This is a genomic window from Aeromonas ichthyocola (genome assembly GCF_046087985.1).
GTDB classification, from domain to species: Bacteria; Pseudomonadota; Gammaproteobacteria; order Enterobacterales; family Aeromonadaceae; genus Aeromonas; species Aeromonas rivipollensis.
Genome location: NZ_JBJSWH010000007.1, coordinates 1 through 57671, shown reverse-complemented (window position 1 = coordinate 57671; position 57671 = coordinate 1). Strand labels below are relative to the sequence as shown.

At 62.9% G+C, this 57671-nt stretch carries 42 protein-coding genes and 13 pseudogenes (1 of these 55 running past the window's edge); 12 read left to right on the top strand and 43 right to left on the bottom strand.

Annotation, left to right across the window (positions count from 1 at the left end):
* The 3 genes from ACF2JD_RS19235 to ACF2JD_RS19225 all read left to right on the top strand — a co-directional run.
* Nucleotides 1–567, top strand: partial view of an MFS transporter gene (locus ACF2JD_RS19235; protein WP_440987984.1) — the 3' end only. It extends 750 nt beyond the left edge of the window; only the last 567 of its 1317 coding nucleotides appear in the window; the start codon falls outside the window, past its left edge; its stop codon occupies nucleotides 565–567.
* A 131-nt stretch (nucleotides 568–698) separates the two neighbouring features.
* Complete coding sequence (locus ACF2JD_RS19230; RefSeq protein WP_106885181.1) at nucleotides 699–1415, top strand: MarC family NAAT transporter; 717 nt, start codon at nucleotides 699–701, stop codon at nucleotides 1413–1415.
* A gap of 160 nt (nucleotides 1416–1575) precedes the next feature.
* Nucleotides 1576–1779 (top strand): hypothetical protein, encoded by a 204-nt coding sequence (locus ACF2JD_RS19225; RefSeq protein WP_025325456.1) that lies wholly within the window; start codon nucleotides 1576–1578, stop codon nucleotides 1777–1779.
* A gap of 133 nt (nucleotides 1780–1912) precedes the next feature.
* Here ACF2JD_RS19225 and tldD read toward each other — a convergent pair whose 3' ends face one another.
* The 25 genes and pseudogenes from tldD to ACF2JD_RS19100 all read right to left on the bottom strand — a co-directional run bounded on the left by tldD (nucleotide 1913) and on the right by ACF2JD_RS19100 (nucleotide 28640).
* Complete coding sequence (gene tldD / locus ACF2JD_RS19220) at nucleotides 1913–3361, bottom strand: metalloprotease TldD (RefSeq protein ID WP_168236258.1); 1449 nt, start codon at nucleotides 3359–3361, stop codon at nucleotides 1913–1915.
* A gap of 160 nt (nucleotides 3362–3521) precedes the next feature.
* A pseudogene (locus tag ACF2JD_RS19215) lies at nucleotides 3522–4306 on the bottom strand (carbon-nitrogen hydrolase family protein); the annotation flags it as partial.
* Nucleotides 4257–4652 carry a Dabb family protein gene (locus ACF2JD_RS19210; RefSeq protein ID WP_440987983.1) on the bottom strand — a complete coding sequence of 132 codons (396 nt, stop codon included), beginning with the start codon at nucleotides 4650–4652 and terminating at the stop codon, nucleotides 4257–4259. The gene ACF2JD_RS19210 and the pseudogene ACF2JD_RS19215, both read right to left, overlap by 50 nt.
* Nucleotides 4653–4695: 43 nt before the next feature.
* Nucleotides 4696–8583, bottom strand: a pseudogene (locus ACF2JD_RS19205) (YhdP family protein).
* The gene (gene rng, locus ACF2JD_RS19200; protein ID WP_025325452.1) at nucleotides 8584–10053 is read right to left on the bottom strand and encodes a ribonuclease G; all 1470 of its coding nucleotides are present in this window, start codon (nucleotides 10051–10053) and stop codon (nucleotides 8584–8586) included. It abuts the pseudogene before it with no gap.
* Between the two features lie 79 nt (nucleotides 10054–10132).
* A complete protein-coding gene (locus ACF2JD_RS19195; RefSeq protein WP_427236216.1) occupies nucleotides 10133–10720 on the bottom strand; it encodes a Maf family protein in 588 nt (195 codons plus the stop codon).
* 51 nt (nucleotides 10721–10771) lie between these two features.
* The gene (gene mreD, locus ACF2JD_RS19190) at nucleotides 10772–11257 is read right to left on the bottom strand and encodes a rod shape-determining protein MreD (protein WP_025325450.1); all 486 of its coding nucleotides are present in this window, start codon (nucleotides 11255–11257) and stop codon (nucleotides 10772–10774) included.
* On the bottom strand, nucleotides 11257–12165 hold the full coding sequence (mreC, locus tag ACF2JD_RS19185; RefSeq protein WP_440987982.1) for a rod shape-determining protein MreC: 909 nt from the start codon (nucleotides 12163–12165) through the stop codon (nucleotides 11257–11259). Before mreC ends, mreD begins: the two co-directional genes overlap by 1 nt.
* 41 nt (nucleotides 12166–12206) lie before the next feature.
* Nucleotides 12207–13247 carry a rod shape-determining protein gene (locus ACF2JD_RS19180; protein WP_005308111.1) on the bottom strand — a complete coding sequence of 347 codons (1041 nt, stop codon included), beginning with the start codon at nucleotides 13245–13247 and terminating at the stop codon, nucleotides 12207–12209.
* Between the two features lie 216 nt (nucleotides 13248–13463).
* Nucleotides 13464–16460, bottom strand: coding sequence for a DUF6701 domain-containing protein (locus ACF2JD_RS19175; RefSeq protein ID WP_440987981.1), 2997 nt, complete (start codon nucleotides 16458–16460; stop codon nucleotides 13464–13466).
* On the bottom strand, nucleotides 16457–16927 hold the full coding sequence (locus ACF2JD_RS19170) for an MSHA biogenesis protein MshP (protein ID WP_440987980.1): 471 nt from the start codon (nucleotides 16925–16927) through the stop codon (nucleotides 16457–16459). Before ACF2JD_RS19170 ends, ACF2JD_RS19175 begins: the two co-directional genes overlap by 4 nt.
* Complete coding sequence (locus tag ACF2JD_RS19165; RefSeq protein WP_440987979.1) at nucleotides 16917–17762, bottom strand: prepilin-type N-terminal cleavage/methylation domain-containing protein; 846 nt, start codon at nucleotides 17760–17762, stop codon at nucleotides 16917–16919. Before ACF2JD_RS19165 ends, ACF2JD_RS19170 begins: the two co-directional genes overlap by 11 nt.
* A 12-nt stretch (nucleotides 17763–17774) precedes the next feature.
* A complete protein-coding gene (locus ACF2JD_RS19160) occupies nucleotides 17775–18347 on the bottom strand; it encodes an MSHA biogenesis protein MshD (protein WP_440987978.1) in 573 nt (190 codons plus the stop codon).
* Between the two features lie 17 nt (nucleotides 18348–18364).
* A complete protein-coding gene (locus ACF2JD_RS19155; RefSeq protein ID WP_440987977.1) occupies nucleotides 18365–18814 on the bottom strand; it encodes a prepilin-type N-terminal cleavage/methylation domain-containing protein in 450 nt (149 codons plus the stop codon).
* A 64-nt stretch (nucleotides 18815–18878) separates the two neighbouring features.
* A pseudogene (locus tag ACF2JD_RS19150) lies at nucleotides 18879–19315 on the bottom strand (prepilin-type N-terminal cleavage/methylation domain-containing protein).
* An 18-nt stretch (nucleotides 19316–19333) separates the two neighbouring features.
* Complete coding sequence (locus ACF2JD_RS19145) at nucleotides 19334–19996, bottom strand: prepilin-type N-terminal cleavage/methylation domain-containing protein (protein ID WP_440987976.1); 663 nt, start codon at nucleotides 19994–19996, stop codon at nucleotides 19334–19336.
* Between the two features lie 76 nt (nucleotides 19997–20072).
* Nucleotides 20073–20534, bottom strand: coding sequence for a hypothetical protein (locus ACF2JD_RS19140; protein WP_139744579.1), 462 nt, complete (start codon nucleotides 20532–20534; stop codon nucleotides 20073–20075).
* Nucleotides 20535–20672: 138 nt separating this feature from the next.
* Nucleotides 20673–21893, bottom strand: coding sequence for a type II secretion system F family protein (locus ACF2JD_RS19135; RefSeq protein ID WP_139744578.1), 1221 nt, complete (start codon nucleotides 21891–21893; stop codon nucleotides 20673–20675).
* A gap of 3 nt (nucleotides 21894–21896) precedes the next feature.
* A pseudogene (mshE, locus tag ACF2JD_RS19130) lies at nucleotides 21897–23604 on the bottom strand (MSHA fimbrial ATPase MshE).
* Nucleotides 23605–23678: 74 nt separating this feature from the next.
* Nucleotides 23679–24763, bottom strand: a pseudogene (locus ACF2JD_RS19125) (tetratricopeptide repeat protein).
* Nucleotides 24760–25647, bottom strand: a pseudogene (locus tag ACF2JD_RS19120) (ExeA family protein). The pseudogenes ACF2JD_RS19125 and ACF2JD_RS19120 overlap by 4 nt, the downstream one beginning before the upstream one ends.
* A 94-nt stretch (nucleotides 25648–25741) precedes the next feature.
* A pseudogene (gene mshL, locus ACF2JD_RS19115) lies at nucleotides 25742–27409 on the bottom strand (pilus (MSHA type) biogenesis protein MshL).
* A 70-nt stretch (nucleotides 27410–27479) separates the two neighbouring features.
* A pseudogene (locus tag ACF2JD_RS19110) lies at nucleotides 27480–27795 on the bottom strand (SctD/MshK family protein).
* A pseudogene (locus ACF2JD_RS19105) lies at nucleotides 27796–28440 on the bottom strand (MSHA biogenesis protein MshJ).
* Entirely contained in the window at nucleotides 28440–28640 is a 201-nt protein-coding gene (locus ACF2JD_RS19100; RefSeq protein ID WP_440987975.1) for a hypothetical protein, read from the bottom strand. The pseudogene ACF2JD_RS19105 and the gene ACF2JD_RS19100 overlap by 1 nt, the downstream one beginning before the upstream one ends.
* Nucleotides 28641–28647: 7 nt before the next feature.
* Here ACF2JD_RS19100 and ACF2JD_RS19095 point away from each other — a divergent pair, with 7 nt between their 5' ends.
* Complete coding sequence (locus ACF2JD_RS19095) at nucleotides 28648–28968, top strand: hypothetical protein (protein ID WP_440987974.1); 321 nt, start codon at nucleotides 28648–28650, stop codon at nucleotides 28966–28968.
* 64 nt (nucleotides 28969–29032) lie between these two features.
* Here ACF2JD_RS19095 and ACF2JD_RS19090 read toward each other — a convergent pair.
* Nucleotides 29033–29895 (bottom strand): annotated as a pseudogene (locus tag ACF2JD_RS19090) (MSHA biogenesis protein MshI).
* Between the two features lie 87 nt (nucleotides 29896–29982).
* On the opposite strand from ACF2JD_RS19090, the pseudogene ACF2JD_RS19085 reads away from it, so the two are divergent.
* A pseudogene (locus tag ACF2JD_RS19085) lies at nucleotides 29983–30903 on the top strand (1-aminocyclopropane-1-carboxylate deaminase/D-cysteine desulfhydrase).
* Between the two features lie 83 nt (nucleotides 30904–30986).
* Here ACF2JD_RS19085 and ACF2JD_RS19080 read toward each other — a convergent pair.
* A pseudogene (locus tag ACF2JD_RS19080) lies at nucleotides 30987–32905 on the bottom strand (EAL domain-containing protein).
* A 481-nt stretch (nucleotides 32906–33386) separates the two neighbouring features.
* Here ACF2JD_RS19080 and ACF2JD_RS19075 point away from each other — a divergent pair.
* Both ACF2JD_RS19075 and ACF2JD_RS19070 read left to right on the top strand, forming a co-directional pair.
* Nucleotides 33387–34968, top strand: a pseudogene (locus ACF2JD_RS19075) (EAL domain-containing protein).
* A 228-nt stretch (nucleotides 34969–35196) separates the two neighbouring features.
* A complete protein-coding gene (locus ACF2JD_RS19070) occupies nucleotides 35197–36294 on the top strand; it encodes a calcium:proton antiporter (protein WP_163137290.1) in 1098 nt (365 codons plus the stop codon).
* 69 nt (nucleotides 36295–36363) lie between these two features.
* Here the strand turns inward: ACF2JD_RS19070 and hutH are convergent, their stop codons facing one another.
* From hutH to ftsY, 10 genes are all read right to left on the bottom strand, one after another.
* Nucleotides 36364–37896 (bottom strand): histidine ammonia-lyase, encoded by a 1533-nt coding sequence (hutH, locus tag ACF2JD_RS19065; RefSeq protein WP_395949324.1) that lies wholly within the window; start codon nucleotides 37894–37896, stop codon nucleotides 36364–36366.
* 1 nt (nucleotide 37897) lies between these two features.
* Nucleotides 37898–39601, bottom strand: a complete 1704-nt coding sequence (gene hutU, locus ACF2JD_RS19060) for a urocanate hydratase (RefSeq protein ID WP_440987973.1) — start codon at nucleotides 39599–39601, stop codon at nucleotides 37898–37900.
* Nucleotides 39602–39666: 65 nt separating this feature from the next.
* Nucleotides 39667–40605 (bottom strand): formimidoylglutamase, encoded by a 939-nt coding sequence (hutG, locus tag ACF2JD_RS19055; RefSeq protein WP_440987972.1) that lies wholly within the window; start codon nucleotides 40603–40605, stop codon nucleotides 39667–39669.
* A complete protein-coding gene (gene hutI / locus ACF2JD_RS19050; protein WP_162627246.1) occupies nucleotides 40598–41833 on the bottom strand; it encodes an imidazolonepropionase in 1236 nt (411 codons plus the stop codon). Before hutI ends, hutG begins: the two co-directional genes overlap by 8 nt.
* 155 nt (nucleotides 41834–41988) lie before the next feature.
* Nucleotides 41989–42693 carry a histidine utilization repressor gene (gene hutC / locus ACF2JD_RS19045; protein WP_106887812.1) on the bottom strand — a complete coding sequence of 235 codons (705 nt, stop codon included), beginning with the start codon at nucleotides 42691–42693 and terminating at the stop codon, nucleotides 41989–41991.
* A gap of 11 nt (nucleotides 42694–42704) precedes the next feature.
* Complete coding sequence (gene can, locus ACF2JD_RS19040; protein WP_025325422.1) at nucleotides 42705–43364, bottom strand: carbonate dehydratase; 660 nt, start codon at nucleotides 43362–43364, stop codon at nucleotides 42705–42707.
* A 186-nt stretch (nucleotides 43365–43550) separates the two neighbouring features.
* A complete protein-coding gene (gene rpoH, locus ACF2JD_RS19035; protein ID WP_025325421.1) occupies nucleotides 43551–44405 on the bottom strand; it encodes an RNA polymerase sigma factor RpoH in 855 nt (284 codons plus the stop codon).
* A 464-nt stretch (nucleotides 44406–44869) separates the two neighbouring features.
* Nucleotides 44870–45823, bottom strand: coding sequence for a permease-like cell division protein FtsX (gene ftsX, locus ACF2JD_RS19030; protein ID WP_005323432.1), 954 nt, complete (start codon nucleotides 45821–45823; stop codon nucleotides 44870–44872).
* A gap of 97 nt (nucleotides 45824–45920) precedes the next feature.
* Nucleotides 45921–46592, bottom strand: coding sequence for a cell division ATP-binding protein FtsE (gene ftsE / locus ACF2JD_RS19025; protein WP_025325420.1), 672 nt, complete (start codon nucleotides 46590–46592; stop codon nucleotides 45921–45923).
* 204 nt (nucleotides 46593–46796) lie between these two features.
* Nucleotides 46797–48755, bottom strand: a complete 1959-nt coding sequence (gene ftsY, locus ACF2JD_RS19020) for a signal recognition particle-docking protein FtsY (RefSeq protein WP_440987971.1) — start codon at nucleotides 48753–48755, stop codon at nucleotides 46797–46799.
* A gap of 111 nt (nucleotides 48756–48866) precedes the next feature.
* Between ftsY and rsmD the strand changes: the two genes are divergently transcribed.
* Together rsmD and ACF2JD_RS19010 are read left to right on the top strand one after the other, a co-directional pair.
* The gene (rsmD, locus tag ACF2JD_RS19015) at nucleotides 48867–49496 is read left to right on the top strand and encodes a 16S rRNA (guanine(966)-N(2))-methyltransferase RsmD (RefSeq protein ID WP_440987970.1); all 630 of its coding nucleotides are present in this window, start codon (nucleotides 48867–48869) and stop codon (nucleotides 49494–49496) included.
* A 120-nt stretch (nucleotides 49497–49616) separates the two neighbouring features.
* Nucleotides 49617–49931 carry a DUF1145 domain-containing protein gene (locus ACF2JD_RS19010; protein ID WP_025325417.1) on the top strand — a complete coding sequence of 105 codons (315 nt, stop codon included), beginning with the start codon at nucleotides 49617–49619 and terminating at the stop codon, nucleotides 49929–49931.
* A 37-nt stretch (nucleotides 49932–49968) separates the two neighbouring features.
* Here ACF2JD_RS19010 and ACF2JD_RS19005 read toward each other — a convergent pair whose 3' ends face one another.
* A complete protein-coding gene (locus ACF2JD_RS19005) occupies nucleotides 49969–50334 on the bottom strand; it encodes a YijD family membrane protein (RefSeq protein ID WP_111910783.1) in 366 nt (121 codons plus the stop codon).
* 19 nt (nucleotides 50335–50353) lie between these two features.
* On the bottom strand, nucleotides 50354–50974 hold the full coding sequence (gene fabR / locus ACF2JD_RS19000) for an HTH-type transcriptional repressor FabR (protein WP_025325415.1): 621 nt from the start codon (nucleotides 50972–50974) through the stop codon (nucleotides 50354–50356).
* A 149-nt stretch (nucleotides 50975–51123) separates the two neighbouring features.
* Between fabR and ACF2JD_RS18995 the strand changes: the two genes are divergently transcribed.
* Nucleotides 51124–52242 (top strand): fatty acid desaturase, encoded by a 1119-nt coding sequence (locus tag ACF2JD_RS18995; protein ID WP_106885215.1) that lies wholly within the window; start codon nucleotides 51124–51126, stop codon nucleotides 52240–52242.
* A 475-nt stretch (nucleotides 52243–52717) separates the two neighbouring features.
* Here ACF2JD_RS18995 and ACF2JD_RS18990 read toward each other — a convergent pair whose 3' ends face one another.
* Nucleotides 52718–53971: a phospholipase D-like domain-containing protein gene (locus ACF2JD_RS18990; RefSeq protein ID WP_440987969.1), complete on the bottom strand. Its 1254-nt coding sequence runs from the start codon at nucleotides 53969–53971 to the stop codon at nucleotides 52718–52720.
* A 75-nt stretch (nucleotides 53972–54046) separates the two neighbouring features.
* Between ACF2JD_RS18990 and ACF2JD_RS18985 the strand changes: the two genes are divergently transcribed.
* Nucleotides 54047–54208, top strand: a complete 162-nt coding sequence (locus tag ACF2JD_RS18985) for a hypothetical protein (protein WP_394294426.1) — start codon at nucleotides 54047–54049, stop codon at nucleotides 54206–54208.
* Between the two features lie 4 nt (nucleotides 54209–54212).
* Here the strand turns inward: ACF2JD_RS18985 and ACF2JD_RS18980 are convergent, their stop codons facing one another.
* The 3 genes from ACF2JD_RS18980 to tatA all read right to left on the bottom strand — a co-directional run bounded on the left by ACF2JD_RS18980 (nucleotide 54213) and on the right by tatA (nucleotide 56384).
* On the bottom strand, nucleotides 54213–55673 hold the full coding sequence (locus ACF2JD_RS18980; protein ID WP_163137361.1) for an MltF family protein: 1461 nt from the start codon (nucleotides 55671–55673) through the stop codon (nucleotides 54213–54215).
* Between the two features lie 232 nt (nucleotides 55674–55905).
* Entirely contained in the window at nucleotides 55906–56208 is a 303-nt protein-coding gene (locus ACF2JD_RS18975) for a YfcZ/YiiS family protein (protein WP_042650556.1), read from the bottom strand.
* Between the two features lie 14 nt (nucleotides 56209–56222).
* On the bottom strand, nucleotides 56223–56384 hold the full coding sequence (gene tatA, locus ACF2JD_RS18970) for a twin-arginine translocase TatA/TatE family subunit (RefSeq protein WP_205642680.1): 162 nt from the start codon (nucleotides 56382–56384) through the stop codon (nucleotides 56223–56225).
* 281 nt (nucleotides 56385–56665) lie between these two features.
* Here tatA and ACF2JD_RS18965 point away from each other — a divergent pair, with 281 nt between their 5' ends.
* Complete coding sequence (locus ACF2JD_RS18965) at nucleotides 56666–57670, top strand: LysR substrate-binding domain-containing protein (RefSeq protein WP_404839832.1); 1005 nt, start codon at nucleotides 56666–56668, stop codon at nucleotides 57668–57670.
* The last annotated feature ends 1 nt before the right edge of the window (nucleotide 57671 follow it).

Here is a 57671-nt window from a genome sequence, read left to right as displayed (position 1 = left end):
GTCTCCATGCTGCTGACCTGGCTGCTCTCCGCTGGCATAGTGGTGGTGATCCTGATGACCCCGACCTATCTGCAGAAGGTCCATGGCATCAGCCCGGCCGACGCCCTGACCGCCAACTCCCTGGCCATAGTGGCCCTCACCCTGGGCTGCATCTTCTACGGCCGCCTGATAGACAGCCTCGGCAGCGGCCCCACCTTCGTCCTGGGCTCATTGCTGCTGGCCGGTGCCACCTATGCCTTCTACCACGGCCTGGCGGCGGGCATGGATCAGCTGGTGCCGCTCTACATGCTGGCAGGCTTTGCGGTGGGGATAGTCGGCGCCGTGCCCTATGTCATGGTCAACGCCTTCCCGCCCGTGGTGCGCTTCTCCGGGCTGTCGTTCTCCTACAACGTGGCCTACGCCATCTTCGGCGGGCTCACCCCCATGCTGGTGACGCTGTGGATGAAGGACGACGTGCTGGCGCCCTCCCACTATGTGGTCAGTCTGGCGGCCCTCGGCTTCGTGCTGGGTCTCTGGCTCTGGCTGCGCCAGCGCACTCAGCGTCAGGTCACGCCACAAACCGCCTGACATATGCGGGCCCCGGACTGTCGGGGCCCCTTCGTTCCGGCTATATTCAGCCTGGCTGCCGTAGAGTAGCCCCCCCTTAAGGCCAGACCCGCGTCTGGCACTGTTGTTTTCCAACCACCCCGAGGTGCAAGATGTTTTTCCAGGTCGTATTCATCGCCTTGCTCGCGCTGCTGCCCATGGTCAATCCCCCCACCACGGCTACCCTGCTGCTGGGACTGAGCAAGGGCATGTCCCGTGAGCACGTACGCCGCCAGATCAACCTGGCCGCCATCTATCTGTTCGCCACCCTCTGCGTCAGCTTCTTCATCGGCTCCTCCATCCTGGATCTGTTCGGGATCTCCATTCCCGGCCTGCGGCTGGCCGGTGGCCTCATCATCGCCTTCATCGGTTTTCGCATGCTGTTCCCCGCCCCCAGCCAGTCCGCCGGGGTCGACATCAACCAGAGCATCGCCTTCGTGCCGCTCACCATGCCCAGCATGTGCGGGCCGGGCACCATGGCCCTGGTGATCAGCGGCGCCGCCCAGATTGCCGAACTGCCCGACGAGTACAACCGTTTCGTCATCTATGCCGCCATGGTGACCGCCTTCGCCCTGATGAGCCTCCTCAGCTGGGGAGTGCTCAAGCTGGCGGATCCGGTCTGCAAGATCCTCGGCGCCACCGGCATCGATGCCATGACCCGCATCATGGGCTTCCTGCTGGTGTGCATGGGCATGCAGTTCTGCATCAACGGCATCAAGGAGGTAGCGCAGGATCCCGTGTTCCACGGCGCGCCCGCCGTGCAGACGGCCCCGGCGCAGTCACACGCATCCGCCGCCCTCGATCATCTGCCCGCCGCGCGCCAGCCCTGACCGAAAGCGTTGTCATCTCGGCTCGGGGATCGTCGCCGAACTTGCGCCTGATCATGTTGCCTGCCCACGGATGGAGTAGTGTGTTTTTTGTACAGGCAAGGTTCAGAGGGTCGCTGCTAACGTGACCCGCGCAGACCCAATCACTTGAGGAGACATGCAAATGGAAAAGATGCTGACCGAGATTGGAAGCTACAGCCTGTTTCACGAATATCTGAACGTGGTCGGGGCCGTCAGCCCCGCCCTGACCCGGATCAAGAGCAGGTGGGAATACAAGCGAAGCGATCGGCTGGTCGCCCAGATCAGGATAGATCCCCAGGGCAACGCGCGATTCTATATCGACGCCCGTGCCATATCGGCCAACTGAGCCCCATCAACCCCCTTCACCCACCCCGGTCCACTGACCGGGGTTTTTATTTGTGCGCCCCAGAGAAAACAAAACCCCGGCTGCGGCCGGGGTTTGATGGTGTCGGGTCATGCCGCTGCGCGGCCAAACCAACCTAGGAAGTGCCGCCCACGGTGAGCTGATCCAGCTTGAGCGTGGGCTGACCGACGCCGACCGGCACGCTCTGCCCCTCCTTGCCACAGACCCCGACCCCGCGATCCAGCGCAAGATCGCTGCCCACCATGGAGACCTGGCTCATGGCCTCTGGGCCGTTGCCGATAAGCGTTGCGCCCTTGATGGGGGCGGTGATCTTGCCATCCTCGATGAGGTAGGCCTCGGAGGCGGAGAAGACGAACTTGCCGGAGGTGATGTCCACCTGACCGCCGCCGAAGTTGGGGGCATAGATGCCCTTCTTCACCGAGGCGATGATCTCCGCCGGATCGTGCTGACCCGCCAGCATGTAAGTGTTGGTCATGCGTGGCATCGGCAGGGCGGCGTAGGATTCGCGGCGGCCGTTGCCGGTGAGTGGCACCCCCATCAGGCGGGCGTTCTGCTTGTCCTGCAGATAGCCCTTGAGGATGCCGTTCTCGATCAGCACGTTGTAGCCCCCCGGGGTGCCCTCGTCATCTATGCTGACGGAGCCGCGTCGGCCCACTAGGGTGCCATCATCGACTATGGTGCAGTGCCTGGAGGCGACCTGCTCGCCGATGCGACCGGCGAAGGCGGACGAGCCCTTGCGGTTAAAGTCCCCCTCCAGGCCGTGGCCCACCGCCTCGTGCAGCAGCACGCCGGGCCAGCCGGCCCCCAGCACCACCGGCATGGTGCCGGCCGGCGCGTCTATGGCCTCGAGGTTGACCAGCGCCTGGCGTACCGCCTCGCGCACATAGCCAAACGCGCGGCTCTCCAGCCCGTCCAGCTCCAGGAAATAGTCGTAACCGAAGCGGCCACCGCCGCCGGCGCTGCCGCGCTCCCGGCGATCCCCCTTCTCGGCGATGACGGTCACCGAGAGGCGCACCAGGGGGCGCACATCGGCTGCCAGGGTGCCATCGGTGGCGGCCACCAGTATCTCTTCATAGACGCCGCTGATGGAGGCCATCACCTGATTGATGGCGGGATCCAGGCTTCTGGCGAACTTGTCCATCTGCTCCAGCAGGGCAATCTTCTGCTGCTTGTCGAGGGTCTGCAGCGGGTCCATGGCGGGATAGAGCAGGTTAGCCTCGGTGCGAGCCCAGGCCTTCACCTTGCCCTGGGCGCCGGCGGCGGCTATGCCGCGGGCGGCGGTCACCGACTGTTGCAGGGCCAGCAGGCTCAGCTCGTCCGAGTAGGCGAAGCCGGTCTTCTCGCCGCTGACGGCGCGTACCCCGACCCCTTGGTCGATGTTGTAGCTGCCGTCCTTGACGATGCCGTCTTCCAGCATCCAGGACTCGTGCCAGCTGCGCTGGAAATAGAGGTCGCCGAACTCCACCTGATGGCTCATCAGGCTGCCGAGCAGCTGCTGCAGGCGCCCTTCGTCGAGATCGTTCGGGGCCAACAAGGAGGCACTAACCTGGCTCAATAGACTCAATCTTTCTCTCCACTCTCGATGCGAGACGTCGTAACGGTGAATTCATCCAGTTCGTTAAATGAACGTCTTGCCCAACCCCAAGAATGCGCTTCGGCTGGCAACCCATGCTAACGGGCCGGCTGCGTTGCAATTTTTCACCATCAGAGCAGAACGGGCATGGCAGCACTGGCATGGTGCGTTGCAAATTCGTCGATCAGACCGGGCTCCATCTGCGCCAGCACAGTGCCGGCGCCGCTCGGCGGACAGGCCAGCACCCGGCCCCAGGGATCGATCACCATGCTGTGGCCCCAGGTCTGACGCCCCGTCTCGTGGGTGCCCCCCTGATTGGCGGCCACCACATAGCACTGGTTCTCGATGGCGCGGGCCCGCAGCAGCGGCTCCCAGTGCGCCTCTCCGGTCACGGCGGTGAAGGCGGCAGGCACCAGCAGCACCCGGGCACCGGCACGGGCCAGCTGGCGATAGAGCTCGGGGAAGCGCAGATCATAACAGATAGAGAGGCCGAGGGGACCAAAGGGAGAGTCCACCACCACGCACTCCTGACCGGGGCTGAAGGTCTCGGACTCCCGGTAGCGGCCGTGGTTGTCCGCCACGTCCACGTCGAACAGGTGGATCTTGTGGTAGTGGCCCTTGAGCTCGCCGTTGGGATCGAACACCAGGGAGCTGGTGTGGATATGGTCGGAACCTGCGATGGTGGTGGGCATGGCCCCGGCCACCAGCCAGATGCCGTGGGTTTTGGCCCAATCGGCCAGTTGCTGCTGGATGGGGCCAGCACCGATTCCTCGGCACCATCCAGATAGCCCTGTCGCTCGCCAAACAGGGCAAAGTTCTCCGGCAGCAGCACCAGCAGCGGCCGCTCTTTGGCAAGGCCGCCAGTTCGGCGGCTATCTGCTCCCGGTTATCCTGCCAGTGACGGCCCGATACCAGCTGTATTGCGGCTAACCACATGACGATCTCCTTGTCGTTGCCTTGTAGATTGGACCATCAGACGGGTCCCCGCCTGCAGGGTGTAATCCAGCACTATGATGCGTTCCAGCACCGGGCGGAAGATGGCCTTGAGGGCATCGTGATCAGGATGGGGCAGATAGCGCTGGCGGGCCGCTTCGTCGGCGAAGGTCATCAGCACGCTGTGGGTAAAGCCTTCGTCTCTTCCCTCGGGGCTGTCATTCTCCCCCACTCCACGGCGGTCACGCCGCTGACCTTGGCCGGTATGGCGAGGAAAGGCGGCTCTGACGGCGGCTATCAGCAGGGAGGCATCTGGCTTGAAGGCGATCAGCAGAATATGTCGGATCATGGATCACTCCTTGAGCGTGAGGTGCAGGTCAAGGGCGCCAGCATCAGGGCTGGCGCGGGCTACCCGGTTGTGGATTCAGCAGGAAAGGGAGTGGCCGCAGGCAACTTGGGCGCCACCGCATCGACCGCCTCTTTCTGCTGCTGGTTGAGCTTGATCCGGGCCCGGTTGCGCCCCGCCTCGATCAGCTTGGGGTCATCAGCGGGCCGGAGACCCGAAAATCGATGCGGGTCACCACGTCCACCACCGGCTCCAGCAGCTTGGAGAGAGCCAGCACATAGAGGCCCGTGATCGGGGTGATGGAGAAGGCGGCCACGACCGGCAGGGTGCCCCCCAGATTGGGCGAGAAGCTCAGATCAAAGTCGAGCCGCCAGCGCACCAGATCGGCGATCCCCTCGCCGCGCAGGTTGCCCGCGGCCCCCTTCATGTAGAAGTCGTTGTTCTCCACCACCCCCTGCTTGATCTTGGCGGAGGCCGACATGGACTCGAAGTAGAAGCCCTTGTCGAACACATCGCGAAAATCGAGGCGCAGCTTGCGCATCAGGGAGTCGAGGCTCAGCAGGGAGAGCAGGCGCGCCCCCTTGTCGTTGACCTCCCGCAGGGTGCCGCCTTCCAGCTGATAGTTAGCACTTCCCCCCAGCGTCGGCAGGCTCGGCCGATAGGGCACATCCTGCCAGTCAGATCCAGTGCCAGGGAGCCGGGGCATCGCCGATGGGCGAGGTGTAGCCGAGCCGCTTGAGCAGCAGCTCGCTGTTGTTGCTGGTCAGCTTGCCACGGGCCCGGGTCTGCATCCGGTTGCCATCGGCCAGCCAGTCGACGCTGCCGGTCAGCCGGCTGCCCGCCAGCCGCATCTCCAGCCCCTTGAGGGTCACCTTGGTTGGCGCCGGGCACCAGTTCCCCCTTCACTTCGCCGAGCGGCAGGGCGCCGAAGCGGCAATCCACGCAGCTGAAGGTGCAGCCAGGGGATGGAGGCCATGATGGCGTTATCCTGTTCGCATCGGGATCGGGGCTCAACTCTTCGCCTTGCCTGACCAGTGGATACGGGCAAACTTGGCATCGACCGGGCGATTGGCCACCGTACAGGAATGCGGACTACCCCCATCACCTCGGGGCTGTCGAGCATCACCTCGGTCGCCTGATTGACCGGCCCCACCGTGAAGTGGGTGGCCTTGAGGTGGCGCTGCCGATATAGGCCCGGGCCAACTGGCCATCCACCCACCACTCCTGCGGCAGGAAGGCGGGGCCGACCACCGCATTGCCGCTCTGGTTCTGCGCTGGCAGCCACTGCTTGAGCCGCGCCAGCCAGCCGCCCACATCGGCCTCCTGCTGGTTGATGGCAAGCAACATGGGCACATCCCGCAGCACCCGGGCGCCAGGCTGCCCCACATCGACCCTTAACCGGCTGAGATAAGGTACCCCTTCGCCGTAGACCAGTCGGGTCTGCATATCCACATCGGCACCCAGCACGGCACGAATGTCGGCGCTGCCATCCCGGCCACGGGCGATCACCTTGAGCGGTAGACGGCTGGCACTGCCTTGGCCAGCGGCAGCGGCAGATCGAGCCCCATCCCCTGCAGGTTGGAGTCGAGCGCCAGCTGGAAACTAAATGGCTTGCCTCGGGCAAGGTCAACCCGAGCTTGCCGCCCCAGTTACTGCGGCCGTTGAGAATGCCGAATGAAGAGATGGCGGCGGGCTGGCGGCGGCTATCCCACTGCCCCTTGAAATCGAGGTCGACCTGATAGTGATCCGGATGCTGGCGCCCCTGATAGTCGAGGGTCAGCGGCTGGTTCCACAGGCTCGCCTTGAGGTTGCTGAAGCGGGTCTGTTCGTTGTCATATTCGAGGCGCCCCTGCACCTTCTCCAGCGGCAGATCCAGACTGGCGACCCGCACCTTGTTGTTGCTGAAGGTGGCATCGCCACTCGCCTTCACCTCGCTCTCGCCATCGAGAGGAATATCGAGCTTGACCGAACCTGCCATCGGGCCGCGAATCTCGATCTCCCGCAGCGCCTGACTCACGGAGCCCGCGAGGGGAGACTCCTGCAGGTAACCGCTGATGGCCTGCCCCTCCCCCTGGACCTTGGCATCCACGTAGAGATGCGCCCCGGGGGAGAGATCCGGGATCCAGGCGTGCACAGCGTCGGATCTGGCCTTGCCGAGCCGGGTGGCGCTGCTGCGCATGTCCAGACCCGCGTTCTGGAACAGGAGGTCTATCTGCAGCTCGGTGAGCGGCAGCCAACCGGGGAAGAACTCGTAGGTGGCCTGCTCCAGCGGCACGGCGACCTGGAAGACCCCCTTGCCGTTGTCGTAGGGGAAGTCGCGGAACTCCCCATACCAGAGCAGATCGGCCCCCTTGGCCTTGCCCCCCTTGATGGCGCCGCTCAGGTAGTCCACCAGGCCGTCGCTCATCACGGCCAGCGGATAGTAGCGATCCGCATGGGCCGCATTCTTCACGTCGATGCGGCCGGTCAGGGCGAGGAAGGGGTGCTCGAACAGCTCGAGGCGGAAGCGGCTGGCGAGGGTCAAGTCCTCGTTATCCAGCGCTATATCCTGGCCGTAGAGCACCCAGCCTTGCGTCTCGCGCCACCAGTCGAGGCGCGCAAAGAGGCTGTCGACCGGGATAGGCACCTTGAAGTGACGGGCGGGATCCACCTTGCCCTTGCCCAGGGTCAGGCGGGCGCCGCCCCCGGCCGGGGTCAGCCAGAAGTCGCCGTCCAGTTTCTGCAGCCCGGGCACATCGTGCCAGGCCTTGGTCTCGAAGCCCCTGAGCTGCCCGCTCAGGGAGAGCCCCTGCCAGTCGCCATCGGCCTGCAGCACCAGCTCCTGCACCTTGCCCTTGGGTTGGGTGTGCTTGAGGGTGTTGGTCAGGCCGGGATAGAGGCCCGAGACCAGCTGGCTCAGGTTGGCCATCTGGTTGAGATCGATGGCGGGCACATAGCCCTGGATGCGGGAGCCGACCCGCTCGAGCTGCAACCGGCTCTGCAGCCAGGTCGCCCCATCGAGCTTGAAGGTCACGTCATGGCTGGCGAGCTGCCACTCCTCACCGTCGCGCCGCAGCTGGATCTTGCCCCCCTGCAGATCGAGCCGGTGCGGCTCGCCCTTGAGCTCGTCCTTCCAGATCAGGTGGTTGTTGCCAAAGGCCAGCAGGGAGTTGCCGAGCCTGCCCCCCTCGAACTCGCTCCACAGCTGGAAGTCGAGCTGGCCGGTCACCTTGGGTTCACCGGCATGGATCCGCGCCAGCATGGGGCTGATGTCCAGCTCGCTGGCCCCCAGGTAGAGCTGGCCCTTGAGCCTGTCGAGGCGCACTTGCGGGGCATCCACGTCGATGATGAGATCGATGGCGCTCTCGCCCACGCCGTTGATGAGGTAGGCCTTGCCCACCCCCTGATGGCGCTTGCCGCGATTCTGCCAGCGCAGCTGGGCGATGTTGAGGGCGCGCACCTCTCCGAGCGCCGTGGTCACACTCAGGCGGCTGTCATGAATGTCGAAGGTGGAGAGCTGGGTCAGCAGGAAGCGCAGCAGGGCCCGCTGCTGATCCGGGCTCTTCTCGCCGGTCGGGGCGGCCGGCTGCGCCAGATCCAGCGCTATGTCGCCGTCGCTCAGCAACAGTTGGCCGAACACCGGTTTCCAGTCGTTGAGGGAGCGCCAGAAGTCGAGGTGGGCCCACACCTTGCCAAGGCGCAGGGAGAAGCGCCCCGAATCGGGTGCGATGGCCAGCCCTTGCAGCTCGAGGGCCGGGCCGCGCTGGGTCCAGCTCAACCCGACGTGCTCGACGCTCACCTCCAGCTGGCTGTCGCCGAGCAGGGTGGCGATCAGTGCCTGCCTGTGCTGGTTGAGCAGGGGGCCGCCAAGGCGTACCACGCTGACCAGGATGGCCAGCAGCACGAAGAAGACCCCGAGGGCTAACCAGCCCCGACTCAGCCAGCGGTAGATCAATTACATCATCACCACATCGAATTGTTCCTGCCCACAGAGCGGCTCCGTCACCACCCTGACCTGCTTGCCGATGAAGACTTCCAGCTCGGCCAGACTGTGGGACTCCTCCCCCCGCAGGTAATCGGCCACCGAGGGGGCCGCATAGACGGTGAACTGATCCGCATCGTAGGCGCGGTTGACCCGGATGATCTCCCGCAGGATCTCGAAGCAGACCGACTCCACCGTCTTGACCCGGCCGCGCCCCTTGCACTCGGGGCATTCGGAGCAGAGCACGTGTTCCAGGCTCTCCCGGGTGCGCTTGCGGGTCATCTCCACCAGCCCGAGCTGGGAGAAGCCGTTGACGTTGGTCTTGGCCCTGTCTTTCGCCAGCGCCAGCTCCAGGCTGTGCAGCACCCGGCGACGGTGATCTTCCGACTGCATGTCGATGAAGTCGATGATGATGATGCCGCCCAGGTTGCGCAGCCGCAGGTGGCGGGCGATGGCGGCGGTGGCCTCGACGTTGGTGTTGAAGATGGTCTCTTCCAGGTTGCGATGGCCCACGAAGGCACCTGTGTTGATGTCCACCGTGGTCATGGCTTCGGTCTGGTCGATGATGAGGTAGCCGCCGGATTTCAGCTCCACCTTGCGCTCCAGGGCGCGCTGAATCTCGTTCTCCACGTCGTAGAGATCGAAGATGGGCGACTCGCCGGAGTAGTACTCCAGCTTGTTCGCGAGCTCGGGCACATACTCCCCGGTGAAGTGCGAGAGCAGCTCGAAGCTCTGGCGCGAATCGACCCGGATCTTGTCGAGCTCGGCGCCGACAAAGTCGCGCACCACCCGGAAGGCCAGGCTGGGATCCTCGTAGAGGATCTTGCAGGGCGGGTACTTCTGCTTGCGCTCCAGGATCTTGCGCCACAGCCGCTTCAGGAAGGCGGCGTCCTGCTCCAGCTCCTGCTCCCCCACCCCTTCGGCGGCGGTGCGGATGATGTAGCCACCCAACTCGTCCACATAGCCCGCCACGGTGCGCTTGAGGCGTTCCCGCTCAGCTTCGGACTCGATGCGCTGGGAGACGCCGACGTGGGCACTGCCCGGCATGAAGACCAGGTAGCGGGACGGCAAGGTGATGTCGGTGGTGAGGCGGGCACCCTTGGTGCCAAGGGGATCTTTCACCACCTGCACCATGATGTCCTGGCCCTGGCGCACCAGCTCGGCGATGTTGCCTGCCTGGAACTGCTCCTTCTCCTTAATCGCCACGCACTCGGTGTGGGGCACTATGTCGGAGGCGTGCAGGAAGGCGGCCTTGTCCATGCCGATGTCGACGAAGGCGGCCTGCATGCCGGGCAGCACACGGCTGATCTTGCCCTTGTAGATGTTGCCCACTATGCCGCGCTTGGCCTGACGTTCTACATGCACTTCCTGCAGCAGCCCGTTCTCGACCAGGGCGACCCGGGTCTCTGAGGGGGTGACGTTCACCAGCAGTTCTACTGACATAAGTTACCTTGCCTTTCTAGTTTTGAATTCTGGCACGACGAACAATGGGTAACTCAGCAGCGAACTGCTGACGAGGGGATTACCGAGTCTGCTCGAGGTGCTGCTTGATCAACAGATCCGTCTCCAGCAGGGGCAGGCCGACCACGGCGCTGTAACTCCCCTCGATGCGGCTGACGAACTTGCCGGCTATTCCCTGGATGGCATAGGCACCGGCCTTGTCACAGGGTTCACCCGTGCGCCAGTAGGCCTCTATCTCGGCCTCGTCCAGCTTGCGGAATGCCACATTGGTGGTGACCAGCCGCACATCGCAGCGATCCGGAGTAGCCAGTGCCACCGCCGTCATCACCTGATGGACCTTGCCGGAGAGTGCCTCCAGCATGTCTTTGGCATCGAGCAGGTCGGAGGGTTTCTCCAGCACCCTGTCCCCCAGCACCACTATGGTGTCGGCGCCCAGCACAGGCAATACGGTCGGGGCCGCGGCCACACCGGCCATCGCCTTGTCACGGGCGAGCCGGCAGACGTAATCCTGGGGCTTTTCGCCCGCTTCCCGCTGCTCGGGCACATCCAGCCTGAGCACCTCGAAACGGTAGCCCAGCTGGGTCAGCAGTTCATGCCGGCGGGGCGAGCCCGAGGCGAGATAGAGTTGCAGTTCGTTGTGCTTGTTCATATTCACTCAATGAGATGAGACGCAGTTACAATCCGTTGTTTTTGCTCATGTTCACTTGATATTGAAGCGACGGCGTACCTTGCGCAAGACCATAAAAATCCAGGGCCATATTAACATCGTTGTCAACGTCGACCAAAAATAGGCCAGATTGAGGCTGGCACGGCTGAACAGGTGCTCGGCCCAGAACACGGTGATCTTGCCCACCAGAGAGAGCAGACCGATGATCAGCGCCTGCTGCCAGAGGGAGAAGTTGCGGATCTTCTGGAACTGGAAGGCCGCCAGATAGGTGGTGATGGCCATGGCCATGGCCCGCACGCCGAGGGTGCTGCCGAGCAGCACATCCAGCAGCAGGCCCGCCACCCAGGCGGTGCCGACGTTGGTGCGATGCGGCAACGCCAGCGCCCAGTAGATGAGCACCATGGCGAGCCAGTCCGGCCGGAAGGGTTCGAATTGAAAGGGAAGCGGCAGGATCGAGAGGCACAGGGCCAGCAGGATCGAGATCCAGATCCAGATCCTGCCGCTGGCGGGTTGCAGCATCAGCGCGTCGCCTCCGCCGCCGAGGTGGCCGTCGCCGCAGAGGGCGCCGCCGCCGGCGTCATGGGCTCGTCGTCATGCACTTCCGGCTTCTTGTCGGTCCACAGCAGCAGCAGGTAACGCAACCTGTCCAGCGCCACCAGGGGCCTGGCCTCGATCTGGGCGAAGGGCTTGCCCTCCACGTAATCGGATCGGGTCACGGTCGCCACCGGATAACCTTCCGGGAAGCGGCCGCCGAGGCCCGAGGTGACCAGCAGATCGCCGACCTGGACGTCGGTGTTGCGCGGCAGGTTGCGCAGCTCCAGCTTGTCCAGCTCGCCGCTGCCGGAGGCGATGGCGCGCAGATCGTTGCGCAGCACCCGCACCGGAATGCCGTGGCTGGAGTCGGTGATGAGCAGGACGCGGCTGGTGGTGGAGCCCACGTGGAGCACCTGGCCGACCACCCCCTGATCGTTGATCACCGGCTGGCCGTTATAGACGCCGTCCAGCGCCCCCTTGTTGATCAGCACCTGATGGCTGAAGGGGTCGGAATCCACCGACAGCAGCTCGGCCACCATCTTGCGGGACTCCTTGTGCACCGGCGAACCGAGCAGCTCGCGCAGCCGCTGGTTCTCGTGCTCCAGCTGATCCAGCTTGAGCAGGCGGGAGCGCAGGGTGAACAGCTGCTGCTCCTGCTGCTTGGTCTGCTCGATCAGGCTGGATCGGGTCTGCACCTGGGTCGACATGGTGTCGAGCAGGGTACCTGGCGCATTGGCGATGTATTGCAGCGGGCTGACGAGGGAACTCAGATAGACGCGGATGTGCGTAAACACACCGAAGCGGGAATCCGCGACGATGGCAGCGACAGAGATGATGACGGCGAGAAACAACCGTAACTGAAGCGAAGGGCCTCTACCAAAGATGGGTTTCATGAGTCGTCAAAAAAGAGCCGGCGCTCGGCCGGCTTTGGGTCTTATTCGTAGTGGAACAGATCGCCACCGTGCATATCGATCAGCTCCAGCGCCTTGCCACCGCCACGGGCGACACAGGTGAGGGGATCTTCAGCCACGACGACCGGGATGCCGGTCTCTTCCATCAGCAGACGGTCGATGTCTTTGAGCAGGGCGCCACCACCGGTCAGCACCATGCCGCGCTCGGAGATGTCGGACGCCAGCTCGGGCGGGGACTGCTCCAGGGCGACCATGACGGCGGAGACGATGCCGGACAGCGGCTCTTGCAGCGCTTCCAGGATCTCGTTGGAGTTCAGGGTGAAGCTGCGGGGCACACCCTCGGCCAGGTTACGACCACGAACTTCGATCTCGCGCACCTCTTCGCCCGGGTAGGCGGAGCCGATCTCGTGCTTGATGCGCTCGGCGGTGGCTTCCCCGATCAGGCTGCCGTAGTTGCGGCGCACGTAGCTGATGATGGCTTCATCAAACTTGTCGCCACCGATACGCACGGACTGGGAGTAGACCACGCCGTTCAGGGAGATGATGGCCACTTCAGTGGTACCACCACCGATGTCAACCACCATGGAACCGGTCGCTTCGGAAACCGGCAGGCCGGCACCGATGGCGGCGGCCATGGGTTCGTCGATCAGGTAGACCTCACGGGCACCGGCGCCCAGCGCGGATTCCTTGATGGCACGGCGCTCGACCTGGGTGGAGCCGCACGGCACACACACCAGCACACGGGGGCTGGGGCGGAAATAGTTGTTGTCGTGAACCTGCTTGATGAAGTGCTGCAGCATCTTCTCGGTCACGTAGAAGTCGGCGATCACGCCGTCCTTCATCGGACGAATGGCGGAGATGTTACCAGGGGTACGACCCAGCATCTGCTTGGCGGCATGACCGACGGCAGCGACCGATTTGGCGTTCCCGCGCTCTTGGCGAATGGCGACAACTGAGGGTTCGTTAAGGACGATCCCTTGATCTTTTACGTAGATCAGGGTGTTGGCAGTTCCCAAGTCGATCGACAGATCGTTGGAAAAGACGCCTCTGAGCTTTTTGAACATGGCTACGGGAAATCCTAAGAATTTGGAGGTGCAGAAAACCGGCTAACTTTACCAATGCCCACCCCAATGGGCAAGCGCTCAAACTGTCGCCAGTCAATCAGGCGCGACAAAAATGCGAGTCATCACTCACCCGCTCAGGCAGACAAACACTACGAAACAAGGAGATAAGACGCAGGCCCACCCCAAAGCGCCCCTCTCCTTGTCCCCATATCATTTTCAGGGCATCACTTCGCGGCGATAAATAATGCGATCGTTGCCCCTGTCACGGCCAAAGATCGCCATCCCCATCAGGTGATCCTCGGTCGCGGGATCCGCCAACCAGGTCGGCGCCAGGGGTTGCAGCGGCTGTTTCTCCAGCACGATTTGATAGGGAATGCGCACCGCCTGATTGGGCGGCGCGAAGTGGAAGCTGGTCTCGCCGCCATCGAAACCGGTCTGAGTGCCGCCCGGTGCCACATTGCCGAGGCCAAGCCGGATGCGGGTGCCATCTTTTAGCGTCAGGTCCCCCGTCCCAGCGTCATAGCGTTGATCCGCATCGGTGAAGACAATGCCGCCACCCGCCAGGGAGATCTGGCTGCAGGCATTCTGTTGGCTGCAGACATCCTGCTGGTTGACTCGCCACAGGCCCCTTTCGAAATATTGCACCTGCAGGGGCAGCGCCAGCGGGGCGCTGTCGACCCCCTGACGAGTGCTGGCCAGTAGACGGCCATAGTAGGCGATCATGGTATCTTCCGATCCCTTCGGAATAGATAGCTGCCTGGCGGTGCAATTCACCCCGCTCTGGCAAGTGCCGGTCACGGCTGGGTTCATATCACGATCTACGAGGAAGCTGGTCTCTGGCGTTTCACCGTCCTCCACCTTGAGCCCCAGCCGCAGCCGCCGCAGTGGCTCCTCCGGTGCTGTCAGGGTCGGGGTCAGCTCTCGCAATCGCATAAAGCGGGTTTCACCTGTCTGCTTGCCTGTTCCCTCGGTCCAACTGGCGGCCAGCGGTGCCAGCCGATTAGAGCGATCCACCCCGTCCTGGTTGTTGGCGGCCACCAGAGAGAGAGTGCCCCTGGCAAAGGCCCCACGGTAGTTCTTCGTAACCCCCCCCTCCTTGTTGCGCGCCTGCACCGTCGTCTGCACCCCAAACGGCTGGCTCATATAGCTAAAACCGCCGAATGCCGGGGTGACGCTGCCGCTCACCAGATTGAAGTCCACCGGAATAAAGCGCCCTACCGGCACGCTGGCAGCGGGCGGTATGGTGTAGTTGAAATAACCTGCCGCCGGCGGGGTCGCCGTCATCCGGAACACCCCGACCTCGTTGACCGACTGGCCGACGGAGTTGAGGTTGCTGTCCTTCTGGTTGGAGTGGTCGTAGCTGGATGTGCCGACCACCGCCTCGACACCGGACTTGGGGGCCACCAGCTCGCTGCCGAGCGCAATATTGGCCAGCACGAAGTTGGGGGTTGCCAGGTTGCCGCTGCACAAGTCCTTGTCATCGTCGGCCTGCCAGGCCACCCCTTTGATATTCAGCTGGAATGCCTCACCGGTCTTCTTGAACACAGGGCAACTGGCATCCCCTGCCGCACAGGTCCCCTGGGCAGGCGTGATGCAGAGCCCGACCGGACGGCTGACGAACAGATCCGACCCCGTCATCACCAACCCTGCCGTGTCGCCGCTGCCATCGTGGCGGGCATTGAGCCGCATCTGGCCCGCATCCGGGTAATTCACTTTCTTCAGCGTCGCCTTGCCCTGACTATCAAAGTTCAAGTTGATGATCGTGCTCGCTGGCGAAGCCACATCGGCGGCGTTAGTGGAAATAGGATTGCCATCTATCGTGACCTGGCTGCCAAATGCATTGGCATTCGGAGTGACATAAGTCCCCCAGAAGCCCACCGAGCGAGTGCCGGTAAAACCGGGCACACACTGTTGGGTCACATCGTCTTTCTTGACGGCGCTGATCACCACATCCTGTGGCTTGTTGGCATAGGTATCCAGCACGTTGAACAGGAAGCCGCTGTCGGCAAAGCTGAGGGTACAGGCGGCGGTGCTCAAGGCGCCGCTGCCCGCCCGGCAAAGTGTCGTGCTAAGTGGCTTGGTGGACGGTGTCGAGCCACTCACCCCCACCCTCATGGCGCTCGCCAGATTGTTGCGCAGCTGCAATTTGGCGGTGCCGTCGCTGAAATTCACGGTAGCTGTGTTGCCGCTGTAGCTCACCTGGCTGTCGGCCACCCAGCCGTTGCTGCCGTTTTTAAGCGGCGTCAGGACGGCGCTCACCGGATCCGTGAACAACTGGCTGCAGCTGGCGTTGGCGCAGGCCCGGATGATGAGGGTCTCCGGGTTGCAGGTCAGGGCCTGGCCGGAGTGATCGAACTCGAAGTGATCTATCGCCGCAGTGACAGGGGGGGGCATCTTGTCATTGATGGCGGTGGTGCCAGACATAAACAGAGAGCGACTGGTCGTTCTACCGTTGATAACGCTAGCGTTATTCATATTTAATGCCTGATCGGCATATACCAGGCCGTTGACTAGGCTTTCACCATTCAAGTTGACATTCTGGTATCCAAACAGCAGCACAGATCCCGTCTTGGCCGCGTTGAGACGCCCGCCATTAAACTCCACCGCGTTGACGAAGATACGCACATTGCCACGGGTTTCAATCTCCCCGCCCTGATTGACGACGAGTCTGTCTATCCAATAATCCCCGGCGGGCAGCACCACTTTTGCTCCCCCCAAAGCGAGAGCCTGGATTCTGTACTCTTGACGGGTGCTGGAGAAGGTCAGGGTGCAGGCACTGTAGAGGCTGATAGTCCCGAACTGGTATTGGCTGGCACTGCCAAGCGTCAATTGCTGCCCACTATTACAGTGACCGATGTCACCATCACTGCCCGAACTGTTCAGGAAGCTGTTACCACCCGATGTAGACATCCCTCGGATGGAACGGTCGCTGATAGAGCAGAGCCGGCGAGAACCATTGGCGTTGTCACAGCCATCCAATGGCATGCCGGAACCCTGATTCGAGTCGCAGAAATTCAATGCAGCACCTGCAGTGCCCGTTATTTTCGCCTGGTTGTTCTGGGTCAGCTTGGCAGCATCCTGACCAGTACAGACAGCGTTGTTATTACCGCGGTGGCCCTGAACCACAGCCGGGAAATAGGTGTCAGTGTCGACGGTTTCGAACCCACAAGCCATACCAGACAACATTGTTAAGACCAGCAACCAGAGTCTCATGGCATCACTCCATCAAAAGCTTCCGCCACCAGGGTGCGGCTGACGGCAAAGCCCGGGTTGGCGCCCGCAGCCTCTGTACCACAGGTGCCCAGACTGGTGAGTCGGTAGGTGGTGCTGGTCTCTCCCCCCTGACTGGCCAGGATCTCGTTGCAGCTCACCGAGACCCGACACCCACTCAGGCCGGGATCCTTGTCAAAGGTACGGGACGCCGCCACCCTGGTGCAGGCGGCGGGCAACTCGGCACCACTGCGATTGGGAAACAGCTGATAGAGGGCGATTTCCAGCCCGCTCTGGGCCGCCATCAGGGCTCGCACCCCGCGCACTTCCACCGTGTTCTTCTCGCCGCTGTCTACCAGGAAGCGGCCCATGGCCGCCGCCAGCAGGGCCATGATGACGATGACGAAGAGGGCGACCATGATGGCGCTGCCGCGCTGGGGCGCCAGCCTGCGGGGGGGCCTAGGGAACATTGAGCGTCTCCAGCTTGTGGTTGAAGAGGACGCGCTCGCCGCGCTGCTCAAGCTCCATCCGCAGTCCCACCTCGCTCTGGCTGAAGGCGGCTGGCTCACGGTAGAAATAATAGGGCGCAGGGCGGACATGCTCGGCCATCAGGGCCGGCGTGCTCCCGTGAAAGTCAGTGCCTATGGCGGCGCTGGCCCGGGTCAGGGCTGCATTCATCACGCAGTAGCGCACCTGCTGACGGGCAAAATAGATGCGCTGCCCCGGCGATTCCTTGGCGAAGGTGTCATCCACCGTCAGCGGCAAGGCTCCCGAGACCGGGCTGCCCACCGAAATAACCCTGGCCACGCAGTTGCCATGGAGGCATCCCTGCTCCAGGTTGAGTGCCGGATCGGCAAGGGGGTAGATGATGGCCTCGTCCTCCTCCCGGGGCAGCACCTCGGGCTCCACTATGGTGAGCCCGCCGCTGGCCGCTGAGCCCAGATAACGGCTGGCGGTGGCAATGGGCCAGAAGCGCAGGCAGGCCCCCTGATCCAGAGGGTTGCCCCCCGCATCCTCGATGCGCACCGAGCCCGGCACCGCATCGCGCAGTTCGCGGTTGAGCCGCTCCAGGGCGAAGCGGGCATCGCTCATCAGCTGCTCGCGGCGGCTGGCATCCCCGTAAATCTGGGTGCCGATGCCGACAAACTGGCTGGTAAAGGTGGCCATGACCCCGAGCAGCAGTATCACCATCACCAGTTCCACCAGAGTAAAGCCACTGTTACCCCGAGGCTTGCGGTAGGTTCGATTAACCTTAATCGGACGTCGGAAGTGGCGCGCGCATCGGACAGGCGGGCAACACCCCATTTGTCGCGCGCATCAGTAATTCCCCCGGTAGAGGGTGAAAGCCAGCTCGCTCTGGTCCGGCAGGCGCACTGCCAGGGCGACGCGCTTGCCGATGGACTCGGCCCCCAGGCCTGAGCTCCCGAACAGGGTATCCGGGGTGACGGCGATCCTGACCTGATAGTGGCGATACTCCTCGTCGCTGACGCCCTCGGCATTCGTCTGGGTAAACTGGTTGGCGTCCACCCAGTTGCCCGCGGTATCGAAGTCATCCACGTCGTTGAACTCGTAGGGACGCGTCTCGCCGCCATCCGGGCCGTAATCGACGACCGGGGTGCAGGCGGGATAGGTCACACCCAGGGCAACTGCCACCTGCTCGCCACAACGATAACGACCACCGTTATGATCCGAATGTTCATCAAACGACTTTTGCAAGATCTCGCCGGAGAGGCGCTGGGCCAGCTGGGCGGCCCGCACCTGCTGCACCGGATCCACCGCCTGCGGCGCCTGATTGATAAGCAACCCCAAAATGCCGGTCAGGCCACCGCCAGCAGCACTATGCCGAACGATCAGCTCAATCAGGGTGAAACCACGCTTAAGGGAGGGCATGGATAAACCCCTCGGATTCAATCTTGATACGGCCACTCTCGCGGCCATCGGTGACTTGCAGCTCGCAGCCACCGACGCAGGTGGACCGAGCGGGCGGCCCATCTGCGCGGATAACGAAAGGAGCTGCCTTGCGGGAGAGGGAGATCCCGCCGGAGGGTCACCGGACGGCCCCTGGTGAGCTGATTAGCACTCCAGTTCGATATGGATTTGGCCGCAGGATCGCCCAAGGGGAAAGGTGAGCTGTGGCCAAACTGCTCCAGCACCAGCTGAGGTACAGCGATTGGCTCCCCTTCATGCATGTTCATGGTCTGCACCAGCCGCAGCCGGGTCACCAGCTCGTCACGCAGGGTTTGAGTTTCAAAGCCGCCTTTGCCCAGCCACTTGGGCACGGCAAAGGCGGCCAGAATCCCGAGCAACAGGATCACCAGTACCAGTTCAATCAGGGTAAAGCCCTTGGTTGCAGGCATGGGGCTCTCATCAGGGAAAAGAGAAAGCGAGGCCGAAGCCTCGCTTTCATGTCGCACACAACATTTACTTACAAGCAGTGACTGCTGACGTAGCCCCTGCAGCAGAAGGCGCTGTGTATATGACATAACAGTCGGTGGCATTACTGAGCAAAACCATCAGGAAGCCCTGTGCCCAACCACCATCCAACAGTCCAATGGTTTTAGCTGCAATACTTCAACCGTCATCAGCAGTTGGGATAACCAAATTTAATACCGTTGACACCATTACCGATATCCAACAGTACTGAAGAAGACCGCTTGTCTCAATTCCTGCGATAACAGCCTTGCTGTAGACCATTGAGCAGCACTTTGAGTTGCAGCAGCAACACCCTGTGCAGCAGCTGCCTTACGCGCATCATCCTGCAGATTCAGGAACTTGGGCGCGGCGGTGACCGCCAGAATGCCCAGGATGATGATCACGATCACCAGTTCGATCAGGGTAAAACCCGCCTGCTTTTTCATTACATTTTCCTCTGTTTATCAATTGATATTGGTAGTCACCTGGCCGGAGGCCGGGCGGTAACTGAAACTCATGTAGGCATCGGTGCTCCCTTGCGGGTCCTGATAGCGCCCATCACTTCCCTTGCTCAGGCTGTTGACCAGATAGTAACGGCAGACCGAATCCAGTCCATTGTTGCTCACCGTGGCATAGAACTTCAGGTCATTGCCGCTACCGCGCACCTCGTCAAAGTTGGCAGTAGCCTTGGGAGGATTCTGCAACAAGCCCTCCCAAATATTGAGACAGCGGGCCGCCGTCAGATTGGCCGGATCCACATCGGGAGCGCCGCTCGCCGCCGTGTCCATGGGATAACCGGGGGAGAGCTCGCCATTGCTGACCTGGCTGTCGGTCGGCGTGGTCAGATAGAAACGGGAACCGTCATACAGCACCGTATTGAGGCTGTCCTGCTTGGCGCGCCCCTCGGCTTCCCACTGGGCCCGCACCAGGGAGACCGCTGTAGCGAAGCCGCCCGATACCCCTTCCACGCTGGCCTTCTTCGCCTCGTCGGTCACGTCGAGAAAACGGGGCAAGGCGGTGACGGCCAGGATCCCCAGAATCACGATGACGATCACCAGCTCGATCAGGGAAAAACCGGCCATCTTCTGACCCGGTCCCTGGCCGGCGCTCACTCTCTTTGCTGCCATGCTGCCTCCGTAATGGTCCGCATTATTTCATGCAGATAGAAAAAAATCATGTGGCTGAAGCACTTGAGGGATCGACTCAAGGCTTCGCCAGTACCCGGCCATCGCTGAAACGGTAGAACAGCCAGTGCCCTTCCCAACCAAACTCGCAGCCGTCCCCATGCTGGCTGGCGAGTGCCTGCCAGGACGGCAACCCCGGATCTTCGGGGCCTATCAGCGTCAGCCAGAGCTGGCGGCAGTTGGCGGAGGGTGACTGCAGCGGCAGCACCGCCAGCGGCCAGCCCCGCCCATCGAACTGCCAGGCCACCCCCTCCGCATGCAGCACCTCGGGGCGCCGCTCATCGAGCCAGCGCCCGTGCAGTCGCTGGGCCCGCTCGGCAAATTGCTCCCCCAGCAGGCTCAGGCTGACCGCCAGCGCCTCTTCCCTGTGGCTGCGATAGCTCAGGGCCAGGGTGGCAAGGATGACCAGCAGCAGGAGACAGGCGATCAGCCGCCTGTAGCCTCCCAACCAGCGCTCATCCTGCTCGGACTGTCTGCTCATGCCTCTCCCGCATCTTGTCTACCACAAACAGCACGCGTCATTGGCCATGCCCGATTCTCATCATGTCCCGCCATACACACATCACTGGCCGCGAACCGCACGCATCATACCCCCCACCAGGAGGAGTGAAGATACCGTCTATTGACCACGCACGGCACGCATCATGTCCCACATGGGCGTAAAGATACCGAGCGCCAGCACCAGCACCATGACGGCCACTATGCCGATGAGGATGGGCTCGATGCGGGCGGTGAGGCTCTTGAGGTCATAATCCACCTCCCGCTCGTAATACTCGGCCGCCTCGTGCAGCAGCTCGTCCACCTGGCCCGTTTCTTCCCCCACAGCAATCATCTGCATCACCAGAGGGGTGAACAGGCCGCTGGCACCGGCGGTACGCAGCAGGCTCTCGCCACGCTCTATGCCCGCCCGCATGTCGCGGATCTGCCCCGCCATATAGGCGTTATCCACCGCATCGGCCACCAGGGTCAGCGCCGTGTTGAGCGGTACCCCGGCCTTGAGCATCATGGAGAAGCTGCGGGCAAAGCGGGCCAGCAGGGAGCGCTCTATGATGGTGCCGACTATGGGCAGCCTGAGCTGCCAGCGATGCCAGGTCAGCTTGCCCTGGGGGCTGGCGACCCAGCGGCGCCAGCCAAACACCATGCCCGCCAGGATGGCCAGCAGCAGCCACCAGTAGTGGACGAAGAAGTGGGAGGTGGCGAGCAGGATCCGGGTCGCCAGCGGCAGCTCGACCCCGAACTTGGCAAACATGCCGGCGAAGACAGGGATCACCATGATGTTGAGGATCACCATGGCGATGCCGATGGCAATCATCACGAAGCTGGGGTAGCGCATGGCGGTCTTGATCCGCTTGCGGGTCTCCAGCTCCAGATCGAAATAGTTGGCGAGCTGCAGGAAGGCCTCCTCCAGCTGGCCGGTGTTCTCGCCGACGTGGATGATGGCGACGAACAGGCTGTTGAACACCTTGGGGTGCGCCTGCATCGAGCTCGACAGCGGCCGCCCGTTGCCCAGATCCTCCCCCAGGGTGTGCAGTGCCCGCTTGAGGGGCTTGCTGTGGGCGCTCTCCTCCAGCCCGGCGATGGCGCGCAGTATGGGAATGCCCGCCCGGGTCAGGGCATACATCTGGCGGCTGAACACCACCAGCTCCTCCAGCTTGACGCCCCCCTCCAGCAGCAGCGACCAGTCGATGCCGGCCGCCTTGGCCTTGCCCGCTTTGAGCTCGGTGGGCATCACGCCGCGGCGCATCAGCTGCTCGGCGGCGGCCAGCTCGCTGGCGGCCTCCACCATGCCGCTGACGGCCTGGCCCTGACTGTCGCGCCCCTTGTAGTTGAAGCTGCCCATGGCTTATCCCAGATCCTCGGCCAGCCTGAGCACCTCATCCACCGAGGTGATCCCCTCACGGGCATAATCGAGCGCCGTCAGGGCCAGAGGCCTGTAGTGCTCGTGCTCGCGCGCCGCCCGGGCAAAGCCCTCAGCATCGTTGCGGCGCAGGGCATCCATCATGGGTTGATCCAGCTCCAGCAGCTCGTAGACCCCGATCCGGCCCGCATAACCGGTGAAGTTGCAGCTCTGGCAGCCACGTCCCTTGCGATAGGTGCTGGCCGGGTGCCTCGCCGGAGAGCATGGTGAGCCAGGTGGCCTGCCCCTGGTCCGGCGCCGTCTCGCAGGCGCAGTGCTCACAGACCCGTCGCACCAGACGCTGGGCCACCACGGCCCGCAGGGCGCTCGCCACCAGATAGCCTGGGGCCCCCATGTCGATGAGGCGCAGGGCGCTGGTGACGGCGTCATTGGTGTGCAAGGTGGTCAGCACCAGGTGGCCGGTGATGGCGCCACGCAGGCCTATCTCCACCGTCTCGTTGTCCCGCATCTCCCCCACCAGCAGGATATCGGGATCCTGACGCAGGGTGGAGCGCAGCACCTGAGAGAAGGTGAGCCCTATCTTGGGGTTGACCTGCACCTGGTTGACCCGCGGAAGCCGGTATTCCACAGGGTCTTCCACCGTGATGATCTTGTGGCTGGCCTGGTTGAGCTCAGAGAGGGCGCCGTAGAGTGTCGTTGTCTTGCCGCTGCCGGTGGGGCCCGTCACCAAAATCATGCCGTGGGGGCGTTTGAGCTGGCGCCGGAAGCGGGACAGGATGGCCGGTGGCATGCCGGTTTCCGCCAGCGACAAGATGCCGGAGGATTGATCCAGCAGTCGCATCACCACGGATTCCCCGTACTGCACCGGCATGGTGGACATACGCACATCCACGTCCCGGCCGCGCACCTTCATGGCGAAACGGCCATCCTGGGGCAGCCGCTTTTCGGAGATGTCGAGCCCGGCCACCAGCTTGAGGCGCAGCACCAGCGCCTGGGCGATGCGTACCTCGTTCAGTATGTTTTCGTGCAACACGCCGTCGATGCGCTGGCGAATGCGCAGCACCTTCTCGTCCGGCTCTATGTGGATGTCGGAGGCCCCCACCTGCACCGCGTCCTCGAACAGGGAGCGCAGCAGCTTGGCCACCGTCGCCTCCCCCTCGTCACCGGCCCCGAGATTGCTGGAGCCCAGCTCGAAGCCGGCGTCCTGATACTCTTCGTGCAGCTGCTCGGCGAAGCTCTCTATCTCCCGGGTGCGGCGATAGAGGCGGTCGAAATACTCCAGCAGCTGACCTTCCCGCGCCACCGCCAGCACCATTTCGCGGGGGCTGAGCAGGGCGGCGATGGCATCCAGGGCGCTCAAGTCGGCGGGATCCGACATGGCCACTGTCACCTTGTCGTCGCTGAGGTTGACCGCCAGGGCGCGATAACGGCGGGCCTGCACCTCGGGCAACAGGGTCACGGCCGAGGCGTCTATGGTGAGGTTGTTGAGATCGAAGAAGGGTACGTCCAGCTGGCGGGCGAGGAACTGCAGCAGCTGCACCTCGCTGATGAAGCCGAGATCGATGAGGGTGGTCCCCAGCTTGCGCCCGGTCTGACGCTGCTGCTGCAGGGCGAGCTGCAACTGATCATCCGAGATGATCTGCTCCTGTACCAGCAGGTCGCCGAGGCGCATTTTCAGTCTGGGTTGTGCCATTGTTGCTCCGATTCCTGTGATTTCACACCCGTTGCCGCATCCGATTCCGCTTCGCTAATCGAACCTGCTGTTTATCAGGGGGTTAGTTGGCCAATTCGTTGTTCCAGCCAGTTGGTCGACGCCTCGCCGAGGTTGCCGTGCAACAAAGCGTTGCGATAGGCATCGAGCGCCCGCTGGCTGTGGCCCTGACCATCCTCGGCCACGCCGAGACCAAGCCACCAGCGGCCCTGATCCGGCTGCTGACGCAGCAGCTTCACATAGAGCGCCGCCGCATCGGCATTCTGGCCCAGCTCCTGAGTCAGCCCGGCCCAGGTGGCGTAATAGTCCATGTTGCTGGCGAGATCCGGCTGATAGGCCGGACAGCCAGCCGAGCGCCTGCTGCTGTTGCCCCTCGCTGATGGCAAGGCGGGCCAGCAGCAGACGAAAATCGGCCTGTTGGGGATCGAGCCGGATCCCCTCTTCCAGCAGCTGACGCGCCTCGGTCAGACGGCCCTCGCCGTAGAGCAGCCCCGCCAGCTGCTCGCGCGCCCCCTGGTTGTAGGGGTCATGGACCAGCACCTGATAGTAGTTGTCCTGCGCATCCCGCAGCCTTCCCTTGGCCATGGCGGTGGTCGCCTTGCGCTCCGCCAGTGCCGCCAGCTCCTTGGCCGACAGCTCCACCGTCTCGATCTTCAATACGCTCGGTTTGCGCGGTGCGCTGGCGACTGCCTGCTGCTCTGCCGCCAGTTCGGCGTAAAGCTCGGGCTGCAGCTCTTCATCGCTCGGCTCGGACTCGTCAACATCGCTGGAGGCATCAAAGGGCGCACCGTCGGCCGTGTCGGCCAGTCATCTTCGGCCGACCTCATCATTCACCTCGTCCTGACTTGGCAGCGGCAGCGTCGGCCGACCACCTCGACCGGCTCGGGCGGGCTGACTGGCGCGGTGGCCCTTGCCACCACATCGGGAGCAAGCACTTCGCTGGCAGCCGTCACGCTATGGGTCTGCTGCCAGTAGATCCTGAACATCGCCAACCAGAGGATCCCCAGCGCCAGACCGCAGATCAGGGTCAGCAGCAACATCCACCATCCCTGCTGACGCACAGGGGCAATATAGACGGCAGCGCCATCGGATCCTGCTGGCGCTGCTCCAGATCTTTCAGCATCTGGTTGATAACGCTCATGGCCAGACTCCATAAGCCAGGGCGCACCCCAGCAACAGTAACAGGGGCCACCAGCGCCGTGGCGCAAAGCGGCTCGCATCGTCGGTATCGCGAATGGCGAGCCGTACCAGACGGCTATCGACCTGACGCACCCCTGACCATAGGCCAGCATCAGGCACTTCTGCGCCAGGATATTGATCAGTCTCGGGATCCCTCGCGATGCACGCCACAACAGACGCATGGCTCGACCTGCAAACAGCGGTGCCCCGCGATAACCGGAGACCTGCAATCTGTGCTCCAGATAGGCGCGGGTCTCGTCAAAACGCAGCGGCCGCAGGCAGTAGGAGAAGCCAATCCGCTGGCGCAGTTGGCGCAGATGCGGCTTGGCCAGTCTGGCATCCAGCTCCGGCTGGCCGAACAGCACGATCTGCAGCAGCTTGCTCGATTCGGTCTCGAGATTGCCGAACAGGCGGATCGCCTCCAGCGTCTCGTCCGGCAGCGCTTGCGCCTCGTCGATCAGCACCACCACCCGACTGCCCTGCTGGTGCAGGCTGATCAGGTGACGATGGATACGATCGGTCAGATCCAGTTCGCTCTGATCCCGTACCGCCAACCCCAGCTCCAGCGCCAGCGCGATGCGCAGCTCGGCCGGGGTGAGGTGGGGATTGGGCAACCAGGCAAGCCGCACCGGACGCGCTTCCGAACCCAGCTCGCTGAGCAGCTTGCGGCAGAGCAGGGTCTTGCCGGTGCCCACCTCGCCGGTCACCTTGATAAAACCCTCCCCTGCGCCAGCGCCCAGTTCAGCACCTGCAGCGCCTCTTCGTGAGGCGGCAGGCCGTAGTAGAAGCCGGTATTGGGGTGAGGCTGAACGGTGCCTCCTGCAGGCCGAAGTGGGTCAGGTACATGAGACCCCTCACCTGCCACGGCAAGCAAGCAGCCTGTGCTGGCAAGGCAGCACAGGCCGTTCGGGATAAGGCCAATCGCATACTGGTTCATGGCTTAGCCCTTGGGCGGATACCATTTGTCGAGCAGCTCGGAGGAGCGTTGCAGCTCTTTCTGCCAGGTGTCTTTCTCCACCACTGTCGGCTTGAGCAGGATCACCAGCTCCACCTTCTTGGTGCTCTCCCGGCGGTTGGTAAAGGCTTCGCCGACCCAGGGAATGTCCCCCAGCAGCGGCACCTTGCTGACGATCTCCTGCTTGTCGGTCTTCATCAGGCCGCCGATGACGATGATGTCGCCATTGTTGGCCTGCACCACGGTATCCGATTCACGAATGGAGCTCTTGGCGAGCGGCAGCACCAGGGGATCCGCAGTGCCGACGTTGATGGTCTTGTTTGCTCTTCGGTATCGATAACCGAGGGATGGATATGCAGCAGCACCTTCCCCTCTTCATCGATCTGCGGCGTTACATCCAGCGCAATACCGGAGAAGAAGGGGGTCAGCTCCACATTGGGCGTCTTGTCTGTGCCCGTCGAAGTAGTGGTGGTGGTGGTGGACGCATTTGTGACGTAATACTCGTCCGTCCCCACCTTGATCACCGCCTTCTGGTTGTTGGTCGCGGTGACACGGGGACTGGAGAGGGTATTCACATCACCCTGGGTCTTGAGCAGGTTGACCGCCACGTTGAAGTTGCCATCGGAGATGGTGAAAGCCAGCCGCCACCCAGCGCCCTGAAGATCTGGTTGGGGGTCGAGGCGATGGGTATTGGCCAGCGACTTGCCACCGGTAATGCCCTTGTTGCCATCCCAGCTGGCGGAGAGACCGCTCCAGTCCACCCCCTGCTCATACCCTTCGTTGAGGGCGACTTCGATGATCCGAGCCTCCAGCACCACCTGCCGCTTGAGGTGACTCTCGGACTGGGTCAGGAATTCACGCACCGCCTTGAGCTCTTTCGGGTAGGCGCGAATGGTGACCAGACCCGCCTGCGGGCTGGTGATCACGGCGCGACCGTCGCCCGTGCCGATCAGGGTCTGCAGGGCGTCGCGCAGATCGGTCCAGTAGTCGCTGTTGCTGTCGGTCTCGATACGGGTGCCGTTGCTGTTGTCACTGTTGCGAGTTGTTGCTGGTTGAGTTGTTGCTGCCGCTGTTGTTGTTCGATGCACTGTCAAAACTGCTGTCGCTGCTGTTATTGCTGTCATTGGCCGTCACCCCGCCGGTGCTGACCGAGGTGCGGGAGAGGCCGCGACGGGACATCATCAGGTAGTTGACCGGGATGGTTTCGGTGCGCAGACCCGCCGGATAGATATGGAAGACATTGCCCTTGCGCTGCACATCGAAGCCGTACATATCGCCCACCACAGCCAGCACTTCCGGCAGGGTCACATCCTTGAGCTCGACGGAGACCAGCCCGGCCACCCCGGGGTGGACCGCCACGCTGTAGCGGGAGCCCTTGAACAGGGAACCGAAAAACTCCACCGCCTCCACGTCATGGGCCGCGATGCGCAGCCGCTTCTCCGGCATGCCGACCGGCATCTGCGGCCGGTTCAGCTGCAGCAATTCACTTTGCACCGATTTGGGCAAAGTGGTCAGCGGCGCGGCCTGTTTCTGCTGTTCGTTCATGGCCTGTTTGAGGGCATCCTTGGCCTGGGTCGGTTCTGGGTGCTGATAGCTGGTACAGCCTGCCGCCATCATGGCCACGGTGATCAGACAGAGACGGTGTTTTTTCATGTAATTGGGCACCCTGACTTGCAATTAAACTCGATAAAGCCCGCCCACCTCTCGAGGAGGCAACACGACTTCAAACCCGGATCTTGCTGGCAAACAGGGTTACCGCTGGCGTTTTCCCGCCTTTTCCAGCACCACGGCATCGGCATTGATGGCCACCAGCGTATAGCCGTCCACCTGTTGGCCGACCCGATAACTCTTGCCATTGAGTACCGCCAGTGCCGGGCCATTGCCCAGCATGACGCTCTGCAGCCTCGGCAAACCGGCGCTGCTCTGCCAGTCGCACTGGCGCCAACCGCCACATCCGCCAGCGGCGCGGTGGGATCCTGCAATACCTCGGGCTCCGCCTGTACCAGCAAGCTGAACAGGCAACAGCACAATGCAAACACTTAGCCACGAATAAACTCCTTGCTGGTGCTCAGGGTGTAGATCTCCATCTCCACCACCGCGCCGGGATAGGCTCGACCTGATAGTCGAACTGCTTCCAGTAGAAGTGGCGCGGCAAGGCTTCCAGCGCTTTAAGGTATTGATAGACATCGAAATAGCCGCCTTCAAGCTGAAGCCGGATACCATGCTTGAACAGGTTGATTTTTGCTCGCCCGCCATCAGCGGCTCGGCTCCAGCGAACTGAGCGCCAGCATATGAAGATTGGCGGAGCGGGAGAGCAAGCGCCTCCAGCACCAGCGGCATCTCGTGGGCCGGGATCAGATCCACGGTCTGGGCCTTGAGCTCATCGTCCAGCCGGGCCAGGGACGCCTCCACCTGCGCCAGCTGGTCGCACGCCCTGATTGGGATCCCGCTTGAGCCGGGCCTGCTTGCCCTGAGGTTTTCCAGCTCATGATCTCGAGGTCGCGCTCGGCGGCGCTCAGGGCCATGCGATCCTGCTGCAGGCGGGTATCGGCGTCATCGAGCCAGCCGTAGAGTCCGGCAGCCCCCAGCAGCACCAGACCGGTCAGCAGGATCAACACCCGCTCCCGCTGGCTCAACACGGCGATACGCTGGCCCCATCCCTGCCATTGTGCTTTCAGGTTCATCAGGGTTTCTCCCGCGCAATGCCGCTCAACTGGAAGGTCAGGCGACCCTCCTTGTCACGGCCGAGGGTCAGTTCACCAAACTCCTTGCCTACCAGACTCGGGGTCTGCTTGAAGCGGTTGACCCAGGCCGGTACATCCTGACTGCGTCCGGCAAAGCCGGAGAGGTTGATCCGCCCTTCGTTGATCTCGATGCGCTGCAACGAGAGATTGCTGTTGCGAATGCGGGAGAAGATCCGCCATCACGCTGGCGTAGCCCTGGGATTTTTGCAGGGTCAGGCTGCCCAGCTGGCGCATCAGCCCCTGCTTGGCCGTCAGCTCATCCTGCTTGTTGACCAGTTGCTGTTGCAGCCGGGGATCTGCCTGATGGCGCGCCAGCTCGGCGTCGAGCCGCTGCGCCTCGCTGCGCTTGAGTTCCAGCTCGGCAGAGCGCTGCGCCAGCGCCCGGCTGACCTGCTGCTGCTGCCAGCTGTAACCGACACCCCAGCAACAGGATCAGCAGCAGCGCAGCCCCATACCAGCGCCATCTGATTGAGGCTGGCCCACTGCCGCTTGGGTCGAAACTCGGCGCCATAGAGGTTTATCTGACGTTTCATCACGCATCCTCCCCGATGGCGGCGCCGTAGGCCGAGAGATACTCGACGCCGGCCAGCACCGCCTTGTTGGCCATGGCGGAGACGGCAAAGCCGAAGGTCTGCTCCATGTGGCGCACCAGGGTACCGATAAAGGGCGAGGCGATGGCAAACTGCATCTGCCCCAGCTCGGGCAATTTCAGCTGGCCCGCCAGATAGTCGAGGGAGCGCTGGATCTCCAGCGCCAGCGAATCGAGCAGCATGCTGTCCGGCTCATGTTCGCCAGTCAGGCCGCTAAAACCGCGCAGCTGGCGGGAGAAGCAGAGCCCCCCTGATGGAAGACCAGCAGTTGCAGATCCTGCCCCTTGGGCTGCCACAGCAGCATGCGCACCGTCTCGTCCGCGTCATAGAGAGAGGTCATGGCCAGCTCGTCGCTGATGATGGATTGCAGGGTGGCGATGCCATTGATGGCATCGGCCAGCTGCTGCACCCGGCTCTTGGGCAGGCAAATCACATTGATGCGCGGGCGACCGGCCGGCGGGGTGGGCAAGTCCACATAATCCATCGCCAGTTGCAGCACGGGTTCGCTGACATAATCCTTGATGGCCCAGGGGAGCGCCCCCGCCATCTCGGCGTCGGGCACGGCAGGCTTGTCGATCTGGATCTGTTGATAAAGGCTGGCGGCGAGGGCCACCCGCACCTTAGACTTGGCCAGCCCATGACGGCTGAACAGCTCGTTCATGGCCACTGCCCACTCCTGTGGGCCGTTGATGGTGCGACAGGTAAAGATGGGGGGATTGCCCACCGCAGCCAGCATGATCCTGTCATTGGCCAGCAGGAGCCCGACCTGGCGGCTTGGCGTCGACCGTCTGAACAGTTGTTTCATGTAAGCCCGCCCATCAATAGTGATTAAATGTATGAAATATTAACATAAACAGCAGATTAGCCTCCAGATTAAAAGACGGACTCACCATTGCAAGCCAACCTTTCCGCCAGTCAGAGGGTCCGCCATCCTCCCCTCGCCCCTGCAACGCCTCCACCATCCGTTGCTGACCCGCTATGGTGTCGAGCTGTGGTGCAAGCGGGATGATATGATCCATCCGGCCATCTCCGGCAACAAGTGGCGCAAGCTCAAGTACCACCTGCTGCATGCCAAAGAGCACGGCAAACGGCATCTGCTCTCGTTTGGCGGCGCCTACTCCAATCATATCCACGCGCTGGCGGCAGCGGGGTCCAATCTGGTCTTCGTACTACCGGTATCATACGGGGCGAATATGACGCCGTCAGTAACTCTACCCTGCGGGCGGCCCAAGGCTGGGGAATGGATCTCGTTTTTGTGGACCGCCAGAGCTATCGGCGGCGCCAGGATCCGGACTGGCTGGCCCAGTTCGAGGCGCCGGACACCCTGATAGTGCCGGAAGGGGGCAGCAGCCCGCTCGCCATCCCCGGGGTGGCCGAGCTGGTGGCCGAGGTGCCCTTCTCGCCGGATCTCTGGGTGCTGCCCTGCGCCAGCGGCGGCACCCTGGCGGGGCTCATCGCGGGCAAGCGGGAAAGAGAGCAGATCCTCGCCATCGCAGTGCTCAAGGGGGGCGCCTTCCTCCACGATGAGGTGTGTCGGCTCAACCCGGCGGCGGCCACCACCGGCGGCTGGCGGATAGCCCAGGAGCACCACGACGGCGGTTACGCCAGGTTCAGCCCGGCCCTGTGGCAGTGGGTGCAGGCATTCAGCGCCCACACAGGCCTGCCGCTGGAGCCCATCTACAGTGGCAAGGCGATGTGGGGACTGTTTCGGGAGCTGGCCGCGGGCCGGATCCCCCGCGGCAGCCAGGTGGTCTTCATCCACACCGGCGGCCTGCAGGGGCTGGCGGGTCTCAGGGAGCAGGGCAGGCTGTAAGCCAGGACCATTCGTCGATCGCCCTTGGGGCCGGGGCTGCCCCGCAGGCAGGAAGTCAGGCCCCTAGCGGCTGACAGGCTCCGTCAGGCGGGCATCACCAGCCGCTCTGGTTCGGCGAACCAGGGCCCCTGGCCCGCGTGCACGCCGAGGTGGCGCAGCATCTTCCACTCGTCGCCGCTCTCCACCCCCACCGCAATCACCCGGGCCTGGGTATTGGCACAGCCCCCCACCAGGCTGCGCACCGCCATCTGGTTGACCTGACGAAGGTGGATCTCCCGCACCAGGCTGGGGTGCAGCTTGAGGAAGTGGATCTCGAACTCCTTGATGTACTGGGTGCTCACCACATCCTGGCCGGCATGATCTATGGCCAGTCGGCACCCCAGCATGCGCAGCGCCCGTAGTGGCCGCTTGAGCGCCTCGTAGTGACGGGTCACCTGGGACTCGGACAGTTGCAGTATCAACCCCTCATTGATGCTGCGCGGCAACTGGAACAGCTCGAAGAAGAGCTCCCGCTGGAACTCCCGGTTGAGCAGGTTCTGGGCGCTGAGGGAGAGGCTGACGGGGCAGCTCGACTCAGGTCGCTGGCGCAGCAGGCGAAGGGTCTGGGTGACCACCAGCCGGTCCAGCGGCAGCAGCAGGCCGGCCTTCTCCGCCATGGGCATGAAGACCCCCGCCTGTAACTCCCGCCCCTGCTCGTCATGGAGGCGGATCAGCAGCTCCTGTTGCAGCACCACCTGATCCCGCTCCTGCTGCACAGATTGCAGATAGAAGGAGATCCCCTGCTCCTCGATGCGACGGTTGATCAGGGTGCGCCAACGCACAGTCCCCTTATTGCTCGCCCTCTTCGTCCAGGGACTTCTCGTAGAGGAACCAGCCGCTGTGGCCCTGCAGGCGCGCGCTCTTGAGGGCCAGCTCGGCCTCTTCCTGCACCTTGAGCAGGGAGTCTTCTGCCTGATAACAGACGGCGCCGAGGTAGACGGCCGTCTCCAGATTGACCGACTCGGGCCAGTGCAGCCGCTGCAGGCTCTTGAGCAGCTGGCTGGCGCCGTCCACCATCTCGCTCTCGGACATGTTGGGCAGCAGCACGGCAAAGACCTGGCCGGCGTAGCGGGCCTGCAGGGCGCCGCTGTGCTTGCGCACGAAGGTACCGATGGAGGCGCTCGCCTCCATCAGCAGATCCTGGCTCGGGCGTCCGTTCAGCTCGGGATCCAGCTCCTCCAGGCCGGCCAGCTCGATCAGCAGGACGCCGCCGCTGATCACGCTCGCCTCCATGATGGCGTTTTCCAGCCGGTTGTCGAAGAAGAGGCGGTTGCCTATGCCGGTCGTCTTGTCGACGAAGGCGTTGCTGCGGATGAAGTTGTCGAACCGGCTGCGCTCCTTGCGGGCATCGGCCAGTTCGGCCAGCAGATGGGTGAGGGCCTGGCTGGCGGAGAGGGGCCACTCGTCGGCGGGATCATGGGCCAGCTTGGTCAGCTTGCCATCCAGGATCAGCTGGGCGCGCTCCGCCAGCAGCTCGGCACCGCGCAGCTGCTGGCGCAGCCAGCGGATGGAGTACCAGAGGCCGAACACCACTATGAAGACCCCGAGGGAGATGCCGAACATGGCCTGCATGGAGTACTCGAACTCCTTGAAGGGCCTGTCCAGCTTGAACTCGGCCTGCATGCCGGCCTGATTGGGAATGGCTGTGCTGTAGGGGATCAGCAGACTCTCGTCCGTCTGCTGCTGCACATCGCGAAACCAGTAGACCCGCTGGTTGTCCTGGCGCACCTCCAGCTCCACCACATGGGCAGCCCGCAGCAGGGTGGGCAGCCAGCGGCTCATATCCTCCATGTCGTGGCAACATCAGCTGCTTGTCGATCACTCTCGACCAGCGAGTCGACCTTCTTTTGCTGCAACTCCATGCCCAGCTCGCGAAAGCTGAACACCCCGCCAATCAGCACGGTCCCATGGCTGCAATCACGCACAGGGTGATAAATGAGACAAGCTGTGTAGTGAGTTTCATGCGCCTTTCCGTATGCCCAGCATCATCCATGTCGCCTCATGGTAGCAGCGGCGATCGCACCGCGCCTATGGATGAAGATCCCGCTTCTGCAATTTAAGCGGGCAAGCATAACCCAAAGCAGAGGGAGAATACCAAGGATGACGGGCTACAGATGCGGGACAGGGCGGGATGACAGACAGAAAAATGGTCCCTCAAAGGGGACCAAAAGGAACACTCATATCAAAACTAACACTCTGTGCTACTGACAAAAAAACAGATACAGGAGTATTGAACACACGGTGAGTCAAACCGCACGGCTACTCTAATGCAGTTCGGATAAGCTGGACAATTGTCATTTATGACAGGTCAGCGATTGAATCTTCAGCAGTCGTTTTATAAAACATTTTTATCAGCAGATTATAAATCTGCTGCACAAGTGTGACAACTCCGACTCAAATTGATGCAGCTAATGCTCTATGATGGCAAAGTCCATTTGTGTCTCATGAAACTGGCAGGTACTTCCTTTGCGTATATCTCCCCCCTCTGGCTCACCCTGTTGCTGTTCGCCTGCCTGTCGTGGGCAGCCAGCCCCTCGGCCTGTGGTTTGCCAAGCCGATGGCCCACCATCTGCTGGAAGAAGAAGGTTGGAGCTCAAGGGGCCATGGCAGAACGCCACCGGGAGCTGGATGCCGCCATCAACAAACAGCTGGCACAAGTTTGAGTTCAACTGCGGCGCCAAAGACATGGAGCTGCTGCGCGATCCGCGCTTCTACAACAGCCACATCCGCCTGCAAGGGCTGGAGCTCGCCTCCGGTGGCAGCTGCTCCAGCCTGGGGGTAGGATCCCGCTGATCAAAGAGCTCCAGAACTAGCGGGCAGAAGTTCGGCAAACTGGGGATCACCGCCACCATGGCCAAATTTCACACCGAGCAGGAGCTGGTGGCCTTTACCGATCCGGTGACAACCTCGCCTACTGGGTGCTGGATAACAGCTGGAGCCACGACCTGCTGCAACACCCCTGCAGCCACTGCTTCTATCTGGAGTTCAGCCAGCAGCAGCCGATGCAAGCCAGTCCACTTCCCCCGCGGCGACAGCGCCATCAAGCAGGAAGGCAGCCAGAGCCTCAGCCTGAGTTTCTTCGACCCCAATGAACTCACCAAACAGACGGTCTGGGCGGGAAAAGCGCTGGAGCAATATGCCCATGAGCAGGCCCGCCACTACGGTCTCTGGTTCGGTATCGCGCTCGGCGCCCTGCTGGTCGCCGCCTACTGGCTGCTGCGCAGCTATCGGCGCTCCCTCAAGGGACTGCTGCAAACCGGGTGGCACGCAAGGAATTTATTGCCCTCTATCAGCCCGTGGTGGACAGCCGCAGCCAGCAGGTGGTGGGCTTCGAGGCGCTGCTGCGCTGGCAGCGGGGAAACGGCGGCTGATCCCTCCCGGCACCTTCATCGACTATGCAGAGGAGCAGCAGCTGATCCTGCCGATGACCAGCAGTTGCTGGAGCAGGTGATCACCGACCTGCCCAGCTGGCCCCGGAGCAGTGGGTCAGCGTCAACATAGTGGCCGCCCACCTCGAGCACCCCCTGCTGCGCACCCTGCTGCTGCTGCCACGGCTGGCCCTCCCCCGCCCAGCTCACCTTCGAGCTGACCGAGCGCAAGCCCATCACTCGACATCAAGGCTGCCATCGAGGAGATCACCCTGCTGCAGCAGCAGGGGTATCACTTCAAGCTGGATGATTTTGGCACCGGCTACGGCGGCTTCGCCTACCTGCAGCGCCTCGGGATCCGCCAGATCAAGATCGACAAGATGTTCGTCGACACCATAGGCACCAACGACCTCAAGCGCAGCGTACTGGATGCCACCATCGCCTTCGGCCGGGAATCGGGCATGGAGATGATCGCCGAAGGGGTCGAGAGCGTCAGCTGCAGGTCGACTACCTGAGCCAGCGCGGCGTCACCTGATCCAGGGCTACTTCTTGCAAACCCATGGCGCTGACCAAGGGATTGGCAGTTGAACACCTGGCTGCTGGCAGGATGGCCGTCAGAACCAGCGGCTCGGGGTTGATGCTGGCGGTAGCGCCGTAACCCAGCCCTGCCATCAGGCGGGTAAATCCTCCTGCAGGCCCGGGCCCGGCTCATGGTGAAATCAAACCGTCTCCTGCCACCCCTTATTAACATTCAGCAACAAAATGATTTTGCCCTGACGGGGATAACAACCTTTATCATAAGGAGCCGGTTATCGCGCAACCGATAACCGCGCAGCCTGTTTATGTCATCCGGTCGTCCACGCCCCCTGAATGAGAACCACTGCCTATGAAGTCCTTTATCCGGCAAGAGATTGCCCTGCCCGTTGGCCTGCTGACCCTGCTCTTCTTCAAGACCCTGGGCAGCGACCTGCTGACAGAAGCAACCCCCCTTGCGGTTTACCTGCCGGTGTCACTGGCCCTGCTCGCCATCGTCACCTGGGCCATCTTCTCCGTCGTGCGTCACTCCGACGCCCTGGCCATCAAGCTGGGTGAACCTTTCGGCACCCTGATCCTGACCCTGTCGGTCATCTCCCTCGAGGTGGTGATGATCTCCTCCGTGATGCTGACCGGCGACCCCAACCCCACCATGGCCCGCGACACCATGTTCGCCGTGGTGATGCTGGTGACCAACGGCCTGGTGGGCTTCACCCTGCTGTTTGGCGGCTGGCGCTATCACACCCAGAACTTCAATCTGGACGGGGTCAAATCCTACCTGGTCGCCATCATTCCCCTGGCCCTGCTCTGCCTGGTGCTGCCGAACTTCACCCGAGGCGGTACCCTGGGCAGCATGTCCAGCGCCATGTCCTGGATGCTGATCATCATCTCGGTCCTGCTCTACGGCGTCTTCCTGCTGATCCAGACCCGCAGCCACAGCCACTTCTTCGTCGACAGCGACCACGAGGACCACGAGGAACACCACGGCATACTACGCAGCAACGTCTATCACACCCTGCTGCTGCTCGCCTACCTGGTGGTGGTGATACTGCTGGCCAAGACGCTCGCCATCCCCATCAACTACGGGGTCCATGTGCTGGAGGCCCCGGCGGCCCTGGGCGGCTTCATCGTGGCCTGTATAGTGCTCGCACCTGAGGCTGTCGGCGCCATCAAGGCCGCCTTCAACAACCAGTTGCAGCGCGCCATGAACCTCTACTTCGGTTCCGTGCTGGCCACCATAGCCCTGACGGTCCCCTCTGTGCTGTTCATCGGCTCCCTGCTCGGGCAGGAGGTGCGCCTCGGCCTCTCCGCCGCCGACATGGTGCTGCTCATCACCACTCTCATGGTGTGCAAGGTGACCTTCAGCAGTGGCCGCACCAATGTGCTCCATGGCGCCACCCATCTGGTGCTGTTCGTCGTTTATCTGTTCCTGATGTTTGAGCACGAATAACGGATCAAGCTACCGCAGCAACGAAAAGACCGCCCATCGGGCGGTCTTTTGTTATGGGCGGATAGCAGCTTAGAGGCTCGGCAGCACCCCGGCCGGGATCAGATCGTTGTAGCTGGCACGCCCCAGCAGGGCGGCGGCAGCCTCGATGTCCGGCGAGAAGTACCTGTCCTTGTCATAGAAGCTGACCTCTTCACGCAGTCGTCCCTTGGCCAGCTCGATAAGCTCTGTGCTGCGCAGGGGGGCGCGGAAGTCCAGCCCCTGGGCGGCGGCGAGCAGCTCGACCGCCAGTATGCCGCGGGTGTTCTCCGCCATGTCCGCCAGACGGCGACCGGCGAAGGTGGCCATGGAGACGTGATCCTCCTGGTTGGCGGAGGTGGGCAGGCTGTCCACCGAGGCCGGGTGGGCCAGCGTCTTGTTCTCGGAGGCGAGCGCCGCCGAGGTGACCTGGGCGATCATGAAGCCGGAATTCACACCGCCGTTGTTGACCAGGAAGGCCGGCAGGCCCGACATGCGGGAATCGATCAGCAGCGCCATACGTCGCTCGGACAGCGAGCCGATTTCCGCGATGGCCAGGGCCAGGTTGTCGGCGGCGAAGGCCACCGGCTCGGCGTGGAAGTTACCACCGGAGAGGATCTCCTCATCCTCGGCAAACACCAGGGGATTGTCGGAGACCGCATTGGCCTCGCACACCAGCACCTCGGCGGCGTGGCGGATCTGGGCCAGACAGGCCCCCATCACCTGGGGTTGGCAGCGCAGTGAGTAGGGATCCTGCACCTTCTCGCAGTTGTGATGGGACATACCGATCTCGCTGCCATCCACCAGCAGGTGGCGGTAGCAGGCGGCGGCCTCGATCTGGCCGCGCTGACCGCGCACCTCATGGATGCGGGCATCGAACGGGCGGCGACTGCCCAGGGCGGCCTCCACGCTCATGGCACCTATGGTGATGGCGCCGGCGAACAGATCCTCGGCGTGGAACAGGCCTTCCAGCGCAAACGCCGTGCTGGCCTGGGTGCCATTGAGCAGCGCCAGCCCCTCTTTGGGTGCCAGAGCGATGGGCTCCAAACCCGCAATCTTGAGTGCAGTGGCGGCGTCGATCAGCTCGCCCTTGTGGCGGGCCTTGCCCTCCCCGATCAACAAGCAGCTCATGTGGGCCAGGGGCGCCAGGTCGCCGGAGGCGCCGACGGAGCCCTTCTTCGGCACCACAGGATAGACTTCGGCGTTGATAAGGGTCATCAGGGCCTCGAGCACCGTCAGGCGGATGCCGGAGAAGCCCCGCGCCAGCGAGTTGACCTTGAGCACCATCATCAGCCGCACGGTGGCGTCATCCATGTACTCGCCAATCCCGGCGGCGTGGGAGAGCACTATGGAGCGCTGCAGTTCATCCAGCTGCTCCACCGGGATGCGGGTGTTGGCCAGCAGGCCAAAGCCGGTGTTGATGCCATACACCACGCGGTTTTGCTCGATTACCTTGGTGACCACGGCGGCGGAGGCGTGGATCCCAGGCAGGGCGGACGAGTCCAGGCTGAGATGGACAGGCTCGCGGCTGACGCGGCGCAGGGTGGCGAGGCAGAGCTTGCCCGGTTGCAGATTGAGTTCAAACATCTTATTTCACCCCTTTGCCAGCTGTGTTCAGCATCGGCAGATCCAGTTTCGCCTCATGGGCACAGTTGATGGCAATCTCGTAGCCAGCGTCCGCATGACGCATCACGCCTGTGGCCGGGTCGTTGCGCAGCACCCGGCCGACCCGCTTGGCGGCGTCGTCGCTGCCGTCACAGACGATCACCACGCCGGAGTGCTGGGAGAAGCCCATGCCGACGCCACCACCGTGGTGCAGGGAGACCCAGGTCGCGCCACCTGCGGTGTTCAGCAGGGCGTTGAGCAGCGGCCAGTCGGAGACGGCATCGGAGCCATCCATCATGGATTCGGTCTCCCGGTTCGGGCTCGCCACCGAGCCGGAGTCCAGGTGATCGCGACCTATGACCACGGGCGCTTTCAGCTCGCCATTCTTCACCATCTCGTTGAAGGCCAGGCCCAGGCGCACCCGATCCTTGACCCCGACCCAGCAGATCCGCGCCGGCAGGCCCTGGAAGGCGATGCGCTCGCGGGCCATGTCGAGCCAGTTGTGCAGGTGGGGATCGTCCGGGATCAGCTCCTTCACCTTCTGGTCGGTCTTGTAGATGTCTTCCGGATCCCCGGACAGAGCCACCCAGCGGAAGGGACCTATCCCCTCGCAGAACAACGGGCGAATATAGGCCGGTACGAAGCCCGGGAAGTCGAAGGCATTCTTCACCCCTTCTTCCAGCGCCATCTGGCGGATGTTATTCCCATAATCCAGCGTGGCTGCACCGCGGGCTTGCAGGGTCAGCATGGCTTCCACCTGGCGCGCCATGGAGTGACGAGCCGCCTGGTTCACCTCCTGGGGGGCGGATTTTTGCAGCTCACGCCACTTAGGCAAGCTCCAGCCCTGGGGCAGGTAGCCGTGGATGGGATCGTGGGCCGAGGTCTGGTCGGTCACCACGTCCGGGGTGATGCCACGGGCCACCAGTTCGGCAAAGACGTCGGCGGCGTTGCCAAGCAGGCCGACGGAGATGGCGGTACCGCTACGTTTGGCTTCCTCGACCATGGCCAGCGCCTCATCCAGGCTGTGGGCCTTCTTGTCGACGTAGCGGGTCTTCAAGCGGAAATCGATGCGGGTCTCGTCGCACTCCACGGCAATCATGGAGAAGCCGGCCATGGTGGCGGCCAGGGGCTGGGCGCCGCCCATGCCACCCAGACCGCCAGTGAGGATCCAGCGTCCTTTCGGTTCCCCGTTGAAGTGCTGGTTCGCCACCGCGAAGAAGGTCTCGTAGGTGCCCTGCACTATCCCCTGGGTGCCTATGTAGATCCAGGAGCCGGCGGTCATCTGGCCGTACATCATCAGGCCCTTCTTATCGAGCTCGTTGAAGTGCTCCCAGTTGGCCCAGTGGGGCACCAGGTTGGAGTTGGCGATCAGCACCCGCGGCGCGTCCTTGTGGGTCTGGAACACCCCGACCGGCTTGCCGGATTGCACCAGCAGGGTCTGGTCGTCCTCGAGACGGGTCAGCACCTCGACTATCTTGTCGTAGCAGGCCCAGTTGCGGGCGGCGCGGCCTATACCGCCATAGACCACCAGGGACTGGGGATGCTCGGCCACTTCCGGATCCAGGTTGTTCATCAGCATCCGCAGGGGCGCCTCGGTCAGCCAGCTCTTGGCGGTCAGCTCGGTACCGCGGGGGGCACGGATTACCCGGCTCGGGTCGTGACGGGGATCCTGGTGTTGCACAGACATAGACACTCCTTGTTTATCAATGCAGCCGCCATGCGGGGGCACAGTGCCCCTGGCGAGTCGGCCGGCTACTTGGTTAGTTGATGGACCAGCCGGGCGGCCACGCGGGCGCTGCGGTTGTCCAGATCCAGACTCGGGTTGTACTCGGCCAGATCGGCGAGCCTGAGCTTGCCGCTGGCCCGGATATGGGCGATCAGGGGTTCGATGACGGCCAGCTCGACGCCGCGGGCGGCGGGGGCGCTCACCCCCGGCATGACGGCGCCGGGTAACACATCCAAATCTATGGTGAGATAGAGGTGATCGCAGCGGGCGATAAAGGCGTCCAGCCCCGCCAGCAACACCGGCAGCTCGGCCTGGGTCATCTCCTCGTCCAGCACATGCCAGACCCCCAGCGTCTCGGCGCGGGCAAAGAGCGCAGCCGTGTTGGCGGTCTCGGCCACCCCGAGGCAGGCGTAAGTAAAGGGCGTGCCCTGGGCGGCGCACTGCTCGGCGATCTGGAAGAAGGGGGTGCCCGAGCTTGCCTGCTCCTGCTTCATGCGCAGATCGAAGTGGGCATCGAAGTTGATGATGCCGACCCGGCCCTTGCCACCCAGATGGCGATTGAGGCCGCTCCAGCTGCCGAAGGCCACCTCGTGGCCCCCCCCCAGCACCAGCGGGAAGTGACCCAGATCCAGCGCACGGGCGACCCGCTCGGCCAGCCTGTCGTGGGCGGCATCGAGATCGCCGTCCTCGCAGGCCAGATCGCCGCCGTCATGGACGGGACGGCTCAGATGCCAGGCGGTGTTGGCGAGCAGCTTGCGCACCGCCAGCGGGGCAGCAGCGGCACCGACCCGCCCCTTGTTGCGGCGCACCCCTTCGTCACAGGCAAAACCGAGCAGCACCACGCCGGGCTCGCTGCCTGCTTGCCAGGGCTGTACCTTGTTGTGCCAGCGCAGGGCCAGTTCACCATCTTCCGGATCCTGGCGCCCCTGCCAGACCGACATGTCGGCCGCGTTGAACTTATCCATGGAGCGTCTCCTCCCCGTTGAGAACCCGGCTGACCAGCTGATCGACCCCGATCAGGTAGCTGATCTCCGAGGGGTGGGTGCAATTCCAGACCAGAAAATCGGCCTGCATGCCCACTCTCAGCTGCCCCAGACGCTCCTGCTCGCCGAGCGCCCGGGCGGCGTGGCGGGTCACCCCGGCCATGGCCTCGACCGGGGTCAGGCCGAACAGGGTGCAGGCCATGTTCATGGCCATGCGAAGGGAGACGATGGGGGCCGTGCCCGGGTTGATGTCGGAGGAGACAGCCATGGGCACCCCCGCCTTGCGCAGAGCGGCAACTGGCGGCAGCTTGGTCTCTTTGAGGAAGTAGAAGGCGGTGGGCAGCAGGGTGGCGACCACGCCACGGTGGGCCAGCGCCTGGATCCCGTCCTGATCCAGATACTCCAGGTGATCCACCGAGAGGGCACCGAAGTTGGCGGCGAGCGTGCTGCCCCCCAGGTTGGAGAGTTGCTCCATGTGCCCCTTCACCGCGAGATTGTATTGATCCGCCGCCAGATAGACCTGCTCGGTCTGGGCCAGGGAGAAGCCGATGTGCTCGCAGAAGACGTCCACCGCATCCGCCAGACCCGCCTCGGCGGCTGCCGGGATGATCTCCTGGCAGATGGTCTCGATCCAGGAGTCGGGATCGTCGCGGTACTCCGGCGGCACCGCATGGGCGGCCAGCAAGGTGGTCTTGACCCGGATGGGCAGCGCCTCCCCCAGCCGGCGGGCGACCCGCAGCATCTTGAGCTCGTCCGCCAGGGTGAGGCCATAGCCGGACTTGATCTCCACAGTCGTGACTCCTTCCCGGATCAGGGACTTGATCCTCGGCACCGCCAGCTCATAGAGCTGATCCTCGCTGGCCGCGCGGGTGGCCCGTACTGTGGAGAGTATGCCACCCCCCTTGCGGGCGATGTCGCTGTAGGGCACGCCCTGCTGGCGCAGCTCGAACTCCTCGGCCCGGCTGCCGGCAAAGATGAGGTGGGTGTGGCAATCGATGAGGCCAGGAGTCACCAGCCTGCCCTTCATGTCACGCCAGTGGGCGGGATGGGGTCCCTTGAGATCCTGCATGGGGACCAGGGCGTGGATCCTGCCTTCATGCACGCCGAGGGCATGGGGTTCCAGCAGACCGTAGTCCGCCAGATCGGAGCGCAGGGTGGCGGGTGTCACGTTGAGCCAGACCCGCTCGCAGTTCAACAGTTCCTTGTTCATACCGACCTCTAAATGTATATACAATAATTTATAGCCGATCTCTGACGAGAAAGAAAGGATCAAGTTCACATCTTGATAACAGCGGTTTCATTAGAGTTTAAGCACAAAAAAGCCCACCGAAGGGTGGGCTCTTAAAACAAGAAATGTATATACAATCAAGTCAATCGGGTCTTGGAGCTCAGCTTGTAGCGGGAGCCTGGCGAGAGCAGCCTGGCGTAGGAGACCAGGAAGCCATCCGACCAGGTGCGGCGATGCAGCAGCAGGCAGGGGGTATCGACCCTCACCTGCAGCAAGCCCGCCTCGCCGGCGCTCGGCAGCACAGCCTCCACCACGTGCTCCATCTCGGAGAGCGGGCAGACTTCCATCAGATAGCTGTTCGGCGTCTGTTTCGTGAAGTCCTGCTCCCCATAGCCGGGCAGGCGTTCGGCATCGACGAAACGCTCCTCCAGTTGCAGCGGCTCCCCATCGGCCTGATGGACGATGAGGCTGTGGAAGGTGGGCGCCCCGACCCGCAAACCCAGTCGTACCGCCACCTTCTCGTCCGCAGCCTGGCGCTGCAGGCGGATCACCCGGGCGCTGTACTGGCTGCCCCGCTCGGCGATCTCGTCGGCTATGTTGCGAATGGCCAGCAGCGGCGACTCGGCACGCCTGTCCGCCACGAAGCTGCCGGAGCCGGCGGTGCGATTGAGCCAGCCCTCGGCCACCAGTTCACGCAGCGCCTTGTTGACCGTCATCCGGCTCACGGCAAACTGCTCGCACAGGGCGGCCTCGGTCGGGATCCTGTCGCCTGCCTGATAGTGGCGTTCGCGGATCCCGTCCAGGATATGCTGTTTGATCTGCAGATAGAGGGCGGGTGCCACCAATGGGTTCCTCAGCGACGACGGTGAGGCGGACGCATGTCCGGCCAGGCACGGTAGACGTCCGGGATCTGATCAGGGCCGCTGATGCAGAGATCGAGATCGTGCAGCAGACCGTCCTTGATGCCGTAGATCCAGCCGTGCACCGCCAGCTCCTGCCCCTTGCGCCAGGCATTCTGGATGATGGTGGTGTGGCAGACGTTGGCGACCTGCTCGGCCACGTTCAGCTCGCACAGATAGTCGAAGCGCTCGTGCTCATCCTCGATGGCTTCGAGTTGTTCGCCGTACTTGAAATAGACATCCTTGATGTTGCGCAGCCAGTTGTCGATGAGGCCCAGCTCCTGGTTCTGCATCGCCGCCTTGACGCCGCCGCAACCGTAGTGGCCGCAGACGATGATGTGCTTCACCTTGAGCACCTCCACCGCGTATTGCAGCACCGAGAGGCAGTTGAAATCGGTGTGTACCACCAGATTGGCGACGTTGCGGTGGACGAAGACATCCCCCGGCAGCAGGCCCATCAGCTGGTTGGCGGGAACCCGGCTGTCGGAGCAGCCGATCCAGAGGTACTCGGGCGCCTGCTGGGCGGAGAGGGTAGCGAAGAAATCGGGATCTTCGGCCTTGATCCGTTCCGCCCACTCGCGGTTATTGGTAAACAGGTCGTTCAACAGTTTCACTTCTGCTCTCCCTAACTGTGGCAGTGGCGGCAACATACCATACACAAGGGTAACCAAGGCAAGGCCGACCAGATCCCGATGAAACAAAAACAGGGCCATCAGGCCCTGTTTTCTACAAGAGAATGCTCTCAGGCATCCATGGCGTCTTTCAGTTTCTTGAGCGGTTCACAGGCTCGGCGAATGCCCTCAGGCGGCCATCGCATCCTTCAGCTTCTTGAGCGCGTTCTTCTCAAGCTGACGCACACGCTCGGCGGACACACCGTAGTTGTCGGCCAGCTCCTGCAAGGTGGTCTTGCTCTCCTCATCCAGCCAGCGGGCGCGGATGATGTGCTGGCTGCGCTCGTCCAGGGTGGCCATGGCCGCACTCAGGCGACGGGTGGCGTGGCTGTCCCAGTTGTCATTCTCTATGGTGGCGGCCAGATCGGAAGACTTGTCTTCCAGATAATGGACGGGGGCGAAGCCACCTTCATCCTCATCGTCACCGACCAGATCGAAGGCCTGATCGTAGTTGCTCATGCGCGCTTCCATCTCGGTGACGTCCGCGGCAGAAACCCCGAGATCCGCGGCAACGGCCTGCACCTCTTCGTGATTCAGCCAGCCCAGACGCTTCTTGGACTTGCGCAGGTTGAAGAACAGCTTGCGCTGGGCCTTGGTGGTGGCCACCTTGACCATGCGCCAGTTGCGCAGCACATATTCGTGGATTTCGGCCTTGATCCAGTGCACGGCGAAGGAGACCAGACGCACCCCGACGCTCGGGTCGAAGCGCTTGACCGCCTTCATCAGGCCGATATTGCCTTCCTGCACCAGATCGGCCTGAGGCAGGCCATAGCCGGAGTAGCTCTTGGCCACGTGAACGACAAAACGCAGATGCGACATGACCAGCTGACGGGCAGCCTCGAGATCGCCACCCTGCTGCAAACGCATCGCCAGTTCACGCTCTTCCTCCGCGCTCAGCACGGGGATCGAGTTGACGGCTTGGATATAGCCTTCCAGACTACCTTGCGGAATCAGAGCCATAGTGCGTTGCAATGAAGTTCCCATGTTCTACCTCTTACTTTTCAATCGAATCAGTCTAACACCCTGAGAGGGCCTGTCTACCGACCGGGGGTCATTCTGCGGCCCACATCAAACATAAGTCAAACATCGGCCCCAGCATGAACCCGGGCTATCTTAGGCTGACGGGATGAATCATAAATGAACGGTCAAAAAAAAGGGGTCACAGTGAAGGACCCCTGAAAAGTAGCATGCTAAGTCCATTGTTGCGGAGCTCGCAACCTTCACATGCTTGCCAAGTCAGACGAGCAAGGCAGAGGGGCCACACCCGTATAAATTCTGTTGCACTAGATAGACTGTTTATAAATCAAAAGGTTCACAGGATCCAAATATGATCCTTGGTGCAGGCCTCATTCAGATTACTCTGAGAAAGTGGCCCGTGCCAGAAACGGGCCACTCTTTTACTTGATCCAGTTCGCAAAATCCAGCGCTTTAAAATGCTGACAAATTAATCAGGATGGTTCTATGTCGCGAATGTGTCTGTGCACCGAGAACCAGGACGCAATCAGCCCCAGCAAGGCCCCCAACAGTATGAGATTGAAGCCGTCGAACGCCCCCATCCCCACCAGCCGGAAGTTGCTGTTGTAAAGCCCCGCCAGCTCCTTCACCACCCCCTCGCTCCAGATCACCATGACCTCGGTCAGCCACCAGGCCAGCATGCCGCCGATCACCCCGAACCAGATGCCGGTGTAGAGGAAAGGACGGTGAATGAAGGCGTCGGTCGCCCCCACCAGCTTGAGCACTTCGATCTCGGATCTCTGGTTGAGTATGTTCAGACGCAGGGTGTTGCCGACGATCAGCAGCACGGCGGAGAGCAGCAGCACCGCTATGCCGGTGATGGTGTGGCGCAGCAGGTTCATGATCCCCTGCAGCCGGGTCAGCCACTGCAGATCCAGCTTGCCCTGTTCGATGCCGGGCTCATTCTCCAGCTTGGCGAGCAGCTCTGCGGCCCCTTCCGGATTCTGCCAGCGCGGATCCGGGATCACGCTCAGCACAGGCGGCAGCGGGTTGCTGTCGAGGTAGTCGAGAGCATCGCCGAAGCCGGAGATCTCGCGGAACTCCTTGAGCGCCTCGTCCCGGTTCATGTAGGTGACGGACTCCACCTCGGGATAGAGCAGGATCCGCTGCTTCATGTCGAGGATGCTCTGCTCCGGCAGATCCTTGCGCAGGTAGAGGGAGATCTGGGAGCTGGTCTGCCAGCTCCCTTCCACCACTTCGGCGTTTTTCAGCAGCACGTGGAAGCAGGAGGGCAGCGCCAGACTGACCCCGAGCACCGCCAGTGTCATCAGGGAGGCGAGCGGGTTGCGCCACAGCTCTCCCAGACTGGCAAAGGCCTGACGCACGTGATCCACGCCGTACATCATCAGACGGCGCAGCGGCGGCTGTTTATGACGAACAATAGCCATCAGAACTCCCTCCCCTGTCGAATATCGGCAACCTGATCCATCCGAGTGACCATAATCAGAGGGCACAGAGGGGGCTGTTTATGACGAACTATGGCCATCAGCTCTCCTCCTGCTCTTGGGAATACATGCGCCCGGCCTTCAGGGTCAGGGTGCGATAGCGCATGCGGGCGATCAGCCCCAGATCGTGAGTGGCAATCAGCACCGAAACCCCGAAGCGATTGAACTCCTCGAACAGGCGCATGATGTCCATGGAGAGCTGGGGATCCAGGTTGCCGGTCGGCTCATCCGCCAGCAGCAGGGGCGGCTTGTTGACGATGGCGCGGGCGATGCCGACCCGCTGCTGCTCACCACCGGAGAGCATGCGCGGCTGGTAACGCTCCTTGCCGAGCAGGCCGACCTTGTCCAGCGCCGCCGCCACCCGCTTGTTGATGTCGGCATGGCTGTAGCCATCGATCACCAGGGGCAGGGCCACGTTGTCGAACACGGTTCTGTCCATCAGCAGCCGGTGATCCTGAAAGATCATCCCGATCTGGCGGCGCACATAGGGGATCTGGCTGCGCTTGATCTGGCTGACGTCATCGCCATGGAAGAAGACGCGACCATCGGTCGGTCGCTCCATCACGCTGATCAGTTTGAGGAGGGTACTCTTGCCCGCCCCCGAATGGCCGGTCAGGAAGGCCATCTCCCCCTTTCGCAGGTGGAAGCTGACCTTCTGCAGCGCCTGATGACCACCGCTGTATACCTTGCTGACCTTGTCAAAACGAATCATAACGGTTCCCTGAGATTGACCAACCCCGACCGGGATCGAAGCATGGCACACTGACTCTTCGCGGCGACACCAGGCCTCGATGAAATGGCCGATCCGCAGCCACGCACCTTGGCGGCCTTATACCCTGACAGTGACAAGCCCCGACCTGAGTCGGGGCATGGAACACTTGCTCATCACGGCTGAGCTGACTCTTCGTGGCCGAACTCATTCCTCGCGGCTGAAGAGCGCCTCGATAAAGTCGTTGGCAACGAAGGGACGCAGATCGTCGATCCCCTCGCCCACCCCTATATAACGGATCGGGATCTGGAACTTGTCGGCCACCGCGAAGATGACGCCGCCCTTGGCGGTCCCATCCAGCTTGGTGAGGGTGATGCCGGTCAGGCCCACCGCCTCGCTGAACAGCTTGGCCTGGCTCAGGGCGTTCTGGCCTGTGCCCGCATCCAGGGTCAGCATGATCTCGTGGGGCGCCTCTTCATCCAGCTTCTTCATCACCCGCACCACCTTCTTGAGCTCTTCCATCAGGTTGCTCTTGTTCTGCAGGCGACCGGCGGTGTCGGCAATCAGCACGTCGGCACCGCGGGAGCGGGCGGCCTCGATGGCGTCATAGATGACGGAGGCTGAGTCGGCACCTGTGTGCTGGGCGATCACCGGAATGTTGTTGCGCTGACCCCACACCTGAAGCTGCTCGACCGCGGCGGCACGGAAGGTATCCCCCGCCGCCAGCATGACGCTCTTGCCGTCGGCCTGGAACTGCTTGGCCATCTTGCCGATGGTGGTGGTCTTGCCGACACCGTTCACGCCGACCATCAGGATCACGTAAGGCTTCTTGCTGGTGTCGATCACCAGCGGCTGCTCGACCTGAGTCAGCATGGCCCCCATGTCTTGCTTGAGCAGACCGTAGAGCGCCTCGGCATCCTTGAGCTGCTTGCGATCCGCGTGCTGCACCAGCCCTTCGATGATACGGCTGGTGGTATCCACGCCGAGATCGGCGGTCAGCAACTGAGTCTCCAGCTCCTCGAACAGCTCGTCATCGATCTTCTTGCCGCGGAACAGGCCGAAGAAACCGGAGCCGATATTCTCCTTGGTGCGCACCAGGCTGCGCTTGAGGCGAGCAAAGAAGCCCTCCCGCTGCGGCTTGTCCTGAGTATCGTCGTCCACCTTGGCGGCCAGGGGCAGGGCTGCCAGCGCGGCGGCATCTGCCTCCATCTCGGCGACCAGGCGCAGATCTTCCGCTCGCTGGGCCTCTTTGGCGATACGCGCCTCTTCAGCAGCCTGTGCCTCGGCGGCAATACGTGCCTCTTCCGCGGCACGAGCCTCAGCAGCAATACGTGCCTCTTCTGCAGCCTGCGCTTCTGCTGCAATACGCGCCTCTTCCGCAGCGCGGGCTTCGGCGGCGATGCGAGCTTCTTCCGCAGCCTCTGCCTCGGCGGCAATGCGGGCGGCTTCCGCAGCCTCTGCCTCGGCGGCAATGCGAGCGGCTTCGGCGGCTTGTGCTTCCGCAGCAACACGGGCGGCTTCGGCAGCTTGCGCCTCGGCGGCAGCGCGAGCAGCTTCGGCAGCCTGCGCCTCGGCGGCAATACGGGCGGCTTCGGCGGCTTGTGCCTCGGCGGCAGCGCGAGCAACTTCCGCAGCTTGGGCCTCGGCGGCAACGCGGGCGGCTTCGGCAGCTTGTGCCTCGGCGGCAACGCGAGCGGCTTCGGCAGCCTCTGCCTCGGCGGCAACGCGGGCAGCTTCCGCGGCTTGTGCCTCGGCGGCAACACGGGCGGCTTCGGCAGCCTCTGCCTCGGCGGCAACGCGGGCAGCTTCCGCGGCTTGTGCCTCGGCGGCAACACGGGCAGCTTCCGCAGCCTGGGCCTCGGCAGCAACACGGGCGGCTTCGGCAGCCTGGGCCTCGGCGGCGATCAGCGCCCCATTGACGATGACGGGCTCGAGTTCGGAGGCGGGTTCCTCCACCACCAGAGGGCCTTCGTCAGGGGTCGCCAGGGGCGCCTCGTGCGGTACAGCAGGGGCCTCGGTCAGGGAAACATCAGCGACGGGAGCGGGGGCAACGGTGGCCTCGGACTCGGCGACAGCCGGGGTGGCGTCAAGGGCCTGTGATTGGACGGCCTCAGCCTCTTCTTTCTTGCGGCCGAAACCCAGCCAGGAAAACAAACCTTTTGCCATCTAAAAAATACTCACTTCGTTGGCTGACTGCTAAGATAGCCGTCCCTCGGCGGGTCGGCATAAAAATGAACCGCCTTATACTACCACTTTATTTTCTGACGACGAAACGCGATGCCCAGAGTGAAATCCAGCCGTAACAGCCCGAACAAGAGCCCAGCCCCCCAGGGGCGAGCGGGCGTGGTAAGAATCATCAGCGGCCAGTGGAAGGGCCGTAAACTGCCGGTCAGGGATGTTGACGGACTCAGACCCACCACGGATCGCGTCAAGGAGACCATCTTCAACTGGCTGGCACCCCATGTCCGCGGTGCCCGCTGCCTCGACCTGTTTGCCGGCAGCGGCGGCCTGGGGCTGGAGGCGCTGTCGCGCTACGCCGAGCAGGTGACCCTGGTCGAGATGGACAAGGGAGCCGCCGAGCAGCTCAGGAAGAACCTGGCCGCCCTCGGCAGCCAGCAGGGCGAGGTGATCCAGGCCGATGCGGTGAGCTGGCTGCAAGGCCCGGCCACCCCCTTCGATCTGGTGTTCCTGGATCCACCGTTTCGCCGTGAACTGCTGCCCCAGGTGTGCGAGCTGCTGGAGCAGCGCGGCTGGCTGGCGCCGGATGCCCTCATCTATCTTGAACGGGAAAAGGAGATGAGCGATCTCCCCCTGCCAGCCAGCTGGCAACAGCTCAAGGACAAACAAGCGGGTCAGGTCTGCTACCAGCTCTATCTGCGGGATACCAAGGATGACGCCGCGGTTTGAATGCCAGGCGGGAGGGGAAATGGGCGATTGCCACTCCCTGTCAACTTGGACAACAGCAACAACTCAAGGACAAGCAGGCCGGTCAGGTCTGCTATCAACTCTATGTACGGGAGATAAGCGATGAAGCGGGTGTTTAATCTATTGGCGATGGGCGTGCTGCTGTTCTTCTGGCTCGGCGTGGTGCTCGCCCTGCTCGGCACGCTGCCGGGCAAACTGAACGGTTTTCTGCCGGTGTGCGGCGTCATAGTGATACTGATGCACTGGGTGCAGGCCAGCATGATCAAGGCCGCCTGCAAGCCCTACTTTGCCATCACCCGCCTCGAGTTCACCCAGGTGCTGATCTTCGGCGTGTTCGGCATGATGGAGATCCGCGCCAAGCTGCAGGCCATCATAGACGCCAGGCAGAGGGGAGAAACCCCGCCCCGGGCTGACTGACCCGAGACCGCCAGATCGAACCTGAAGGAGTGACATGTCACTCCTTCACTTTTTTCCCCAGGCTGATGCCGAGCTTGATGGAGAGCACGGCGAGCAGCAGCAGCATGGCGATCAGGGAGAAGAAGTTGCTGCCAAGCTCGGGGTACTGCACCTTGAGCAGCGCCGTGTGCCCGAACGCCCCGATGAAGAAGCAGAGCAGGATGCAGCTGGGGGTGTTGCCGACTATGGGCTCGTGGCGATAGTGCTGATAGAGCTGGTAGGCCGCCAGCAGCAGGGCGATCAGGGGGAAGAAGGAGAAGGGCACGACCGACTCGGTCAACACCGACAGGAAGGCATCACCGCAGATGCCGATGAGCAGGGCCAGCAACAGGGGCTTCTTCGGGATCGCGTTCGATTCATGCATGGGACTGTCCATCCTTGACTTAAGAGAGAGATTCGCGGCGCTTGCGGTTCTGGACCTCGGCGCCCATGGCGATCATCCGCAACTGGCTGATGGTGCGCTCCGACAGGGCCCGGCACTCCTCGGGGGTCATGTCGAGGGCGTCGGCACCGGCGCTGAAGACGATGGTGACCATGGCTTCGGCCTGGATGTAGGCCTCTTCCCGTGGCGCCTGCGTGGTCGCCTCCAGATAATCGGTCAACTCGGCGATGAAGTGCTGGATCTCGCGGGCCACCGCCTGACGGAAGGCCGCAGAGGTGCCGGAGCGCTCACGGAGCAGCAGCCGGAAGATGTTCGGGTTGTTTTCGACGAATTCCATGAAGGTCTGCACCGAGGTGCTGATGACGCTACCGCCACCGGCGATGCGCTGGCGCGCCTGGCGCATCAGCTGGCGCAGGGTCAGGCCGCCCTCGTCCACCAGCGTCAGCCCCAGCTCTTCCATGTCGCGAAAATGACGGTAGAAGGAGGTCGGCGCTATGCCCGCCTCCCTGGCCACTTCCCGCAGACTGAGGTTGGAGAAGCTGCGGTTGGCACAGAGTTGACTGAACGCCGCTTCGATCAGCGTACGCCGGGTCTTTTCTTTTTGTTGCGCGCGAATACCCACGAAAACAGTCACCTTGAGATTAGCGAGGCCAGATGATAACCCGAAGGCGGGGCCTGGATCAGGTTTGTCTCCGACTTTTTTACCATTGACCCGCATTCCGGCTCAATGGAGAATAGTGGACAGCTGTTCGCTGAATGGAGCCGAGTGAAATGGACCGCCCCCCGATCATCATGACCAACACCCTGCTGTTCGCCCTCTCCGGGCTGACGGCACTGATTGCGGTACCCTGGTACGGCCTGACCCATGGCTATGACCTCTGGCAGTGGGGCTGCTTCCTGCTGCTGTTCTGCTACTGCGGCATCTCCATCACCGCCGGTTATCACCGACTCTGGTCCCACAAGGCCTACAAGGCGCACCCAGCCCTGCAATGGATCTTCGCCATCGGCGGCGCCCTCGCCCTGCAAAACTCGGCACTGCACTGGTCGTCCGATCACCGCCGTCACCACCGTCACGTGGATGACAACCAGAAGGATCCCTACAGCGCGGGCCGCGGCTTCTGGTACTCCCACATCGGCTGGATGCTGCGGGAATACCAGCGCGAGATCTACCACGATTACAGCAATGTGCGGGATCTGCAGAACAACGCCGTCGTCGCCTTCCAGCACAGGCACTATCTGGCCTTGACCCTGGCCACCAACATCGGCATCCCGCTGCTGCTCGGCCTGATCCATGGAGATCTGCTCGGCATGCTGTTGCTGGCGGGGGTGCTGCGCATGGTGATGACCCACCACACCACCTTCTTCATCAACTCCCTGGCCCACATCTGGGGCAGCCAGCCCTTCACCGATCGCAACAGTGCGCGGGACAACGGCATCCTGGCCTTCTTCACCTTCGGCGAGGGGTATCACAACTTCCATCACCTGTTCGAGAACGACTACCGCAACGGCATCCACTGGTGGCAGTTCGACCCCACCAAGTGGCTGATCCGCACCGCCGCCTGGTGCGGACTGGCCGGGGATCTCAGATCCTGTCCAGAGGAGCGGATCGAGCAGGCCAGGCTGGAGATGCAGCTCAAACGCGCCCAGGCCAGGCTGCGCAAGGCAGAGGACAGGGAGCTGTGGCAGGCGCTGCTGCAGGAGGAGTACGACAAGCTGAGCCTGCAGATCCAGCACTACTACGCCAGCCGCAAGCTGTTGCTGGAGCAGCGCAAGCGCAAGGCGCTGGCCCGCTACGACAGGCTCAAGCTGCAGCTGGAGTATCGCAACCTGAGGGATGGCTTCCTCGTTGCCAAGCGCAACTGGAGTCGCCTGCTGGCCGGCATCGCCTGAGGCGGCTGACCGACAGACCTGATTGCCCAAGACCGCCCGCTGGCGGTCTTTTCATGGGCGTCTGACGATCCCTTGGCATAAAAAATGGGGCGACATTCGCATGTCACCCCCTCGCAAATAGCATGTTCCATATTGGGATCCGGCAATAACGGGGCTGATGCGCGTCACGGGTTTCCGCTCCCGATCCGCACTGCCAGCCAGAACACGCCGGCCGACCCACTCCCTTGCTGCCCTCACCCACACGGCAGACCAGCCGCCGTGTTTGTCCTTGCAACCGAAATACTACGCAGTTAAATAAAATAAAAAACCGTTATATGCGGCCCTGTATGCAAGCGAGGGCGCTGCATCAGGTATCGCCTATCGACATAAAGTGATTAAAAACAATACGATAAAATATCAATCCGGCTTTGGATGGCAAACGTTATCCTCGAAGGCGCACAAGGCTTTGCGAGATCTCGCACAAGCCGGGCTCCACTCACAGCCAGGGGCGCAGCGGCAGCCAGTCGCTCAGTCGCGCCAGCAGGCGCCGCAGCGTCGAGGGGGGCGCCACCACAGGATGGACCGCCGCCCGTTGCCAGCCGCAGAGCCAGTGCCGCAGCTCGGCACAGAGCGCCGGGCAGCTCAGATGCAGCATCAGCTCGGTGTTGAGCATCAGGGAGCGGGGATCCAGATTGAAGCTGCCGAGCAGCGCCTCCTCCTCCCCCATCAGGATCAGCTTGGCATGCAGGCTGCGCCCCTCATCCGACAGCTCGGCCAGCACTATGCCCTGCCGCTCCAGCCAGGGGCGGTGGCGCCGGTAGGCGCCATACACCAGGGGCACGTCTGTGCTGGCCAGGGAGTTAGTCAGGATTTCGATGCCGACCCCGGCCTGACGCAGCCGCTTGAGATGGCGACGCAGGCTCCGGGTCAGGATCAGGTAAGGACTCACCAACCGCAGCGCCCCCTGGTTGCCAGCCAGCTTGCGCCCCAGCCGGGGCGCCGTGGTCGGCCGGGAGATAAGCCCCTTGCCGGGCCTGTCAAACCAGCACTCTCCGACCCCCGGATGCCAACGCAAGGGAAGAGGCGCGCCATCAAACAGGCTGGCGGGCAGATCGTAGACCATGGCCACCGCCGGGTCGGTCAGGGTCAGCAGGAAGTCGTTCACCGCGCGGATCTCGGCGGGCAGCAGGGGGCGCCGCAACAGGCGCCGGATGGGGTGGCTCCAGCGGCTGCGCCAGAACAGCTCGAAGCCCTGCTCGGCCTGGCGGCAGAGGGGGCCGCGGCAGACCAGATCCAGATCGACGAAGTGAGGGGGCGCCCCCAGCCCGAAGTAAGGATCGCCGATGTTGCGGCCACCGATCACCGCCTCGTGGCCATCCACCAGCAGCAGCTTGTTGTGCATGCGGTGGTTGATGCGCCGGAAGCTGAGCAGGCCTTCCAGCAGCAGGGTCAGGGGGCGCCAACCCCTGAGCCAGAATGGATTGAACAGCCGCACCTCGATGCCGGGCTCTGCCGCCACCACCTCGAGGAAGCGGTTGTCGCCAGCATAGAGATCGTCGATGAGCAGCTGGACCCGGACCCCGCGCCGCGCCGCATGGAGCAACTCGGACAGCAACAGCTTGCCGCTGCTGTCCTCCTCCCAGCTGTAATACTGGGCCTGGATCCGGCTGCGGGCACCGCGGATCAGCTGGCAGCGAGCCTTGAGGGCGGCGCCGGGATCATCGAGCAGGGCAAATTCGGCGGGGATCAAGGGTCATCTCCTTGTCATGAGACGGTGGCATAACCCAGACAACAGCCCCGATTGCGGCGTGTCAAGGAGCCGATGATGGAAGTGCGCGACCACCCCTGCCTCAGCCAGAGACCCCAGGTCAGTCAGCCTGATCCCACTCCCGCCAGGCTGCTGACCCCCTGGTACCAGCAGCACAGGGATCAGGGCTGGGAAGCCCTCCCCTTTACCCCCGAGGATGGCCTGCCCGACCGGCACTGAGCACTCAGGGCTGGACCGCCTCCATGGCCTCTGTCTTGCCCTCCACCTGAGGCAGGCTGAAGCGGTAGGCCACGTAGTATTTGTAGATGGTGCCGACGTAGTTGATGGGGCCCTGGCCGACCTCGTTGGCCACCAGCTGCTCCACGTTGCCAAACCAGACATTCGGATCCAGCCCCCTCTCCCTGGCCTTGGCCTGCAACGCCTGCACCCGGTTCGGGCCTGCGTTGTAGGCCGCCAGGGCGAACAGGTGACGGTTGAGCCTGTCCATCCCGGGATCGTTGAAGTAGGTATCGAGAATGAGCCGCATGTAACGGCAGGCCGCCTCCACACTGCCTTCCAGGCTGGTGAGCCTGGCGCCGCGGATCCCCACCTCGCCCCCCGTGCTCGGCAGCAGTTGCATGATGCCGACAGCCCCGCGGTTGGAGCGGACATTGGGATTGAGCCCCGACTCCTTGTAAGCCAGCGCCGCCAGCATCAGCCAGTCGAGCTCATATTTGTCGGCCTGGGTTTCCAGTACCTTGCGGATGGTCGACAGCCGCCCCAGGGGATCCGGCGCCAGTATGTTGCTCATCTTGTCACTCTGGGCCAGCAGGCGACGCAGTGTCATGTCGCTGTAGAGGGTGCGTTTGCTCGACTCCGAGATATAGGCATTCACCGCCTTGAGCAGCTCGGGGCTGTTGTTGCGCAGTGCCCAGGCGCTGCGCCCCTTGTCCCGCAGCGGGATCAGCTTGTGGGCCTTGAGGCCCCCTATCATGTCGAGCCAGATCCGCCCCTTGAAACTGTCGGTGACGGTCAGCGGTATGATGCCAGCCGCCACCATCTCCAGCAGATCCCCGTCCTGCAGGTACTCGGGCACTGTCTCTATGTAGACGGGGGGCAGCCCCAGCTCGCGGAACAGCCAGTTGAGCTGATGCAGGCTCTCGTAATAGCTTGAGCTGGCCCGCACCCAGATCCGCCGACCGGAGAGCTGGGTGATGCGGTTGAAACCCGTCAGCTCCCGCTGGCTCACCACCCACTCCTCGATGGGCGAGATGAGCGGCTGGGAGAAGGTAACCTGCTCGCGCCGGGTCGGCGTCACCGTCAGGTTGGCCGCCACCAGATCCCCCCGCCCCTCGGTGAGGTAGTCCAGCAGCTTGTCCTGACGCACCGGGATATAGATGATCTTGAGCTTGAGCTTCTCCTTGGGGAGATAGGTCTGGTTCAGCCAGCGCTCGAAGCCTTGCAGTTGATTGACCAGGATGCCGTACTGGGCCCCCTTGTCGAAGAAGAAGAAGCCCCGTTCATAGACCACCAGGGCCCTGAGCTCCTTCTTTTGCAGTATGTGTTCGAGATCCCCGGGTTGGGGCAGGAGCTTGGGCTTGACGTCCGCGGCGCGCGAAGGGGCATCACCAGGCTGGGAACCGAGATCCGCCGCCAGCAGAGGGAGAGAGCAGAGGACCAGCAGGGCCCAAATCCATCGCATCATGAGGTAGCCACCTTCTGTTGGTCGACTCGCGCCTTGAGGGTTCTCGGCAGGACAAGGCCCGACACGCGGGACTCATGACGGGGTGCCATCATGGCACCTTCCTGCAGCGGAACTATTGGTGCCGGACTGAAACCGGATCGTCCGTGGGATAACTCACTATACAACGCAAAGAGAGGGAAAAGGCGAGGGGCAAAGCAATACGGCAGGCAAGCCTGCCGTCTCATCGGGGGGCTCAGATAGAGCGGGCACGCATCTCGAAAATCAGTTTCTCGGCGGTGCAGGTGAATTGCAGACGGGCCTTCAGGATAACGCCGTCGGCGCCCTGGGTCAGTTCGCTGTCGATCACGGCTTCGGCGGTCACCTGCTTGGCCAGCGCCTCATAGGCTGCGAGTTTGGCGCGGGCGTCGGCTTCTGCCGCAGCCTCGATCACCAGCTCCATCACATCGTCGCCTTCACCTATGATGGTGCCGATCTCGGCGAAACAGCCGCAGCTGTCGCAGGTTTCATTCAATTCCACTTTTTCGTCTACAGACATACTTCCACTCCTACTCATTTCGGATGTACTTCATCGTCACGCAAGGCTTTACGAAAATCCCTGATGGCGGTGCCCAGATCCTCACCGGTACCGGCCAGGCGTTTGCTGCCAAACACCACGACGACGACCACCAGCAGGATCAACAGATGCCAGATATGAATTCCACCAAGTCCCATAGGGCGACTCCTGACAGATAGATACCCGTTGCTTGTATCAAAAGAAGGCGCAACGATTGTTGGGCAAAATCAAGGCAGGCGCAAGTTGGCAGGAAAATCGTCAAAAAACATAAAAAGATACGGCGACCTTTGGCCGCCGTATGAGTCGGTGCTACTTGTCCCCTCAACCGCTACATCCTGTACCAGTCGCCATGAAGGCGAGAGACAGGTCGAGCATAGGGTCGCCAAGATATGAAAACAAATGGTATAAATTCATCTAAGAGTTGAAGAGGATTCATATCATGTTGCTGGAACAGCTCGGGCGCATAGATCTTAATTTGTTGATTATCCTGCAAGTCTTGCTGGAAGAGCGCAATGGCAGCCGGGCCGCCCGCCGTCTGCATCTGAGCCAGTCCGCCGTCAGCAAGGCCCTGGGTCGCCTGCGGGAGACCTTCGACGATCCCCTGTTCGTCCGCTCCGCCTACGGGCTGGATCCCACCCCGCGCGCCCTCGATCTGCAGTTGCAGTTGCAACCCATACTGCTCTCCCTGGACAACCTGATCCAGCCCCCCGCCTTCGATCCCGCCAGCACAGAGCGGGAATTCGTCATCGCCAGCATGGACAGCGCCTTCACCCTGTTCGCGCCGCTCTACCTGAGCGAGCTCAAGCGCCAGGCACCGGGGATCCGGCTGCGCTACGAGGAGTGGACAGAGCACAGCCTGACCGAGATGAGCCAGGGTCAGGTGGACATCGCCTTCACGGTGCGGGAGAACTGCATCAACTCGGATTTCAGGCTGGATACCCTGCCCAACGCCATCTGCCAGCGACTGCTCGCCATCGATGACCTCACCTGCCTGGTGCAGCGGGATCACCCGGCCCTGCGCGAACCCGAGTGGGATCTCCCCCGCTACCTGGCCTACCCCCATGTGCAGACCTATTGCGAGGGACGGGATCGCTGGATGCTGGATCACAAGCTGGCAGAGCAGGATCTCTACCGCCGGATCGAGGCGACTGTGCCCTCCTTCGAGGCGGCGCTGCGCATGGGCATGCACTCGGACATGATAGTGACACTCTCCCGGCTCTATGCCCGCCACGCGACCCAGGTCTATCCGCTGGTGCCGCTGCCGTTGCCCATCGCCCTGGACAGCATCTCCCACCTGCTCATCTGGCATCAGCGCCACGAGGAGGATCCGGGACACCGCTGGCTGCGGGAGACCTTGCTCACCCTCATCATGGGCAAGCTGGAGGCCCCGGCCGGAGACCCGTCCCGCCCGGACGAGGCGCTGGCCGTCATGGACGCACAATAAG

Bases quoted from the DNA above. Each gene is read 5' to 3' on its own strand.
- ACF2JD_RS19225 (WP_025325456.1), top strand. From the start codon at position 1,576: ATGGAAAAGATGCTGACCGAGATTGGAAGCTACAGCCTGTTTCACGAA.
- ACF2JD_RS19170 (WP_440987980.1), bottom strand. From the start codon at position 16,927: ATGTTCCCTAGGCCCCCCCGCAGGCTGGCGCCCCAGCGCGGCAGCGCC.
- ACF2JD_RS18965 (WP_404839832.1), top strand. From the start codon at position 56,666: ATGTTGCTGGAACAGCTCGGGCGCATAGATCTTAATTTGTTGATTATC.
- ACF2JD_RS19010 (WP_025325417.1), top strand. From the start codon at position 49,617: ATGAAGCGGGTGTTTAATCTATTGGCGATGGGCGTGCTGCTGTTCTTC.
- tatA (WP_205642680.1), bottom strand. From the start codon at position 56,384: ATGGGACTTGGTGGAATTCATATCTGGCATCTGTTGATCCTGCTGGTG.
- ACF2JD_RS19140 (WP_139744579.1), bottom strand. From the start codon at position 20,534: ATGAGCAGACAGTCCGAGCAGGATGAGCGCTGGTTGGGAGGCTACAGG.
- ACF2JD_RS19070 (WP_163137290.1), top strand. From the start codon at position 35,197: ATGAAGTCCTTTATCCGGCAAGAGATTGCCCTGCCCGTTGGCCTGCTG.
- ACF2JD_RS18975 (WP_042650556.1), bottom strand. From the start codon at position 56,208: ATGTCTGTAGACGAAAAAGTGGAATTGAATGAAACCTGCGACAGCTGC.
- hutI (WP_162627246.1), bottom strand. From the start codon at position 41,833: ATGAACAAGGAACTGTTGAACTGCGAGCGGGTCTGGCTCAACGTGACA.
- ACF2JD_RS19145 (WP_440987976.1), bottom strand. From the start codon at position 19,996: ATGGCAGCAAAGAGAGTGAGCGCCGGCCAGGGACCGGGTCAGAAGATG.
- ACF2JD_RS18985 (WP_394294426.1), top strand. From the start codon at position 54,047: ATGGAAGTGCGCGACCACCCCTGCCTCAGCCAGAGACCCCAGGTCAGT.
- rpoH (WP_025325421.1), bottom strand. From the start codon at position 44,405: ATGGGAACTTCATTGCAACGCACTATGGCTCTGATTCCGCAAGGTAGT.
- mreC (WP_440987982.1), bottom strand. From the start codon at position 12,165: ATGAAACCCATCTTTGGTAGAGGCCCTTCGCTTCAGTTACGGTTGTTT.
- ACF2JD_RS19005 (WP_111910783.1), bottom strand. From the start codon at position 50,334: ATGCATGAATCGAACGCGATCCCGAAGAAGCCCCTGTTGCTGGCCCTG.
- hutH (WP_395949324.1), bottom strand. From the start codon at position 37,896: ATGTTTGAACTCAATCTGCAACCGGGCAAGCTCTGCCTCGCCACCCTG.
- rng (WP_025325452.1), bottom strand. From the start codon at position 10,053: ATGTCAGTAGAACTGCTGGTGAACGTCACCCCCTCAGAGACCCGGGTC.
- hutU (WP_440987973.1), bottom strand. From the start codon at position 39,601: ATGTCTGTGCAACACCAGGATCCCCGTCACGACCCGAGCCGGGTAATC.
- ACF2JD_RS19195 (WP_427236216.1), bottom strand. From the start codon at position 10,720: ATGAACAAGCACAACGAACTGCAACTCTATCTCGCCTCGGGCTCGCCC.
- rsmD (WP_440987970.1), top strand. From the start codon at position 48,867: ATGCCCAGAGTGAAATCCAGCCGTAACAGCCCGAACAAGAGCCCAGCC.
- ACF2JD_RS19180 (WP_005308111.1), bottom strand. From the start codon at position 13,247: ATGTTCAAAAAGCTCAGAGGCGTCTTTTCCAACGATCTGTCGATCGAC.
- mreD (WP_025325450.1), bottom strand. From the start codon at position 11,257: ATGCTGCAACCCGCCAGCGGCAGGATCTGGATCTGGATCTCGATCCTG.
- ACF2JD_RS18980 (WP_163137361.1), bottom strand. From the start codon at position 55,673: ATGATGCGATGGATTTGGGCCCTGCTGGTCCTCTGCTCTCTCCCTCTG.
- ACF2JD_RS19230 (WP_106885181.1), top strand. From the start codon at position 699: ATGTTTTTCCAGGTCGTATTCATCGCCTTGCTCGCGCTGCTGCCCATG.
- ftsY (WP_440987971.1), bottom strand. From the start codon at position 48,755: ATGGCAAAAGGTTTGTTTTCCTGGCTGGGTTTCGGCCGCAAGAAAGAA.
- ACF2JD_RS19165 (WP_440987979.1), bottom strand. From the start codon at position 17,762: ATGGGGTGTTGCCCGCCTGTCCGATGCGCGCGCCACTTCCGACGTCCG.
- ACF2JD_RS19135 (WP_139744578.1), bottom strand. From the start codon at position 21,893: ATGGGCAGCTTCAACTACAAGGGGCGCGACAGTCAGGGCCAGGCCGTC.
- ftsE (WP_025325420.1), bottom strand. From the start codon at position 46,592: ATGATTCGTTTTGACAAGGTCAGCAAGGTATACAGCGGTGGTCATCAG.
- ACF2JD_RS19210 (WP_440987983.1), bottom strand. From the start codon at position 4,652: ATGATCCGACATATTCTGCTGATCGCCTTCAAGCCAGATGCCTCCCTG.
- ACF2JD_RS18995 (WP_106885215.1), top strand. From the start codon at position 51,124: ATGGACCGCCCCCCGATCATCATGACCAACACCCTGCTGTTCGCCCTC.
- hutG (WP_440987972.1), bottom strand. From the start codon at position 40,605: ATGGATAAGTTCAACGCGGCCGACATGTCGGTCTGGCAGGGGCGCCAG.
- ACF2JD_RS19160 (WP_440987978.1), bottom strand. From the start codon at position 18,347: ATGCCCTCCCTTAAGCGTGGTTTCACCCTGATTGAGCTGATCGTTCGG.
- ACF2JD_RS19175 (WP_440987981.1), bottom strand. From the start codon at position 16,460: ATGAGACTCTGGTTGCTGGTCTTAACAATGTTGTCTGGTATGGCTTGT.
- ftsX (WP_005323432.1), bottom strand. From the start codon at position 45,823: ATGGCTATTGTTCGTCATAAACAGCCGCCGCTGCGCCGTCTGATGATG.
- ACF2JD_RS19155 (WP_440987977.1), bottom strand. From the start codon at position 18,814: ATGCCTGCAACCAAGGGCTTTACCCTGATTGAACTGGTACTGGTGATC.